The sequence below is a fragment of the Metabacillus litoralis genome, from assembly GCF_007994985.1.
GTDB classification, from domain to species: Bacteria; Bacillota; Bacilli; order Bacillales; family Bacillaceae; genus Metabacillus; species Metabacillus litoralis.
Map to the genome: position 1 here is coordinate 230,685 of NZ_VOQF01000006.1, position 57,671 is coordinate 288,355.

At 34.6% G+C, this 57,671-nt stretch carries 43 protein-coding genes (2 of these 43 cut by a window edge); 4 read left to right on the forward strand and 39 right to left on the reverse strand.

Annotated features, from left to right (window positions below; genetic code table 11):
- The 18 genes from FS935_RS11885 to proV form a co-directional block, all read right to left on the reverse strand.
- Window positions 1-461, reverse strand: the beginning of a protein-coding gene (locus FS935_RS11885) for a heparinase II/III family protein (protein WP_146948800.1). 1,363 nt of this gene lie to the left of the window's left edge; the window shows 461 of its 1,824 coding nt (coding positions 1-461); the start codon lies at window positions 459-461; its stop codon lies beyond the left edge, outside the window.
- A gap of 46 nt (window positions 462-507) precedes the next feature.
- Complete coding sequence (locus FS935_RS11890; protein ID WP_146948802.1) at window positions 508-2,355, reverse strand: DUF2264 domain-containing protein; 1,848 nt, start codon at window positions 2,353-2,355, stop codon at window positions 508-510.
- 153 nt (window positions 2,356-2,508) lie between these two features.
- On the reverse strand, window positions 2,509-4,119 hold the full coding sequence (locus tag FS935_RS11895) for a response regulator transcription factor (protein ID WP_146948804.1): 1,611 nt from the start codon (window positions 4,117-4,119) through the stop codon (window positions 2,509-2,511).
- A gap of 7 nt (window positions 4,120-4,126) precedes the next feature.
- Window positions 4,127-5,932: a sensor histidine kinase gene (locus FS935_RS11900; protein ID WP_146948806.1), complete on the reverse strand. Its 1,806-nt coding sequence runs from the start codon at window positions 5,930-5,932 to the stop codon at window positions 4,127-4,129.
- Between the two features lie 168 nt (window positions 5,933-6,100).
- On the reverse strand, window positions 6,101-7,225 hold the full coding sequence (locus tag FS935_RS11905; protein ID WP_146948808.1) for a glycoside hydrolase family 88 protein: 1,125 nt from the start codon (window positions 7,223-7,225) through the stop codon (window positions 6,101-6,103).
- A 158-nt stretch (window positions 7,226-7,383) separates the two neighbouring features.
- Complete coding sequence (locus FS935_RS11910; protein ID WP_193559363.1) at window positions 7,384-8,748, reverse strand: ABC transporter substrate-binding protein; 1,365 nt, start codon at window positions 8,746-8,748, stop codon at window positions 7,384-7,386.
- A gap of 153 nt (window positions 8,749-8,901) precedes the next feature.
- Window positions 8,902-9,735, reverse strand: coding sequence for a carbohydrate ABC transporter permease (locus FS935_RS11915; RefSeq protein WP_146948812.1), 834 nt, complete (start codon window positions 9,733-9,735; stop codon window positions 8,902-8,904).
- Between the two features lie 182 nt (window positions 9,736-9,917).
- The gene (locus FS935_RS11920) at window positions 9,918-10,856 is read right to left on the reverse strand and encodes a carbohydrate ABC transporter permease (protein ID WP_146948814.1); all 939 of its coding nucleotides are present in this window, start codon (window positions 10,854-10,856) and stop codon (window positions 9,918-9,920) included.
- A gap of 233 nt (window positions 10,857-11,089) precedes the next feature.
- The gene (locus tag FS935_RS11925; protein WP_158638601.1) at window positions 11,090-11,713 is read right to left on the reverse strand and encodes a YesL family protein; all 624 of its coding nucleotides are present in this window, start codon (window positions 11,711-11,713) and stop codon (window positions 11,090-11,092) included.
- A gap of 168 nt (window positions 11,714-11,881) precedes the next feature.
- Window positions 11,882-12,529 (reverse strand): ThuA domain-containing protein, encoded by a 648-nt coding sequence (locus FS935_RS11930; RefSeq protein ID WP_158638602.1) that lies wholly within the window; start codon window positions 12,527-12,529, stop codon window positions 11,882-11,884.
- Window positions 12,530-12,718: 189 nt separating this feature from the next.
- On the reverse strand, window positions 12,719-16,516 hold the full coding sequence (locus tag FS935_RS11935) for a glycoside hydrolase family 30 protein (RefSeq protein ID WP_146948817.1): 3,798 nt from the start codon (window positions 16,514-16,516) through the stop codon (window positions 12,719-12,721).
- Window positions 16,517-17,043: 527 nt separating this feature from the next.
- Window positions 17,044-18,036 (reverse strand): alpha/beta hydrolase, encoded by a 993-nt coding sequence (locus FS935_RS11940; RefSeq protein WP_146948818.1) that lies wholly within the window; start codon window positions 18,034-18,036, stop codon window positions 17,044-17,046.
- A 156-nt stretch (window positions 18,037-18,192) separates the two neighbouring features.
- The gene (bglB, locus tag FS935_RS11945; RefSeq protein ID WP_146948819.1) at window positions 18,193-19,296 is read right to left on the reverse strand and encodes a beta-galactosidase BglB; all 1,104 of its coding nucleotides are present in this window, start codon (window positions 19,294-19,296) and stop codon (window positions 18,193-18,195) included.
- 367 nt (window positions 19,297-19,663) lie between these two features.
- Window positions 19,664-21,004 carry an aspartate aminotransferase family protein gene (locus FS935_RS11950; RefSeq protein ID WP_146948820.1) on the reverse strand — a complete coding sequence of 447 codons (1,341 nt, stop codon included), beginning with the start codon at window positions 21,002-21,004 and terminating at the stop codon, window positions 19,664-19,666.
- Window positions 21,005-21,041: 37 nt separating this feature from the next.
- Window positions 21,042-22,499 carry a CoA-acylating methylmalonate-semialdehyde dehydrogenase gene (locus tag FS935_RS11955; RefSeq protein WP_146948821.1) on the reverse strand — a complete coding sequence of 486 codons (1,458 nt, stop codon included), beginning with the start codon at window positions 22,497-22,499 and terminating at the stop codon, window positions 21,042-21,044.
- Window positions 22,500-22,955: 456 nt separating this feature from the next.
- Window positions 22,956-23,867, reverse strand: coding sequence for a glycine betaine ABC transporter substrate-binding protein (locus FS935_RS11960; protein ID WP_146948822.1), 912 nt, complete (start codon window positions 23,865-23,867; stop codon window positions 22,956-22,958).
- Window positions 23,867-24,715: an ABC transporter permease gene (locus tag FS935_RS11965; RefSeq protein ID WP_146948823.1), complete on the reverse strand. Its 849-nt coding sequence runs from the start codon at window positions 24,713-24,715 to the stop codon at window positions 23,867-23,869. Before FS935_RS11965 ends, FS935_RS11960 begins: the two co-directional genes overlap by 1 nt.
- A 1-nt stretch (window position 24,716) precedes the next feature.
- Complete coding sequence (gene proV, locus FS935_RS11970) at window positions 24,717-25,955, reverse strand: glycine betaine/L-proline ABC transporter ATP-binding protein ProV (protein ID WP_146948824.1); 1,239 nt, start codon at window positions 25,953-25,955, stop codon at window positions 24,717-24,719.
- A gap of 254 nt (window positions 25,956-26,209) precedes the next feature.
- On the opposite strand from proV, the gene FS935_RS11975 reads away from it, so the two are divergent.
- On the forward strand, window positions 26,210-26,752 hold the full coding sequence (locus tag FS935_RS11975; protein WP_146948825.1) for a GbsR/MarR family transcriptional regulator: 543 nt from the start codon (window positions 26,210-26,212) through the stop codon (window positions 26,750-26,752).
- Window positions 26,753-26,869: 117 nt separating this feature from the next.
- Here the strand turns inward: FS935_RS11975 and larC2 are convergent, their stop codons facing one another.
- From larC2 to uxaC, 8 genes are all read right to left on the reverse strand, one after another.
- On the reverse strand, window positions 26,870-27,337 hold the full coding sequence (gene larC2, locus FS935_RS24205) for a nickel pincer cofactor biosynthesis protein LarC2 (RefSeq protein ID WP_146948826.1): 468 nt from the start codon (window positions 27,335-27,337) through the stop codon (window positions 26,870-26,872).
- Between the two features lie 32 nt (window positions 27,338-27,369).
- Window positions 27,370-28,299: a nickel pincer cofactor biosynthesis protein LarC gene (larC, locus tag FS935_RS24210; protein ID WP_146948827.1), complete on the reverse strand. Its 930-nt coding sequence runs from the start codon at window positions 28,297-28,299 to the stop codon at window positions 27,370-27,372.
- Window positions 28,296-29,051 (reverse strand): nickel pincer cofactor biosynthesis protein LarB, encoded by a 756-nt coding sequence (gene larB / locus FS935_RS11990; protein ID WP_146949021.1) that lies wholly within the window; start codon window positions 29,049-29,051, stop codon window positions 28,296-28,298. Before larB ends, larC begins: the two co-directional genes overlap by 4 nt.
- 155 nt (window positions 29,052-29,206) lie before the next feature.
- Window positions 29,207-30,679 carry a gluconokinase gene (locus FS935_RS11995; protein ID WP_146948828.1) on the reverse strand — a complete coding sequence of 491 codons (1,473 nt, stop codon included), beginning with the start codon at window positions 30,677-30,679 and terminating at the stop codon, window positions 29,207-29,209.
- Window positions 30,680-30,945: 266 nt separating this feature from the next.
- Complete coding sequence (larE, locus tag FS935_RS12000; protein ID WP_146948829.1) at window positions 30,946-31,743, reverse strand: ATP-dependent sacrificial sulfur transferase LarE; 798 nt, start codon at window positions 31,741-31,743, stop codon at window positions 30,946-30,948.
- A gap of 56 nt (window positions 31,744-31,799) precedes the next feature.
- On the reverse strand, window positions 31,800-32,570 hold the full coding sequence (locus tag FS935_RS12005) for an SDR family oxidoreductase (RefSeq protein ID WP_146948830.1): 771 nt from the start codon (window positions 32,568-32,570) through the stop codon (window positions 31,800-31,802).
- A gap of 53 nt (window positions 32,571-32,623) precedes the next feature.
- Entirely contained in the window at window positions 32,624-33,895 is a 1,272-nt protein-coding gene (locus FS935_RS12010; RefSeq protein ID WP_146948831.1) for a nickel pincer cofactor-dependent isomerase, group 22, read from the reverse strand.
- A 28-nt stretch (window positions 33,896-33,923) separates the two neighbouring features.
- On the reverse strand, window positions 33,924-35,327 hold the full coding sequence (gene uxaC / locus FS935_RS12015) for a glucuronate isomerase (RefSeq protein ID WP_146948832.1): 1,404 nt from the start codon (window positions 35,325-35,327) through the stop codon (window positions 33,924-33,926).
- Between the two features lie 398 nt (window positions 35,328-35,725).
- Here uxaC and FS935_RS12020 point away from each other — a divergent pair, with 398 nt between their 5' ends.
- Window positions 35,726-36,895, forward strand: a complete 1,170-nt coding sequence (locus FS935_RS12020; protein ID WP_146948833.1) for an ROK family protein — start codon at window positions 35,726-35,728, stop codon at window positions 36,893-36,895.
- 367 nt (window positions 36,896-37,262) lie between these two features.
- Here FS935_RS12020 and gnd read toward each other — a convergent pair whose 3' ends face one another.
- The 6 genes from gnd to FS935_RS12050 form a co-directional block, all read right to left on the reverse strand.
- Window positions 37,263-38,675 carry an NADP-dependent phosphogluconate dehydrogenase gene (gene gnd, locus FS935_RS12025; RefSeq protein ID WP_146949022.1) on the reverse strand — a complete coding sequence of 471 codons (1,413 nt, stop codon included), beginning with the start codon at window positions 38,673-38,675 and terminating at the stop codon, window positions 37,263-37,265.
- Between the two features lie 191 nt (window positions 38,676-38,866).
- On the reverse strand, window positions 38,867-39,667 hold the full coding sequence (locus FS935_RS12030) for an alpha/beta hydrolase (RefSeq protein WP_146948834.1): 801 nt from the start codon (window positions 39,665-39,667) through the stop codon (window positions 38,867-38,869).
- A 51-nt stretch (window positions 39,668-39,718) separates the two neighbouring features.
- Window positions 39,719-42,118, reverse strand: coding sequence for a glycoside hydrolase family 31 protein (locus tag FS935_RS12035; RefSeq protein WP_146948835.1), 2,400 nt, complete (start codon window positions 42,116-42,118; stop codon window positions 39,719-39,721).
- Window positions 42,119-42,233: 115 nt separating this feature from the next.
- Entirely contained in the window at window positions 42,234-43,529 is a 1,296-nt protein-coding gene (locus FS935_RS12040) for a TRAP transporter large permease (RefSeq protein WP_146948836.1), read from the reverse strand.
- A 34-nt stretch (window positions 43,530-43,563) separates the two neighbouring features.
- The gene (locus tag FS935_RS12045) at window positions 43,564-44,046 is read right to left on the reverse strand and encodes a TRAP transporter small permease (protein ID WP_146948837.1); all 483 of its coding nucleotides are present in this window, start codon (window positions 44,044-44,046) and stop codon (window positions 43,564-43,566) included.
- Window positions 44,047-44,133: 87 nt separating this feature from the next.
- Window positions 44,134-45,171 carry a TRAP transporter substrate-binding protein gene (locus FS935_RS12050; RefSeq protein ID WP_146948838.1) on the reverse strand — a complete coding sequence of 346 codons (1,038 nt, stop codon included), beginning with the start codon at window positions 45,169-45,171 and terminating at the stop codon, window positions 44,134-44,136.
- 394 nt (window positions 45,172-45,565) lie between these two features.
- On the opposite strand from FS935_RS12050, the gene FS935_RS12055 reads away from it, so the two are divergent.
- Together FS935_RS12055 and FS935_RS12060 are read left to right on the forward strand one after the other, a co-directional pair.
- Window positions 45,566-46,558 (forward strand): LacI family DNA-binding transcriptional regulator, encoded by a 993-nt coding sequence (locus FS935_RS12055; protein WP_146948839.1) that lies wholly within the window; start codon window positions 45,566-45,568, stop codon window positions 46,556-46,558.
- 370 nt (window positions 46,559-46,928) lie between these two features.
- Window positions 46,929-47,228 carry an HPr family phosphocarrier protein gene (locus FS935_RS12060; RefSeq protein WP_439116643.1) on the forward strand — a complete coding sequence of 100 codons (300 nt, stop codon included), beginning with the start codon at window positions 46,929-46,931 and terminating at the stop codon, window positions 47,226-47,228.
- Between the two features lie 365 nt (window positions 47,229-47,593).
- On the opposite strand, the gene FS935_RS12065 is transcribed toward FS935_RS12060, so the two are convergent.
- The 7 genes from FS935_RS12065 to FS935_RS12095 all read right to left on the reverse strand — a co-directional run.
- Window positions 47,594-49,315: a methyl-accepting chemotaxis protein gene (locus tag FS935_RS12065; RefSeq protein ID WP_146948840.1), complete on the reverse strand. Its 1,722-nt coding sequence runs from the start codon at window positions 49,313-49,315 to the stop codon at window positions 47,594-47,596.
- Window positions 49,316-49,389: 74 nt separating this feature from the next.
- Window positions 49,390-50,565, reverse strand: a complete 1,176-nt coding sequence (locus FS935_RS12070) for a sugar ABC transporter permease (RefSeq protein ID WP_146948841.1) — start codon at window positions 50,563-50,565, stop codon at window positions 49,390-49,392.
- A gap of 11 nt (window positions 50,566-50,576) precedes the next feature.
- Window positions 50,577-52,097, reverse strand: a complete 1,521-nt coding sequence (locus tag FS935_RS12075; RefSeq protein WP_146948842.1) for an ATP-binding cassette domain-containing protein — start codon at window positions 52,095-52,097, stop codon at window positions 50,577-50,579.
- A gap of 91 nt (window positions 52,098-52,188) precedes the next feature.
- A complete protein-coding gene (locus FS935_RS12080; RefSeq protein ID WP_146948843.1) occupies window positions 52,189-53,307 on the reverse strand; it encodes a sugar ABC transporter substrate-binding protein in 1,119 nt (372 codons plus the stop codon).
- Window positions 53,308-53,614: 307 nt separating this feature from the next.
- Window positions 53,615-54,685 carry a sugar ABC transporter substrate-binding protein gene (locus tag FS935_RS12085; protein WP_146948844.1) on the reverse strand — a complete coding sequence of 357 codons (1,071 nt, stop codon included), beginning with the start codon at window positions 54,683-54,685 and terminating at the stop codon, window positions 53,615-53,617.
- 57 nt (window positions 54,686-54,742) lie between these two features.
- Window positions 54,743-56,284 carry a response regulator gene (locus FS935_RS12090; RefSeq protein WP_146948845.1) on the reverse strand — a complete coding sequence of 514 codons (1,542 nt, stop codon included), beginning with the start codon at window positions 56,282-56,284 and terminating at the stop codon, window positions 54,743-54,745.
- Window positions 56,281-57,671 carry the 3' portion of a sensor histidine kinase gene (locus FS935_RS12095; RefSeq protein WP_146948846.1) on the reverse strand. Its footprint extends 52 nt past the window's final position, so the window shows 1,391 of its 1,443 coding nt (coding positions 53-1,443); its start codon lies off the right edge, out of view — the gene reads right to left on this strand; it ends in the stop codon at window positions 56,281-56,283. Before FS935_RS12095 ends, FS935_RS12090 begins: the two co-directional genes overlap by 4 nt.

Below are 57,671 nucleotides of genomic sequence, written 5' to 3' on the forward strand. Positions count from 1 at the left end.
TCAATAGTGTAAAAAGGATCCTCAAATTGCTGAAACTGATCATCCAATTTTGTATCCATCTCAGTACTATTTTTTAAGTGGGCTGGTAAACACCATGTGTACTCATTGCAAATAGACCAAATGGTTTCATGAAGTTCCTTCAAATAAATAGGTTCATCCGGTTCTATCAACGTCATTAAAGCAAATGTATTTAAACGTCTTCTTGTTGCAAAGTAGCTTCTCTCATACTCAAGTCTTGATCCAGTTTCTCTAAAGATAGTAAACTCATAAAATGTGAGCTCTTGAAGGGGTGTTTCGAGTAGCTTTGTTGCTTCATCTTTTATTTCAAGTAATAGAGATTGATAAACTGTTTTCTCCTTTATTTCTTTAAACCAATTAGCTTGTTCTTGCTTTGATGAAAATAAAAGAGAGGACTTGTTCTTTTTAATCAAAGCATGTATTTGCTCATATTCTAAAAGCAAATAATTTTCACCTCACAATTTAGAGAAACATAATATACTCCTCTATTTAAATTGGAATTATCACTGCTGCTTCATCCAAAAATTGAACAATGATTTTCTCCTTATCTATTTCTACACTAGGAACTGCTCTCCAGCTATCTTCATCAGTATTAGTTGCTCCATACACAGCATTAACGAGGAAATGGGTTCCTGGCATAATTCTCTTCTGAATCGTCGGAATAACAGTACGAGAATGCAGAATGTTTGTATTTGAATTCGGATAAACTAAGTCAGCTCTACCTCCACCATCAAGACTTTTCATTCCGCTTGCTCCCGATGACATTTGAGCAAAACATTCAAGATTCATTTGATCCGTTTTTAATGTAGCTTCTCCCTTTTCACTTTCAATCCCTAATGCAAAGCCACCATCAGCTGTATCTAGTGTTCTGCTTGTTTTTATACAATGTATTCGAATATGCCAAGGTGTGCCTGGGACAATCCATGTTTGCACCTCTACGTCATTCCAAGGCTTCCATTTCGTATAGATATAATTCTTTTCAACTTTAGTATCTTCACATTCTCTTTTCACTCGATAAATATTATCTCCTTCACTCAAAGCTAATATTGAATCAAATGCTCCTTGTGAAAGCCCCCATTCTGCTCGTGGTACACTAAAACCAAAAGTAGTAGAATAAACAAACTTTTCATATTTTGCTGAGGTGTGAGTATGTTCGTTTGTTGATAGATGTCCTGAATTGAAAGCAAGAACATGATCTTTGTTTTGATTTCTAAAAATGATCATATGTGGTTCTTTCTGAATCCTTTTTTCCTGTAATAGAGGGAGTGGCTCCTCTTCTGCTCGCCAGAAGGGATGATCACCATCAAGAGCTAAAGGTAAAAATGATTTTAACGCCCAATAAGGTGAACCTGGTGAATTATAATTTTCAGCTACAATCAAGTTAGGATAAGAATATCCTATTGTTAAAATGCCATTATCGTTAAAGATAGGTTGCTTAAACCACCATCTCATGTTTCTAAGAATAATTCCTTTCATTATCCCTAATGAAAAAGGCTTAATACCTGCATAAACCGCAGCTCCCCAGAATGAAGACATGGCAAATCGATACGTTAAGCTTCGCCCATAAGGAACAGATGAACCATTTGTTGAAAACCAGTAAATAAACTCTTTTGAAAACATCTCTGCGCGTTCTTTATATTTTTTAGAACGGATAGGATCTTCTTTTTCCATAAACTTAGAGTAGATAAGGCCATAAAAATGAAGAGCAAAAGGTACATAATAATCTGAATGTCCATCAATACCATCCGAATACCAACCATTAGATACATAAAATTGATCAATTCTTTCTAAATTTTCTTCAACTTTACAGCGATCATATTGTTGTCCGACATTTTTCAATCCTAGATTAACAAGAACAGCAAAGAATAACCAATTACAATCATGTGCTTTACATTGATTAATTTGTGATAACCATTTTGTTAAATTTTCTTTTTCTTGTAGATTAAGAGGATCCCAAATCTTGCTTGGAATTAGTAATAAAGATAAACCAAAAGCAGCCATTTCAACTATTTTTTGATCAAAATGGGTTATTTCTCCCCAATATTCCTCATGATTAGGGTTTGTTCCATTTTTTATACCTTGCAGATGCATTTTCCACAGATCAGATTCTTTCTCTTCACAAGCAAGTAAGGGTGCTAAGCCCCATAATAATCTTGAAAAGGCCTCAAATTCAGATGTGGAATCAGAGTATGCAGCACTTGTATTTCCCAATTTCAACCTGGTAAACCCTTTACTATAAAAAGATTTTAATGGATTAAAAATTTGTTTTAGTGCCTCAGTTACATCTTCCCTAGATTTAAGAGGGTTTGTTTGAAGCGATTCAATTTTAGTAAGCATGAAATCATGATCCCCTTTCAATTTATAAGCCAAATTAAACCTAAAACCAGCTATCTTATCTAGTAGAACCAATTTCCACAAAAATTCTTATATTAAAAAGGAAGTAATCAACCCCTCTTTAAACGCTTACAAAATAAAAGGTGATATAATTCCTTACCGCTTTTCTCCTCTATACTCAATAGGAGTGACACCAACGTAGTTTTTAAACACTTTAATAAAGTAGCTCTGATTGTCATACCCTAACCTCTCACATATTTTCCCAACAGAGTCAACAGTTTGTTCGAGTAATTCTTTTGCTCTGTTCATTTTGGCTCTTGTCACATACTCAACAAAAGTACCACCAACTTCTTTTTTAAAAAGTCTGCTGAAATAACTAGGATTCAAATAAAGAATGTTCGCAACTTCATCAAGTGTTATTTTCTTTTCTAAATTCACTTCAACATATTTACAAGCCTCGAGTACTTCTTTTCGTCTGGATTTTGAACTAGTACTGTTAACTGCAGACAGAAGCATTTCAAAATAATGAATTAACCAGGTTCTTAGCTCTATTAAAGAATCGATTCCAATTACTTCTTCATGAAGAACTTCATTTGATGTATTAGTACCAAAAAACTGTAAAGCCTTCATCTTAACCTTAAGATCAAGTAAAAGTTTAAGAGTCCAGTCTTTCACAATTTCTGCTGAATATTCTTTTTCCTTAAAGATATCCATCCACTTACATATAAGTGGTCTAATCTCTGAAACATCTTTATTTATAATAAGCTGTCTGATTTCATTTGACGCCTTGTCATACCATTCAAATAAGCTTTCATTTGTTTTTGCTTCTAGTCGTTTTTTCTCTATTTTGCATGTTTCCATATAAAATCGTTGATTCGAACTATCGAGTAAATGATGCAGTGATGTTTTAAAAGAATGATAGGAATCAAATGGTTTATCTACTATAAAAGAGAGGGTAATATTTAATGAACTAAAAACGTTTCTCTGAATTTTCTCAAGACATTTTGTTGTTACTCCGTAACTATCTGACTTTAACGTTGTACTATATGGAAAGAACAAAAAAGATTCCTTCTCACTAAAATTAAAAGAAATGGCTATCTGATCATCATCATTTAATACTTCATTAATGACATTTTGGATCGAGAATAATAATGTATCTTCAGAATGATAAGATATCTTGGCAGAGCGATAATCTTGTATGAAGCATAATACAGGTATAAACATTCTATTCGTTAAATCCAACCCATAGGATCGTGCTTCATCGTAAATACCTTTATTTTCAAAGCTGCTTTGATCAATCGTTTTACGTAGAAAATCTCTTTTCATTGATTCTCTGTTTCGTTCAACAATACTCTCTAACTTGAATTCTTTTATTTTTTTCTGATCTTCTCTTTCTTTATTTTGCTTTAATTTTTTTAGTACTTCAGTTAAATCTTTCGGATTAAGTGTATCTTTTAAAAGATAATCTTGTACATTGAGCTTTAAAGCCTGATGTGCATAATCAAACTCATTGTGACACGTTAACATGCAAACCTGTATATTAGGATTTAATTCTTTTAATTTCTTGGTTAATTCTAATCCATTCATTTTAGGCATACCGATATCAGTTATTAATATGTCTGGCATTTCATTTAAGGCATGGGTTAGAGCATTAGCTCCATTTTCATGAGTGCTTTGAAGATTTAATCCTAATTGGTTCCAATTGATTGTCTCAATTAATAGCTCTAGAACTGGATAATCATCATCTACTAGCATTACGTTATACATTCATCATTCAACCTCCCCTTAAAACAGACAGTACCACTTTTGTACCTTTTCCCACTTCACTATACACTTCCATATTGAATGCATTACCAAAAGTCATACACATTCTTTCATATACATTTGTTATACCAATACTTGAGAACCCCATCTTATTTTGCACATTACTAAAGCCTGCATCTCTAGTTAGTCTTTTTCGTAGATTTAATAGTGACTGTTCACTCATTCCCTCACCATTATCTTCAATAATAATGAAGAAATCATTCCTTTTTAAAAAGGCTTCTACAGTAATTTTTCCAGCACTTTGATTTAATCCATGGATAATAGAGTTTTCAATAATTGGTTGTAAAATAAAACGTGGTATCGTTTCTAAATATGCAGTATCTGATACATTAACCTCAAATTGAACTGCTTCTCTTTGACGCATATTCATTAGACGTACATAATCTGTTACGATACCTACTTCATCTCTAAATGTGATCATGCCTTTGTCTTGATCAATGGTCATTCGTAACAATTTAGATAATGAGCTAATCATTTCAGCACTCTCATAATCACCCTTTTTCATCACTTTCATTCGAATGGAATTTAATACATTAAATAAGAAATGTGGATTAATTTGAGCCTGAAGCATTGATAGCTCTGCTTTTCGTTTTCTTATTTGAGTTTCTGTAATTTCACTGATCATTTCATTTACTCGATCAAGCATTAAATTAAAAGAATTAGAGAGTTTACCTATTTCATCCTTATTTTGAACGTTAGAACGAACCTTTAAGTTACCACTTTGTACAGTTTCTGCCACATTGCTTAAATGCACTAATGGCTTTGTGATTGTCTGTAATATATAGGCTAATAATAGGAAAAAGATAATAAATGAAATCAATTGAACAAGAAATACCTTTTGGAAAATTGAATTAATTTTAAAGATAGCTTGTTTGTATGGATTAACTGATACGAGCTTCCATCCCATATTCATTATTTGATGATCTGCATAAAGGAAATTCTCTTTCTGTGCAGTTATGATATTTGTAAAATTCGGATCTTGAATTTCCTTTATATAAGGAAATTTGTCCCCAATTTTTCCATTGTCTCGATGAGATAAAATTTTAAATGATGAATCTACAAGCATCATTTCTTCTTTACCAGGCAAACTTTCAAATGCTTGCTTCACTTTATTTTCCATTATAGTTACAATGACATATCCATAGATTTTCAGATTAGAATCTCTTAAAGTTCTAGCAACTGAAATCTGATAAGGATTACTTTTTTGTTCCGATTTGAAAACTGTTGGCTGACTTCCGATCCAAACGGCTTCATATCCAAAAACTCCATCTAGTTCTTTAAACCAAGGTTTATTAAATAGGTTTTCTGGATTATAATCACTTACAGGATAATTGGTGTAGTGCTTTCCATTTTTTAGAAGTATCGTTACATATGATTTTTCTCCAAGTAGTGTTACATTTTCAATCGTTTTAGACACTTTACTATACTCTACAAAGCTTTCATATGCTTCTTCTTGTTCTATAGTATGATCATCTATTTTGGCATTTTTCTTTAAAATAGTGTTAATTTCAGAATCAAGTTGAACAAAATTTGCAGCATATAACATATCCTCAAAGATTTTATTCAGGTATTCTCCTGCTAATTTCAATTCTCGATTAGCATTTGACAATGCCTGTTCCTTCATAGCATCCTTTGTTAAATAGTTATTAATAAAGAGCGTAATAATAGCAGGTATAACAATACAAATGATGGAAGTTAAAATAACTTTGTAGCGAAAAGAATGGGGTGGTAGCTTCTTTTGTATCTGACTCCACATAACTTACCTCCTCATGTAAAGGATAAGATTTCGGGATTAACTATTTTCCCTCTACTTATTATCTTATCAAAAGTTACTGAAGAGAAGATTTTTTCTTGTGCCTAGTTTGGATACTATAAAGGAAACATGGCATTAAGTACTCTTTTCGTTTAAATTCATGCAATAATTTCAAAACAACTGATTATTTCCTTTTAATTTAGCTAGACCTTCAACAAAATAGTAGTCTCCATAAATAAGTGGTACATCAATATTCTTCCCTTCAGGATAGTGACTAGTTCCACTAAGAATTAAGCCTTCTTCATTATGGTTATCCCAAGCACCATAGTTCTCGTAAAGGGATTTAAGTATTCTAGCACCAGCATTCCTATAAATTGCAGATTCTGTTGAACTTACTTGATCAGCCAATAACAGTAAACCTGATGCTGCAATTGCACCAGCTGAAGAATCACGATATTTTGTAATGTGATCAGGAAGCCTAAAATCCCAATGTGGAACATAATCTTCTGGTAGATTGGCAATAAAGAAGTGTGAAACATTTTTTGCTGATTGTAGATATTTATCATCCTTTGTATATTTAAAAAGTAATGAGAGACCATAAATTGCCCATGCTGCTCCTCTAGACCATGCTGAATCAGGACCAAAGCCTTGACCACCAATAGCTTCAACTCTTTCCCCAGTTTCAGGATCAAATCGAACAATATGATGTACAGAACCATCTTTTCGTATAAAATGATCTAAAACAGTTTCTCCATGCTTTTTAGCAACAATACTATATCTAGGATCTCCCGTTACATCTGTTGCCCAAAATAATAATGGTAGATTCATCAAGCAATCAATAATTGCCCAACCTGAATTTTTTTCTCCTTCATACCATGGATTCCAAGCACGAATATAGTTCCCTGAAGCATTAAACCTACCCATTAATAAATTTGCTACTAATAGCCCTCGTCTTTTAGAGTCTTCTTCATTTAAAAGTTTATATCTTGCAACACTTGTTAACGTCCACATAAAGCCCATATCATGATCTAACTTATAATAATCTGTGATAACAGTATCCAATTTCTTTTCACATTGTTCCGCTAATTCTTTATAGGAATCATTTTTTGTATCCTGATAAAGCAGCCAAAGTAATCCAGGCCAAAATCCTGCTGTCCACCATGAAGGAGCCTCCAATTGGTACTTCCCTTCAACACTTGCATGTGGAAAATTTGACCCTATTTTTTCACTCGTTCTTTCAACCTTAGTATTTACTTTCAGCCATGCTTCCTCAACCCATACTAAACTGCTATTCATCATATCACCTTTCCTATTTTTCAGTTTTCATCAGACATAAAATAACGAAAAGAAAAAGGCGTCAGCTTTTGCTGCATCCATTTCCTTTCCTCCCAATTAAATAGGTTGGGAGGAAGGGAAATGGCATTTACGCCTAATACATATGCATTTATCAACAATTATTTATTATTATCGATAATTTCTTGTGCTCTTTCTTGTGTTGCCTTTAATGTTTGCTTAATTTCTTGTTCACCTAAGATTAATTTTTCATACTCTTCATTTACAACCTTGTATAGCTCTGCTTGATAAGGAACAGGTGGGATGATCTTGGATGATTTTGCTCCTTTTAATACATTCACTAGTGACTCTCTATCTACTTTTTCAGGTGTTGCAGTATCTGCTAAGATTCCATCGATAATAGATCCTAATTCTTCTTCACTAACACCATTCCAAGAAGGAATATTTTTCCCTTGAACGATTTGACCTTCTGATGTGTACCAACGAATAAATGTATAAGCTTCTTTCTTATGCTTCGAATTCGCAGCGACAGACATAAAGTCAGTTGTAACTGGAGTATATCCACCTGCATCCCCTTCTTCATTCTTAGGGTAAGGAGCTACAGCCACATTAAAGTCTAGAGGGAATTGTTCTGTTCCTCCTAATTCTGTATTCATCCAGCTACCAATTAACACCATGCTTGCATCTTGACCAAAAAACTGATTACGATAATGAAGCTTCTGTGAAATAATATCTGTATAAGGTGTTGCAGATTTATCTACCTTTTCCATTTGAACACGCATTTCTAATGTCTTTTTAAACAAAGGACTATCAAAATTAGACGTACCATCTGCTTTAATAAATTCTGTATTATCTTCTTCACTAGCAAGAGCTAATTTCATAAATTCCATCCAGCCACCACCTTGTGGACCGTGAAAATATGTTCCATAATGATCATCTGTTGTTAGTTTTTTTGCATATTCCATATACTGTTCCCATGTCCAATCAGTTGGCACTTCTAATCCTGCTTCATCTAAATGATTTTTGTTTAACAATACGTACCAAGGATTGAATTTACCAGGAAGTGCGTAATAGTTATCATTAAGCTTTGTATCCACTTTATATTCTTCATTTATTGTATATCCTTCTTCTTCAATAAACTCATCAATTGGTGCTACCATACCTAGTGCAACGCGCTGTGCATAACTAGCAGGATCACTAAACATTAAAACATCTAATTGTTCACCAGAAGCAGCCGCCAAATCTAACTTCTGTGTTGCTTCTTGGGTGTCTCCCTTTTCACTAAGAATGACAAGATCAACATCTATTTTAGGGTACTCTTCCTCAAAAGCTGCAATTGTTTTTTCCCAATTATAGCTTGCTTCATTTCCGTGTGTATGGAACTTAATTGTCACAGCTTCATCAGATGCCTTATTATCCTTATCATTTTCTGTTCCAGCGGTGCTTTCTCCACCACCTGTACAACCTGCTAGTACCCCAACTAACATTGTCGAAGCAGCTAATGTAGACCAAAACTTCTTCTTCATCATATTTCTCCCCCTTATTAAGTTCTTCTACAATGAAAACCCTTACACGAAAAAGTATAGCAAAGGCTTTAACCATTAATATAATAATTATTTTACTCATATCGGAAAATATTTGACTTTTCAAAAAGTTTTCCTGCTACATATTGTTTTTTATTACCCCTTTACTCCACCTAATGCTATTCCTTCAATTACTTGCTTTTGTCCGATCATAAATACAATCAGTAATGGTAGAATAGCAGAAACTGCTGCAGCCATAATTAATGAATAAAACTCTCCATTAATTGTTGTAAACTTTTGCATTGCCAGTTGAATTGTATAAAGAGCATCTGATCGTAAGAAAATTAAAGGGTTTTGATAATCATTCCAAGTCCAAATGAACCTTAAGATTGCATATGTTGCAACTGCAGGACGCACGATAGGTAAAGCAATTGACCAGAAAATCCTCCAATGACCTGCACCATCAATTTTTGCAGCATCAATGTACTCGTTATGAATTCCCATAAAAAATTGTCTTAGCATAAAAGTTCCTAATACACTAAAGCTCCCTAATAATATTAGCCCTAAGTGACTATCAAACAACCCAATGTTTCGATAAAGAATAAATTGTGGAACTAAGCTAGCTTGTGGAGGAACCATATAAGTTGCTAAAACTATGATAAATAACCATTTACCTGCAGGAAATTTCACTTTAGAAAAACCATAAGCTGCTAAAGCTGAAACCGTACAAGAAACGACTGTTGTGAGGACTGCAACTTTTATAGAATTCCAATAATAGATATAAAACGGAAACTCTCCAAACCAAACTTGTTGATAGTTATTAAAACCATTCCATCTCTCAGGTATCCACTGAATAGGAAACTTAAATACATCTGCTTCTATTTTAAATGATGTTGAGAGCATCCATATAAATGGTAATAAAAACAATATACTAACTAAAAATACGATTATTGTAAAAATGAGTTTTTGAATATTTAGTTTCTTACTCATTAAGTTCCCTCCCTTAATAATGGCTGTTTTCAAAACTTTGTTGCTTTTAAATACATGAAGCAATCATCACTGTATTAAGTCTAGTGGCATCTTTTCTTCATAAAAAGATATCCTTATAGTGGAAAAACACAGTTTTCACTCCATATTTTGGTTACATAGCAACAATCGTTCAGAAAAGAGCCCTAATAATTAACCCATCTTTTTTGTCCAACCCATTGTAATATTGTAATTAAAAAGACAATAAAGAATAAGATAACTGCCATTGCAGATGAATATCCAATATCTAGATTAACAAAAGCCGTATCATATAGATGCCATACAAGCATGCTTGTTGAATGCAAAGGTCCACCTTTTGTTAAAACTGCGATTAAATCGAATACTTTAAACGTTGAAATAATACCTGTGATTAGTAAGAAAAATGAAGTTGGAGATACCATTGGGAAGGTAATATGACGAAACTTTACCCAAGAATTTGCCCCATCCATATCGGCTGCTTCATATAATTCTTTTGGAATCGATTGAAGACCAGCAATATAGATAATTAAATTAAAGCCAACCGAAATCCATATTTGAATTAACATAACTGATATCAATGCAAAATTCGGATCAGCAATCCACAATGGTGGATTCTCAATGCCTAATGACATTAATGTTTGATTGATAGGTCCTGACGAAGGATGAAATAATACTTGCCATACAACCGCAATGGCAACAACACTTGATATATATGGCATAAAAAATGCAACTTTAAAGTAGCTTTTCATGTAAACGCTTTTATCAATTACCACAGCTAAAAACAATGAAAATGCCATACAGATTGGTACTGTAAATAAGAAAATCCCATTATTTAATAATGATTTGTTAAATACTTTATCTTCAATTAAATCTTTGAAATTACTAAACCCAACCCATTTTAATTGATCAATTCCTTGAATAAACTTCCAATCTGAGAAACTTAAAATAAATGTAGCAAATATCGGCAGAAGCACTAATACAGAAACTCCAATAAGCATTGGAGAAACAAATAAAAACCCTGCTAAATTCTCACTCTTCTCTGTCTTTACTTTTCTTCTACCTATTTTCACTTTTGAGGATGTAGATATTTCGGCTTTCGAACTCATCGGGTATCACCTCTTTTTTAATATACCTTTATTATAAGAAAAGAAGAGTTTCGACACTTAACAGTATTTTGATAGATATTGCAATAATTTTTACTTCTTTTAAGAAAAAACAAGAGTCCACAAACAAAAGATCACCTGTTTCATCTATCAACTTTGTATTAATAACAAAAATAACACAGATATATTTGCTTTGTGTAACATGGCAGATATATCTGTGTCTAAGGATTAACGATCTATGAATTTGTGCTTAGATTCATACTTGCAAAGATTGAGTATGAAAGATACATCAAAACAAAAGCTACGCCACTCCCGAAAAATAATAACGCGACTCCTGGGAAGATCAAACCTATTAATATACCTGTCACCACCGCAAGAATCATTGTGAAGGTACGAAATGGAAATGAGGTACCGAGTAGAATGGCTGATTTATAATATTGAAGGATAGAACCCTCAAGATGTACATACACCGGGAAAATATAGATAAGGACAATAGAAAATATAAAAGTCATAATAACAAAGCATGTTAAAAAGATGTAATGAAGTATACCTTGCATTGAATTAATTAAAACCAAATCTATATACATGAAACCTATGATACATAACAATGTTCCCCACAGTATATTCGCCTTTTTAAACTCACTTTTATAAACATTCCAGAAAGAGGAAAAAATTGATATGTTATGCTCTCCCATAATCCATTTACGTACAATCGAAAATAAAGCTACAGTTGATGGAGCAATTCCAAAAATGATAAAACCTATTAGTGTGAAAAATATCCATAGTAGATTAATATAGGCAAATTTACTAATCCAATCACATATTCGCAATACCCCTGAAGTCCAACCTGCTGATTCCAAAATGTTCCCCTCCATTTGTTTTAGCAGCTATTAACTTAATCATAATTTGTATGTTTTTACATAAATATCACTTTTTTTACTACTTTCAGAAAATTTTTTACTCTTATTCATTTATGTAACTTTTACAAAGTTAATAAAATGAAGTAGAACCCAAGATCCTACTTGGAATCATAAGTAAGATAGTTTTAGAGATTTTGCCAATAAGTCGACCATTTCGTTGGAAACCAATTCTTCTTTATTATGTGCAGGTGTTAAGCATACAACTCTTCCCATACCATACGCATGAGTCCAGCCTGCAACAGTATTGCCTTTAGCTGAAACAGCTCTAAGAAACACATCTGTGTTGCTTTCATCACACGTCACAAAATAATGTTCATCAACCATACTAAACTGGTTTCTTATAGTTGTTACTTCTCCTGTTGGTTGATAACTAACATGCTGATGTTCACTCGGATGAAAATCAAATTTCCCCTGAACCATTTCGTAATATTTTTTAAAATTTTCATAGGAAGATAATCCCGAATGCCAAACAAACCAACTGCCACCTTGCTTAACATATTGACAAATTTTCTCTTCAAGTTTTTCACACATCCAGTATCTTGGCTTTTCTTCCGTTGGATTTAATCTATTTGCTTTGTATAGTACGACGATATCAGGGTGTTCTTGCAGCTTTTCAGTTAATTGTTCTGCTTTTATATACTCAACTTCCATTTGTTCTCCTTCATTTTTCAACTTTAATAAAGCATGATTAAGAGCTGGTGAAATGTTAGCTTCTTGATGATAATAATCACCTAGAAGTGCAATAACTTTTTTCATCATACCCCTCCAGAGTCATTTTTATCTTAATTGCCTTCTATCCATTGTTCTAAGTAGGAATGTAAATTGTCCCTAAACAAAGAGACTATCTCATAAGGTAAAAAACTAATGAGACAGCCACTTTAATATTATTAATATTTTACTTTCAGTAGTAATAGAAGGATCAGAAAGACTCTAATTTAAAACTTCTTACTCATTTTTTTCAACTAAACCTTCTACGGCATCCTGTAGGGAAACTCTTGCAGCAACTACTTTATCTGTAGTAGACTGTGGGTTCTTCAGTACAGATTTTGCTTTCATGAGTGCTTTATGGAAGTTTTTCCAGCTTTCCTTTGTATAGCTTTTATGATTTTTCTGTTCATGATCATCGTATAACTTTTGCAAAGTTTCTTTATTTACTTCTACTTTGTTTTTCCCATTAATCACATCAATACCATCTAAAACAAATGTTCCACCTTTAATTACCACTTTAGCTGTATGCTTTTTATCCTTAAATCCTCGAATATGATAAGAAGTTTGTCTATCACCTTTAGCATATATCCTAAAGTTCTCATCAACTAATTGATCATCAACATACACATCAATTAAGGCATCAGGAGTGGCACCAAATAAGTTGAAGCCTGATCCTTCAAATTCAAAAACCATCATACTACTACTAGGATTATCTGTATTAGGCTTGCTATAGATATTTACTCCACGGTAATCCATGAATGTTTCTAGCTTTTCATTATCTTTTAGTGACACTTTAAGAGTATGTGGTTTTTCTTCAAGACCTCGTATAGAGTATCTTACACCTGTGCTTGAATCTACGCCAAAATTCCCCACATCAACTCCATCAAGTTCAAAATTATAGAGAGTTTTTTCTCCTTTCCCAGCCAGATAATCAATACCTGAACCAGTAAAGTTTATTAAAAGATATGGATCATCATTAAAATTAGCCCATGCATTTGTATTATTGGAACCCCAAGAAGCATTTTTTCTAAATGCATACACTGTATTTTCTTCGTTTCCAACAAGCGATTCATCCGAAATTTTAACAATATCATTAGCACCTAATTTTTTTACAGCTAAAATAGGATCAGTGGTTTCAATTTCTGCTTTACTAAAGCTGATATACTTTTCTTTTGCTACAACTTTAAGTGTATGTTCTTTGTCTTCAAGATTTTTTGAAGACCATACAATCTGATTTATTTGACTGTTATTAAGATAATTCGCTTCACCGACTAATTTTCCATCTAAATATACATCGCCTGTGCCATTTGAAGGATTTGTGATACCAAACAGTCTGATCTCAGTTCCCTTAAATTTGATCTCAAACGAACCGCCTACAGAGCTCCAAGCATTTGAACTATTGGAAGACCAGTTGCCCGAATAAAATACCTTATTTAATGTCCCTTGCGTTGTTGTTGAATCACCATGAGCTACCGTCACTCCATTCCAAACAGGGACATCTGTTGCTGCGGTCATTTGTGTGCGGTTAAAGTGTGCATAGCCCGCTTGTGTATAGTTCCATTTACCAATATAGCTAATTGGATTTAACAAGTTAGTATTATTTAGAGCTTCTTCCTCGGTTTTATATAGATTTCCCTGTGCACTATCTATCTTTTCTGACTCATAGGTATATCCCTTAATTGGATCTACACGTAAATTATCAATAAGAGTTTCATAGTATCCAGATCCTAGGACAATTCTTCCAGACATTACCGTTGAATCCTCATCCGTATACTGATCAATTTCTTTTCCATCAAGGTAAAGTGTGAACACATTTTCCTTTGCTTCAAGAGCTAAATTATGCCAAAGCTTGTTATCGAATTGACCAATTTCTCCGCTCTTTACAACATTACCCAATTTAAGGATTTCATACTTGCCATCTGAATACACTCGGGCATTATATGGTGCATGTGAATCTAAACCACCGGCTTTCATTTGTCGTACTCCAATTAAAGCATAATTGCTTCTTCCCTCTACTTCTGGAGTATGAGTGTCTAATAAAAAGTCATAAGAAACCTTATAATTCACCCATCGATGATCACCAAGTGTTGTATTTGGATTACTAGTTGATTCTGAGCCATCTTTCCCACCCCATACAGACCATTCTGATGCGATAATATCAGGATTTATTTTCTGCTGTAGCATATTTCCATGCTTTTTGGCATCAGGAATCGTTAACTCAGTACGTTCTACACTTCCACTAGAAGCAGGCTTAGTTGCTTTTTTCACAACTTCAAAAGCACCTATTTGGTCAGTTGTATAACGTGGAGTTCCTCCTCTTCTTTCAACATAATCTCTTCCTTTTTCATCATCACGATATTGTTTATATTCAAAATCATCTTTATAAGGTAAAGATAAAATTGTGTCTTCAGATAAATCAACTGGCTGTGATTCATATTCAAAGCCTTCTACTTCTGACTCTTTATCTAATGTAGAAATCGTTACAATTGAATAAGGTTTCACTTCAATTTCATATTCTCCATTCTGCGGTGATATAACATGTATGTTTTTAAACCAATTAGCATCATATGCTTGTCCTTCATCTGCACCACGTGTTTCCCATACAAAGATTGGTGCATTTTCCTTGCCATTTAAGTTTTTTGTATTTATTTTATATTTTCTAGTATTCTTTGTATTATTTGCAAAAACAGTTGTATAGTCATCTGTTTCTGGATCTTTTAATGTAAGGTAGTTATGAGTACTTGTATCAACATCAACACCACCATCAAAGAAATTCCCATCACTATATGTTGCATCTTTCACATACATCCACCGCTCATTTTCAGGTGTCGAGTGATCATCATATCCAACAAAATTCATCACATGACGCACACCTTGCAATCCACCATCTACTTCATAAAAACCAGACCACGGATCAAAGGCACTAATTAAATGCTTCGGATTGTAGGCTGATCCTTCATAAAATGCTGCTACTGATGGCTGGAAATCAAATGAAACAGCATTAAGTGGATTACTTGCTGCCCCTGTCCATGAATACACTGAAATGATACGTGAGGTAACATCAATAATTCCAGCTTTCCCCCCGAGTCCACGATAATTCGGCTCCATATTTTCGCGATAACGTGCATTAATCATCGGCGCAATTCCTTCAGACACCCAAACTTCTTTAGGCTTCTTTCCTAGTTCTATTAACTTGTTTTGTAATTCAGTAAGTTCATTTGATCCATTTAATCCATAATGAGAGCTGATAACATCAATTTCATCCATTAAATCTGGATGATCAAGCAAAGTCCTACTTATTGTTTTTGTATCTCGGTAACCATCAGAGGCAACTAGTTTAATATCTTTATAGTCAGCTTCATAATTTGGTTCTTCTTTAATAGAAGTAGTAAAATATTTAAGCCAATCAAGTTCGTTTTTACCATTATTTTGCGCTCTTTCATTCTGGGAAATTCCAATATAATCTAGTTTAAATCCATATTCATCTTTAACGGCGTCCATTGTCTTTTTGTACCATTGATATCTATTTTCATAATCAAGGGTCGCAGCACCAGTCCAAGTAAACCTGGGTTCACCCCAACGTAAAATCTCAGTCGTGATATCAGGGTTGATGGATTTTGCATCAGCTGCAAATTGGAACCCGGCTCCTCTTAATACATTTGCTGGCTCATCACTATACCGCATTGTTGCCGGCTCAGTTCCGGAGGATGAATTCACATCAGCACCTAATTCTATTTTGACATGTGTTAAACCAGCACCTGTTTCGTTATTAAATAATAGATTCATAATTTCCCAATATTTCTCTGGGTGTTCTTCTTTATAATCTAACATCAAACGAGATGTATTATTTGCTGTAACAGTTCCAAACCCTTTAAACCTGTTATATTCATCTACATTTTGACCATCAATTGTAATATTTTTTGTGACCACTTCAGCTTTGGATTCATTCGGACTCACGGTAATGACTGACCCCACTAATAGGGTAGTAATAGCTACAGAACCGATTAGTTTCTTCATTTTCTTTTTTCTGAGCATTATTTTATCATCCCTCACTTTGATTATTCAATTAGCCAAGATAACTACTTAAATGGGAAAAACTAGTGTCAATTGTTCCTACTTATTTAAAGATTACCTCACCTCCTTTACAGAGTTTAGATATATAAACCACCTTCATAGGTTTATGGTTTAAGAATGCCATTTACTATTCGTTTGCTTTTTCTGTAAATTTTTAGAAAATAGAAGTAATATTTGTCTAGTCATATTTCAAGAAGAAATTACAAGGTGATTTTGGGAAGTGATGTCATTACAATATAAATGGTAGCGTTTACATTATTTCATATAATTTCATACTCTCTATACCATTATATTGACTAAATATAGTAATTTTTTTACATCTTCAGTTTATTAATCTTTCTAATGAAAACAAAAAAGCTCCAATCCCAATCCTAACAGTGGAACTAAAGCTTCTCATACTATGAAGATTCAAGAGGCATTTGAAAACTAATACTCCCTTAGTATATTTTTCCACAAAACACCAATCCTTCTACTTAAAAACTCATGAACTAAAGTACTTTCTCCAACCACCTATGAGCAAGAATAGGCCAAATAGCAATACCTTCATCATGTTGACGCTGTGAAAAATTCTTAACCCCTTGAATAATCGCTTCTTTTAAACTTAATTTTTCTGAAATTTCCCCTATCATTTTTAAGGAAGGAGGTAGTTCAATGTTATTTTCAATATAAAACTCTATCGTTTCTATATATTGCTGCATCGTGTAATATCCATCATAATTCCCACTAGCCCAATCTTCGTTTGCTAATGAAATACCATGCCCGCCATTGCCAAACACATGAAGTTCAAATGGGACTCCTTGTGCTTTACATGCATTAGCAAATAAATAGCTATTTTCTACAGGTACATGTTGATCTGTAGCTGTATGCCAAAGAAAAATTGGAGGTGTATGTTCTGACACATGGTTTTCTAATGACATATATTCCAATTCCTCTTTTGTTGGATCTTCACCTAATAGTGCTAAAAAAGAATCTTTATGTACAAAAGAAGTAGATGAGATAACCGGATAGGATAAAATCATAGCATCTGGTCGATTACTGATATTTTCATATTCACCACTGATTTTTAATTCCTTTGCATCATAGTGAACTGCAAGGCTAGCACTAAGATGCCCGCCTGCTGAAAACCCACAAACCGCTAATTTATTTGGAATGATTTTAAATACTCCAGCATTTTTGCGAAGAAACATAACTGCTTTGGATAAGTCCTTTAAAGGTTGCAGTTTTAATGGATTTTGCGCTAATAAATTTGTTGTATATGTGATGACAAATGTATTGTAGCCTTCTTTATAAAACTCCTTAGCAACAAGCTCTCCTTCAGCAGGAGACACCCTTTGATATCCGCCACCAGGAACGACTATCATTGCTGGTCTTATTTTCTCATCCTCATCATGAATATATGTAACAATATTCGGCATGAAAAGGCCTTTGACAGGGTATGTATAATCCGTTTTTGTCCAAAGGTGATACGCATTAGTAAGCAAACTAATTCCCCTTCTTTCAACAGAAAAAATGAAACACCATAGGTACAGAATGCTGGTGAAATTATCTATCAAAACGATCTCTTTTACTAATCTACTAGACTTAGCTAGTAATGGACTACTAACTAAATCTAGTATTATAGATGAAACAGTGAAAATTTAGATAAACTCATGTAAAAATTCAGATAAACTTAAAACGGCTAAAGATTGTCCATATGGCATTGTTGTCGTTTTGATTTCCTTATAAAAATCTAACGTATTACCCATACCAGTACCTACTGAGACTTTTTGTAGAGCACCTTCTTCGTTAATTTCTTCTACAATTCCCTGAATGGCTTTATAAGCAGTTTCCCGATATTCTTGACCAATATAGCGTTTATGAATAGATTTCAAGATTCCATAGGCAAAGCCCGCAGTTGCTGAAGCCTCCAGATAAGATGTTTTATCATTGATTAGTGTATGCCATAATCCGCTTTCATTTTGAAATTCAGCCAATGTTTCGATCTGTCTTTTTAATGTATCAATAAGGAATTCTCTTAAAAAATCTCCTTCTTTTAGATCTAAAATTTCAATAAATTCCGGAATTGCAATGGTAATCCAGCAATTGCCTCTGCCCCATAATGCTTCTGCATAATTGTGATTTTCTTCAAATGTCCAGCCATGAAACCATAATCCTGTTTTACGGTCACTTAAATACTTAATATGAATTAAAAACTGTTTTTTTGCTTCTTCAATATATTCTTGTTTATGAAACAGTCTCCCGATTTTAGCTAAAGGTAAAACTGTCATCATCAACGTATCATCCCATAGCTGATTTTTATTTTCTGGTCCATAAGTCATGTGTTGAAGACCATCTTCTTTTGTTCGTGGCATATCATGCATAACCCACTCGGCCCAATTTTCTAAGTAAGGAACAAATGTCTGGTCCTTTGTTTCCTCATATAAAAATGCTAACGTTAATAACGGGGCCATTGTGTTAACGTTTTTTGGTGGAACACCTTCTTCAAATCTAGCTTTAAACCATTCTGTGATAATATCTAAAGCCTTTTGACTGTTTGTTAGTTTCCAATATTTGAAGATTCCGTACAACCCAACACCTTGAGGCCAGTTCCAAACATTCCAACTTTTATCATCAACAACTAAACCATCAAAGTTTAATAAAAATTCACCCGTGTTATCTTTAATTTGTGAAAGGTTATCCATTAACACATCTATATAGTTTATAATGTCATTTTTTTCTAAGATAGCTTGTTTTTGAACCATAATATACCTCCTGATAATTTTAGTCATAGCGTTTAATCTACAAATTCTAAAATAAAGCGCTCTCAAATTAATCTTTTAAATTTCCTAATCACTTTGGATTACTTTTGCTTCACTGTTATTACGTGTTTACTTTTTACCACTTTTGTTTGTTTATTTCCACTTTAATTATAGAAAATTAACTCTCTATGGTCAATAGCAATATTCGCTTTCTTCTTACCGTCACTTCTTAAGGAAGCGTATGGTCCTATCTCACTTGGAATAAACTTTTGTAAGCAACAGTAAAGCGATGGGATTCTCCCCATCGCTTATATTATAAAGTGATACCTACTAAACTCGCTCTTTTTAGGAAAACAGAAGATTGGAAGATTTATAATTGAAAAATACTTTCCTTTAAGATCCTAACAATAAAAGCAAAGTCTTCTTCAGTAATACTTAATGGTGGAGATAGCTGCAAGACATTATTATAGCCCGCAACGGTATCACCATTTTTACTAATTATTAACCCTTTTTCTTTACAAAGTCCAATCACTTTATTCACTTTATCTAGACTTGCAGGTTTCTTCGTTTGCTTGTTTTCCACTAGCTCAATTCCTAATAACAGACCTTTTCCACGTATATCTCCAACAAATGGATGATCTTTAATATCTTCAAGTTCATTTAACAACCGTTCTCCTAACTCTTTAGAACGTTGAACTAGCTTCTCATTCTCCATAATTTCCAAATTTTTTAGAGCTAAAGCACAAGCAGCCGGATTTCCACCAAAGGTGTTAACATGTCGGAATCGGTCATACTCTTCATTACCACTATAAGCTACGTAAATTTCTCTTTTCACTGCAGTTGCTGATAAAGGAAGATATGCACTAGTAATCCCTTTAGCCATTGTAATAATGTCTGGTTTAACATCATAATTCATAAATCCAAACGGTTTTCCTGTTCGACCGAAACCGCAGATAACTTCATCACAAATAAGTAATGCACCGTGCTTTTCACAAATTTCCTTTACTTTTGACATATACCCATCAGGCGGTATTAAAATTCCACCACCTGTAATGATTGGCTCCATAATGACACCAGCTACTGTTTGGCTTAATTCCCATGTCATAACACGATCAATCTCATGAGCACTTTCCAATGTATGAATATCTTCTGGATTACGATACATATCAGGTGGTGCCACATGCAGAAAACCTTGACCTAAAGGTTCATATTTGTATTTCCGTTCTGCTTGACCTGTTGCTGCAAGAGCACCCATTGAATTACCATGATAAGCCCGATATCGTGAAATAAACTTATATCGGTTATTATCACCTTTTTGTTGATGATATTGCCTGGCAATTTTGAAGGCTGCCTCATTTGCTTCCGAACCACTATTAGAAAAGAAGATGACATAATCGTCTCCAAGCCATTCATTCAATTTTTCTGCTAGCTTTATGGCAGGAACATGACTATGTGCAAGAGGGTAATAGGGCATCTCCTTTAGTTGTTCGTATGCGGCTTGAGCAAGTTCTTTTCGACCATAGCCCACGTTTACACACCACAAACCTGACATACCATCTAAGTAGCGATTACCATTTATATCTGTTATCCATGCTCCTTCTGCTTTCGTAATAATCAAATTAGAAGGATTAGGAGCAGATCCTTTCATTGAATGCCAGAGGTATTTCTCATCTGTTTTCTGCAAATTGTGTGTATGATTGGTTGTTTGCATAATAATCAACCCCATCTTCCTTTAATAGGTTCAATGATTAGTAACGAGCAGTAAGCATTTTCTTGCGAGTATAAAACTCTACTCCATCTTTACCATTTGCATGAAGATCACCATAAAAGGATTTCTTATAACCGGAAAATGGGAAGAATGCCATTGGTGCTGGAACTCCAAGATTGACCCCAAGCATACCTGCATCTATTTCTTCACGAAATTCGCGAATTGCGCTAGCACTATCAGTATACAAACAGGCACCATTTGCAAATTCAGATTTATTTGTTAGTTCAATAGCTTTCTCTAAAGTACCTACTCTAACGATCGATAAAACCGGAGCAAAAATCTCCTCTTTCCAAATGGACATGTCAATTTGAACATTATCAAAAATCGTTGGTCCAACAAAATAACCTTGCTCTTTTACTACATCATTTCTTCCATCTCGAATGAGAGTTGCTCCTTCCTCTTCACCACTTTCAATATAATGAACTGTGCGATTTTTATGTGACTTCCGAATAACTGGTCCAAGGAAAACACCTTCATCTAAACCGTTCCCTATTGTAAGATCATCTGCTGCTTTTTTAAGTCGAGCAATTAATTCGTCAGCAACATGACCAACTGCAACTACAACTGATGCCGCCATACAACGTTCACCAGCAGAACCAAATGCTGCACCTATAATATTTGTCACAGCATTATCTAAATTTGCATCAGGTAAAACGATCGAATGGTTTTTCGCACCAGAAAGAGCTTGAACACGTTTACCGTTAGCAGCTGCTGTTTTATATACATACTCAGCAACAGGTTGAGACCCAACAAATGAAACTGCTTTCACATCCTCATTTTCCAAAATACCATTAACAACATCATGTGCTCCATGCACGATGTTTAATACCCCGTCTGGAAAACCAGCTTCTTTAAATAATTCTGCCAAGCGATTTGCTAATAAGGGTGTTCGTTCAGAGGGTTTTAATACAAATGTATTTCCACATGCTATTGCCAGTGGAAACATCCAGCAAGGAACCATCATAGGAAAATTAAAAGGTGTGATCCCTCCTATAACACCTACTGGGTAACGATACATACCAGATTCAATACCAGTCGCAATATCAGGTAGCTGCTCTCCCATCATTAATGTTGGTGCACCTGCAGCAAATTCAACACATTCAATCCCTCTTTGAACCTCCCCATACGCTTCGGTATAACTTTTACCATTTTCTTGCGTTATTACCTTCGCTAACTCCTCCCATTTGTCGATTAATAGTTGTTGATAACGAAATAAAAATCGTGCACGTTTCGGTACTGCAACCTTTTTCCATGTTTTGAATGCTTCTTTTGCCACTTCAACTGCTTGATCTAAATCTTTTCTAGTTGAAATGGGTACTCGTGCTATGATTTCACCAGTTGCTGGATTTGGTACTTCTTCCATTGACCTACTTTCAGACTCAACCCATTGTCCATTAATAAAGTTTTTTAATGGTTGTACAGTTTCTGTTACTTCCATTTATAAAACCTCCTATGTTACCGATATTTAAACTTCTTAAACTCATTATATTTGCAATGAACAACATCATTCATTGGACACTGTGTAAGTTTCTCATTTGAAATTTTCTACATTATGGGATATACAAAATACAAGTGAGAGATATTTGTGATAAGTCAACATTAAATCAAACAACTTTTTTATGGAATAAATTCTATATTTTACTGAGCTTAAATACCCAATGCTATGACGACCTTTATCGCAATCCTTCCTCTTGGTTAAGGGCTTCATTGACTCTATGACGACATTTCACATGTCTTTCCTCTCCCTTAAAGCTGACTACAGCGTGAAGGAACAGTCTAGATAGAAAAAATCCAATAAAAAAGGCTGTAGACAAACTCGATCTTTTATCGAGTCTGTCTACAGCATGAATGAAAAGGGTAGCTAGTTTATTCTAGCTACCCTTTTCCATATTACTTATTCTTTTAAATCCTCAATTGAGTCAATATCCATATATGCTGGTACAACTAACCCAAGCTTAGTTCCTGTAAGGTTTGCACCTAGATCTTCAAAGTTTCCTTCATATTCAGCATAATAATCAGCGTGAGTTGTTGGTAACCATGCGCCTACCATTGCATCAGCACTACCATCTGCAATACCAGCCCACATTGGACCTGCATCAACCTGAACTAATTCTACTTCATATCCAACACTTTCTAGAACATTCCCAGCAACATGTGTGCTTGCAATTACGTCATCCCATGCTACATAAAGAAGCTTAAGCTCTTCACCTTCAACCTCGTTAACACCTTCAGTCCATGCGCTAACTACCTCTTCATTTTCACTTACCCATTGTTCTGCTGCTTCAGTTGGTTCATTACCTTCTTGAATTAAATTCATAACTGTTTCAATATGCTCTGGCTCCCAGTTAAATTGATCAAGAAGCTTATGAGCATCAGGTTGATCTTCCTTTAATCCTTGACGAGCAATCGTGTTAACATCTTCAGCTCCACCATAGATTCCTTTTGGGTCTTCAAGGTATTTTAAGTCATAGCTTGCAAATTTCCAGTGTGGACTCCAGCCTGTTACAATGATTGGCTCCTCTTTGTCATATGCCTTTTTCAAAGCTGCGGCCATAGCAGCACTTGAACCTTCTACTACATCCCAGTCATCTAAACCGTATTCTGGTAAAACTTCATCAATTGTTAACTTCATTAATCCTGCACCAGGATCAATTCCTACTATTTCATAATCAAGCTGTTCTCCTACAGATGCAGTTGATCCTTCTGATTCTGAAGACGTTGATCCGCTTGTTTCATTTCCTCCACACGCGGCTAAGCCTACTGTTAGTGTTAATGCTGATGTAATACCTATTAATTTTTTTAACATTATACTGTTCCCCCTTGTTTTTTCTTACCTATATTTTGTGTGATGCGGTCTAGTAAAATAGCAATAACAACGATTGCTAGACCTGCTTCAAACCCAACACCAGTTTTAATTTGTGTTACAGCACGATAAACCTCTGTACCAAGTCCTGGAGCTCCTACCATAGAGGCAATAACAACCATTGATAAAGCCAGCATGATACTTTGGTTAATTCCTGCCATTATCGTTGGCATAGCTAGTGGTAGTTGTACCTTAAGAAGCTTTTGCTTTGTTGTAGAACCAAATGCTTCAGTTGCCTCAATTAAATCTGCTGGTACCTGCTTAATTCCAAGTACAGTTAAGCGAATTGTCGGTGGCATCGCAAAAATAACAGATGCAATAACTCCAGGTACCACACCAATACTGAAGAAAAAGATGGCTGGTAGTAAATAAACGAATGCTGGCATAGTTTGCATCAAATCAAGTATAGGTGTTACTACTTTTCTTACTCTTTCACTTTGTGATGCCCAAATACCAACTGGAATTCCAATCACAATGGAAATCAACACGGCAGTTAACACAAGAGCCAAAGTTTCTAGCATATCTTCCCAATAACCTAAATTATCAATAAGAAATAAACCTATTAATGCAAATAAAGCAATTCTTATATTACAAACCTTCCAAGATAGTAAACTTATAAGAATGATTAATAGAATAGAAGGTATAAAGCCTAAACCAGATACGATTCCTTCAACAAAGAATTCAACACCAGTAGATATACCATCAAACAATCCATCAAAGGTGTTTGTCATCCAGTCAACTAAAGCATCTATCCAGTCTGCTAAGGGAAGCTTCGGTAAAAATCCTTCCATCTTACATCACCTCCCTAGTTTCTGGTGCTTCAGATTCAGTTTCATTTATATATTGTTCATTTCCAGTAAGTGCACCAATAACAGCACCCTTAATTAAAATTCCTTTTAATCGGTTATTTTCATCTGTAACTGCAACAGGAATAGTTGCAGCTGACACTTTTTCAAATAAATCTATTAATAACGTTTCCGTTCCAACGACAGTAGTATCTTTTTCGAGGTAGTACTCTATTGACTGATTTTCTTCAGCTGCTTTTGAAGCATCTTTTGCCGTAATGACACCAAGAAGCTTCTGATGTTTATCCACAACATATATAGATGAAATTCCTAAGTTCTTCATTAATTTAAGCGCAACACGTGGACCTTTATCAATTTGTACGGTCTCAGCACGCTTCATAACATGTTGTGCAGTTAGTACCTTCGAAAGATCAACGTCTTCTACGAATCTCTCAACATATTCATTAGATGGACTCATTAATATTTCTTCAGGTGTACCTATTTGTACAATGTTACCATCCTTCATAAGGGCGATTCGGTCACCAATACGAAGAGCTTCATCTAAATCATGGGTAATAAAGACAATGGTCTTCTCCATATTAGATTGTAATTCTAGCAACTCATCCTGCATGTCTTTTCTAATCAATGGATCCAATGCGCTAAAAGCTTCATCCATTAAAAGTACATCAGGATCATTTGCCAGCGCTCTCGCTAATCCAACACGCTGCTGCATTCCACCACTTAATTGACTTGGGTATTGATTTTCATAGCCATTTAATCCTACTAACTCTAATGCTTCTAATGCTTTTTTACTTCTTTCTTCCTTTACTACACCTTGAATTTCTAATCCATATTCCGTGTTTTCAAGGACTGTTTTATGTGGAAACAGAGCAAATTTTTGAAAGACCATACTTATTTTCTTTCTTCTTACTTCTCTTAGCTCTTCTTTGTTCATTTTCACAACATCTTTACCATCTATTTGAACCTGCCCTAATGTTGGTTCAATAAGACGATTAAGTAATCGAACTAAAGTAGATTTACCACTACCAGATAAACCCATAATCACGAATATTTCTCCAGCCTTTACTTCAAAGGATGCTCGGTTAACACCAACAGTTGAGCCTGTTTCCTTTAAAATTTGTTCCTTTGTTTTCCCTTCCCTAACTAACTGTAAGGCCTTTTTTGATGATTTCCCAAAGATCTTGGTAACATCATTGACCTTAATCTTTATATGGTTTTCTTCCATTCTTTCACCTCATTATATTAGCCTCTTAGGACTTCTTAATTATAAACCTAAAACTAATTTTAGTTCAAACAGTACATATCGTTCCTATCGTTCATATAGTACGTACAGAAATAACTGTACGTACTATATGAAGATTTTACTTAGAAATGCTCCTTTTTACTCCTTTTACTTTAATAAAGCAGCCCTTTACATTTCTTTCATAAATATGTAGTGTAGAATTTAAATAATAAGTATTATTTTAGGATGTGAAATAATTGAAGAACAATGAAATCTTAGACAGAACCAGGACAATGGTTATAGATTCAATTGCTCAAAATATGATTTTATATGGAATCACCCCCTCCGCAGGACGGTTATACGGACTTCTTTTCTATTCCGATAAACCGCTTACGCTTGATGAAATGAAAGAAGAACTCGGGATGAGTAAAACAAGTATGAGTAACTCGGTTAGAAGCTTACTTGATTTAAATATGGTTGAAAAGGTTTGGGTAAAGGGTGAAAGGAAGGATTTATATACAATAAAAGAAGATTGGTATCAGTGCTTTTTTGACTTTTTTACTATCAAATGGAGATCAGCGATCACGACCAATAGCTCGACAATGGAAAAATCAATAGCTCAATTAAAGGAACTTATTGCGGATCCAATGACTTCTGAAGAAACCCGTGAGTCTGCCTTACTAGATATTCAAAAACTAGAAGACAGAATTGATTATTATGATTGGCAAAATCGACTCATTGACAGTTTTGAAACAAAGGACATTCTAAACTTTATACCGATTGAGAAGAAGGAAGAATAGGAAACTTCGTCAAAAATAACTTTATAACACTCAGAAATATATTAAAAACAAAAGCACCCTATATAGTCGACATATTATATTGTCTACTGTATAGGGTGCTTTTTATATTTCATATTGTTACTTTAATAATGTCCACACTTGTTCGTATACCTTCTTAAGGGGAACTTTATATGTGTTGGCAATTGTTTTACATTCTTCAAATTCTGGAGCCCTTTGGATAACTTGTCCATTATATATTCCTTCTTTTACAGTTACAGGTCCCCACTCAGTTTGAATCTGTCTGAATTGCCGTTCTGCTCTAAATACCGTTAATGGATAATATCTTATTCCTAGTGTTGTTGTTTCTTTAAGGAGTATATCTCTTATCTGTTCAAGCTTATCCTGATGACATAATAGCTGCAGTAAAATTCCTGGTCTATTTTTTTTCATATAAATAGGAGTATAATAAACATCATTTGCACCTGATTCAAAAAGTAAATCCATGACATAACCAAGCCATTCTCCCGAGATATCATCAAGATTCACTTCAACTTTCAGCATTTGATCATCAATATGTTCCTCATTTGGAGGAGGTTGTAAAACCATATTAAAAACTCCTCTCCATTACACATTATACTTTATTCTCCAATTACAACTCTAAGGACGTTCGGACGATCTTTAAATGTTTTTGTACCAGCTCCATATCCAATTGCATGAATTTTCATCGATGGAATTGAACAAAACTCCTCAGCTAAAACTGCGACAATAGCAGCTCCTGTAGGGGTAGTTAATTCAAACCTAACATCACTTTGCTCAATAGGAACACCTATTAACATTTCTAAAGTAGCAGGTGCGGGGACCGGGTAAATTCCATGGTCAATATGAATTCTACCTGTTCCTACAGGAATAGATGAAGATTTTACCTTTTTTATTTCTAACTGGTGAATTAAAATAGCAGCTCCCACTATATCAATAATTGAATCTACTGCACCCACTTCATGGAAATGGACTTTATCTAAAGGTATCCCATGTATATGACCTTCAGCTACACCTATTTTCCTAAAGATATTTAATGCAGTTTGAGTTATCTGTTTCGAAAAGCCAGCTGTTTCTATTAAATGTACAATGTCCTTGTAGGTTCTATGATGATGATGCTCATGATGATGATTGTGATCATGTTCGTGACTATGCTCATGGTGATGATCGTGATCTTGTTCGTGACTATGCTCATGGTGATGATCGTGATCTTGTTCGTGATTATGCTCATGATGATGGTCGTGATCGTGCTTGTGACTATGTTCATGATGATGATGATCGTGATCATGCTTGTGACTATGCTCATGGTGATGATCGTGATCATGAGCATGTTTTTTTAAGATTACATCAAATTTTGTACTTGTAATTCCATTTTTAACAACCTTATTCCATTGAAGTTCATACTCTTCTTCTATATTAAGCTTCTTTAATTCTTCTTCAAGAACAGTAGGATCAGCGCCAACATCAATAAGAGCACCAATCATCATATCTCCGCTAATCCCAGAAAAGCAGTCTAGATAAAGTGTTTTCATTTTTGATTTTCTCCTTTTTGTGCTAATTGATGAATTAATACGGCATTGTAAGCAGCACCAAATCCATTATCTATATTAACAACACTAATCCCAGAAGCACATGAATTTAACATCGTTAATAATGCACTTAAGCCATTAAAATTCGCCCCATAGCCTACACTTGTTGGAACAGCAAGCACCGGGTGATTAACAAGTCCACCAACTACACTTGGGAGGGCTCCTTCCATCCCTGCAACAACGACAGAAACTGTGGCATTTTGTATTTCCTCTATTGAATCAAATAAACGATGTATACCAGCTACACCTACATCATAAAATCTCCGTACATTCGCACCCAATGCTTCAGCTGTAATCGCAGCTTCCTCTGCAACCTTTAAATCTGATGTTCCTGCACATACAATCGCAATATAACTCTCACTCTCAACAACTTGCTTCTTATCTTTCCAAAAAAGAATTTGAGCAATTTCATTGTATGTAAATTCAGGATATTCATTTAGGATATGTAATGCTTTATCCTCGGTAATTCTAGTAACAAGAACATTATTTCCCTTTGAACGAATCGCATTTATAATAGAAAGAATTTGTTCCTTTGTTTTTCCTTCACCATAAATGACTTCTGGAAACCCTTGTCTTTTTTTACGGTGATGATCAACCTTTGCGAAACCTAAATTCTCGTAGGTTGCAAGCTTACCTTTTGCTTCTTCAATACTTAATGATCCTGTTTGCACTTGTTTTAAAATATCCTCAAGCATTGTTCTTTCACTCACCTTAGTATATAAATTTAATTTGCACTTTTTACTTAACTATGTTGTTAGTAGCTTTCAGAAATCAGCACTGATTTAAAGTTTAATAACATCTATTCTACTTAGAATCGTACCTCTTTAATCAGATTGTTAAAGAATCTTCATTAAAAATGCTTTGCAATATCTCTTACTAATAATGCATATTTTTGATATATCTTTACATATATTTTATGATTATTCTCATTAGGTTTAATGGGAGAACCCATTGGTATATTTTCTTTTATTTTTTCAAAGGAAGAAGCTTTATCAAGAGCAACTAATCCTGTCCATGCCGCCCCCCAGGCTGCACTATGGTGACTTTCTGAGACATACACTTCTTTTCCAAATACATCAGCAAGCATCTGAAGCCATAAATCTGATCTAGACAACCCACCATTTACATAGATTTTATCAGGTGCTCCAGCTAGATTTTCTAAACTTTGCCCTATTTGATATAGATTAAATGTGATACCTTCTAAAACCGACCGAACGAAATGCTCTTTCTTATGAGTAACATTCATTCCGAAAAAATTACCTCTTGCTTGTTGGTTCCATAGTGGTGCTCTTTCACCATTTATATATGGAAGGAAAATCAACCCTTCGGCACCTGGAGCTACTTTCTTCGCTTCTCCTGTAAACTCATCAAAGCTTCCGTGATCATTTAAAAGTTCCTTTAACCATTGTAAGGCAATTCCACCATTATTGGTTGGCCCACCTATAATAGAGTAATCCTTAGTAAAGGTATAACTAAAGGTTTCATGCTTGTCAGTTATTTTAAAGCCATTAGCAAATTGTCTAATTGCTCCACTCGTTCCAGCTGTAATGGCCACTTCTCCAGGTGAAATAGCTCCTATTCCTAGATTAGCTAATTGTCCGTCTGCAGCTCCTATGACAAATGGTAAATCAGATGATATTCCCATTTCATTCGCCACACCCTCATTTATGCCCGTTAAAACTTCAGTTGGCGGCACTACTACCGAAAGCTGCTCTTTTTTAATACCTGTTAGTTCCAGTAGCTCACCATCCCAGTCTAGTGTGTGGGCATTGAATAAGCCTGTAGCAGCAGCCATCGAGTAATCAACAACACGTTGATCAAACCATTTTAGAAGGATATATTCCTTAATCGATAAGAACAAATATGCATTAAGGTAAGGATCATAATTCTCCTCTTTCATCCATACTAACTTTGAAAGAGGTGACATAGGATGTAGAGGCACTCCCGTTTTCTTGAAAATCTCCACTTTCTTTAGATGCTTTAACTTTTCTGCTTGTTCACTGCTTCTCCCATCTGCCCAAATAAGCGCATTTGATAATGGTTGATGATCCTCTCCTAAACATATTAATGAATGCATAGCAGAAGAAAATGCAATAGTTAACAATTCGCTTCTTTGGATATTTGCTTTTTCTATAGAGTTACGTACTGCTTGGACGGCAAAACGTTCGATTTGATTTGGGTCTTGTTCTACCCAGCCTTGTTGAGGGTAAATGGAAGTAATCATTTCTTCTGATTCAGAGATTACATTTCCTTTCAAATCGAAAACTACTGCTTTTACACTTGTAGTTCCAAGATCAAGACCAATAACAAATTCTCTTGACATATATTCATCTTCCTCTTCAAAAGTATTATTTAAATAGGCTGATTTCGTAAACTTTGTTGCTTTTAGTAACGTTAAGGAAACAGCATTGTATAAAGTCGAGTGGCATCTTTTCCTAGTAAATTAGAACGTTATATTTAGTAGAATAACTATTTTTAACATGTAACTAGTACCATTAGCAACAATCTATCAGAAAAGAGCCTTTACTATGATCAATTTTATATTCTTTCCATAAAAAAGGCTCTGGACAAATTCCAAAGCCTTTATGATTACGAAAGAACCTTATTCATACTACCGCTTTTATATCCAATTAAATCTAAGGTTATATACTTATATCCGTATTTAGTTAGTTCATCTACGATCTTCTCATGATTTTCAAGAACTTTTTGCATATCATTTGGTTCCACTTCGATTCGCGCCATTTCCTGATGAGTCCGAACCCTTACTTGTCGGATATTTAGAGTCTTTAAATATGCTTCTGCTTTTTCGACTCTCGTTAATTTTTCAATCGTAATTTTATCACCATAAGCAATTCTAGAAGAAAGACATGCAAAAGAAGGCTTATTCCATGTTGCTAAGTCGAGTTCTTTCGATAGTTCTCTTATTTCGTCTTTAAATAAGTTAGCCTCTTGTAAAGGACCACGAATTCCCTTCTCTTTCGCTGCTTTCATCCCTGGACGAAATTCATTTAAATCGTCTGCAATGACTCCATATACGATATTTTGAAATCCTTCTTTTTCCATGACAGGAATCAAATGTTCAAATAAGCTATTTTTACAGAAGTAGCAACGATTTCGATCGTTTTCTGTATACCCCGGAATCGCTAATTCTGATGTTTCAATGACTCTGTGTTTGGCACCAATTTTTCCAGCTAATTCTTTTGCTTCTTGCAGCTCACTTGAAGGATATGTTTCAGAATCAGCTGTTACTGCTAACACATTTTCAGTACCTAGTGTGTCAACGGCTACCTTCAATAGGAAGGTACTATCTACACCACCAGAAAACGCAACAACAACTGATCCCATCTCTTGGAGAATTGACTTTAAGCTAAGAAGTTTCTCATTCATGTTTGTCATCTCCTTTCTATTAAACTGTAGATCTTATATATATTTATAGTTAATTGTTATATTGTCATGCTTCCAAAACCACCGTCTACACGGATAAGTGTACCTGTGACAAAGCTAGACGCATTTTCTGAAGCAAGCCAAACTGCTGCACCTTGAAGTTCATCTGGATTTCCAAAGCGCTTCATAGGTGTATGATTCATGATCGATTCAACACGTTCTTCACTCAGAATTTTTCTGTTTTGTTCTGCTGGGAAGAAGCCAGGGATGATAGCATTAACTCGAATACCATGTGGAGCAAATTCTCTTGCTAAGAATTGCGTCATGCTATTGACTCCTGCTTTTGAAACAGAATACGTAAATACTTTAGAAAGTGGTGTTGTCGATGAAACAGAAGAGATATTGATAATACTTCCTTTTCTTCCTTGATCAATCATTTTCTTCGCGAAGATTTGACAAGTTACCATCATTCCTTTTAAGTTAACATCCATTATATCATCCCATTCTTCATCACTTATTTCAAAGAATGGAGTTGCACTATTTTTACCAGGTGCGTTTAAAAGGATATCAAAACCACCAGACCATTGCTCGATTTCCTTTACAACATTTTCTAATGATTCACGGTTACTTACATCAGCTTGAAAAGCTTTAGCTGTTCCACCATCTTCTTCAATTTCAGTAACAACTTGATTTGCCTTTTCAAGGTTACGCCCCACAATAGCAATCTTTGCACCTTGTGCTGACATTCCCTTTGCAATTGATGATCCTAATACACTATTACCACCAATAGCAACAGCAGTTTTTCCAGTTAAATCAAATAAATTTGACATTTACAAGTCCCCCTTTTTTCTCCATAGAAAAATGTTAAGCAATACGTTAAACTTTAATCTTTTAAATTACCTTCATCATTAAATGAAAGCTCAAACAAGTCTGATATCTGTTCCATGTCAGGATGCTCAGCAACATGAGTAAGTAAAGCCTCAGATACTTCTATTTCAGCTATATCTAATGTGTTTTTAATTCGAACCATTTTCACTTGTGTGAAATCCAATATATTACATGTTTTAATAGCAGCTTTTATTGCATCTTTATCATTTGCTAGTGTAGTTGCAATCTTTGTTGGAGCACACACTGTTGAAGTTAGTCCGTTTGCATAAGTTACTTCTCTGTCCATTTTGTCAACAAGGCGTTGTGTTGTAAAATCTGCAGTTCCAACTCCGTTTGCATTTCCTTCTGTTTGATGAGTTAAATCAAGAACAACCATTTTATTTACATCAGGTCCGCCCTTAGCATATGGTGTTGGATATCGTCCCGTAATATTTGGATCCATACCATCTCCACTTATGTTTTTGCCAATTTCATCTATAACAAGAACATCAATTTGCTCAAAAAACAATTTAGGTAATAATTCCTTTGCTAGAGCTTGAAGAGCTGGTTCTTTTTCCTCAATGTCTTCCACAGCAAGAACCTCAACTCTTGCAACTCTATCAAATGCATTTTCTAGAGTTGCTACACCAAATAAGATTGGGGTTTTTTCCATCATCAGCTTTGCCATCGCAGGAACATTTTCAGCCATGTATTTAAAGCCTAATTGATGGGTTGCTTCTGCACCCTTTTGCTTGCCTAAACCAATACTGATCATTTTCATAATGCCACTTTCAACAGGGCCTCTAAAAGCTGTATGTGGTTTAATACGATTAATGACAACAATTCCATCTGCTTCAGAAGCATATTTGTCTATATAAACTGGTAATCCATTTGACAGTTCCCCTAATTTGATTACTTCCATAGAAGAACGGATTTCCGCTTTTACACTTTCTTCTGTTACACCAAGATGAGCTAATACCTCTTTTTGCCCCTCAGCAGTTGCTCCACCATGACTTCCCATACTTGGTACAATAAATGGCGTAGCTCCCAAATCCTTTAAAAATTGAACTGTGTTTGCTGTAACCTCTACAAGTTTATCCATACCTCGGCTACCAACTGCAATCGCAATTTCCATTCCAGGCTTTACTTTCGACCTGATGGATTCTTGCTGTAATTTTTCATTTAAAGCTTGATCTATATTCTCTATTTTCGTGTTATCGAAATTTTGTCTAACTTTCACCATTTTTGGAACCGGGATGTCCTTTAATAAATCCTGAAGAATGCCCATTTATATCTGCTCCTTTTGTCTATTCAACTCATCGCTCAGAAAAAAACTTTTGTGAGTTAGTGAATCCGATATTTTTAACCATTTGATGTAAAATCGCTTCATCGTTTGGAACTTTTCCTTCTTCCACCCATTCGCCTAAAATGTTACATAGGATTCTTCTGAAATACTCATGACGAACATATGAAAGAAGACTACGAGAATCTGTTGTCATACCGATGAAGTGGCTAAGTACACCTAAGTTAGCTAAATCTGTCATTTGGTTTAGCATTCCATTATATTGATCGTTAAACCACCAGCCTGATCCAAATTGGACCTTACCTGGAATTCCTTCTTCAAAGAAGTTTCCTATCATCGTACCAATCACATAGTTATCACGTGGATTTAAGTTGTAAAGCACTGTTCTAGGTAAAGATCTCGCTTGGTCTAATGTATCTAAGAATCGTGATAGACCTTCTGCTAATAAATGATCACCAATTGAATCAAAGCCTCCATCAGCACCAATTAATTCTTTCATATACGTGTTATTATTTCTTAATCCACCCATATGAAGTTGCATAACCCACTCTTTTTCGGCATACATTTTCCCTAATTCAGTAAGAAGATACGAACGATAACCAATTAATTCATCACTTGTAAGCTCTTCATTGTTTAAGCGTTTTGAAAAAATCTTCTCTACTTCATTTTTCTCTATTTTCTTGAATGCCATTAGTGGGATATCATGATCTGATGCACAACAACCATGCTCAGCAAAGTAATCTACACGTTGCTTTAACGCTTCCACTAATTCATCAAGCTCATTAATGTTAACACCAGAAGCATTCTCTAGCTTTGTTAGATATTCTTTAAAGCTAGGTCTTTCTAGATATAGAGCCTGATCTGGACGAAATGTTGGTGCAACTGTCACTTGGAAGCTAGAGTCTTCTTGTAAAAGTTTATGATATTCAAGATTATCAGCTGGGTCATCTGTTGTACCAACAAATTCTACATTTGATTTTTCAATAAATCGACGTGGCTTAAAGTCCTCAGTTTTTAATTTTTCATTACATTCTTCCCAAATCTCTTTTGCAGTATCCCGAGACAAAAGCTTCGTAATTCCGAAATAAGTTCTTAGCTCCATGTGTGCCCAGTGGTATAATGGATTTCCAAACAAATGTGGCATTGTTTCTGCCCAAGCCTCAAATTTTTCCCAATCACTAGCATTACCTGTGATGAGTGCCTCTTTCACTCCGTGAATACGCATAGCTCGCCATTTATAGTGGTCTCCTGCAAGCCAGATTTGTGTAATATTTTCAAATGAATGATTTTCATAGATTTCTTTTGGACTTAAATGACAATGATAGTCAAAAATCGGTAGTTCTTTCATTACATTATGATAAAGTTTCTCTGCGGTAGAATTCGTTAGTAAAAAATCATTACTTAAAAACGTTTTCATTTGTTCTCCTCCAAACCTTTTTTACGCTTTATTAACATTGAGCTGCTATTCCAATTTGTTGCTAGATGCATCAACTATTGCACCATTAGCATACTCACTTCAATTTACCTTAATCATTTCTTAAGGCTTTCCAGACTCTTTAGAAAAACAGAGACATTTTTTAAAATTTCTTTACTGAGCAAAATATATGTTATAATTTACTCATCCTATTAATTAGTTTACAAAACAAATTAATATAATATCTGTAGAATATCACTTCTACTTATACTCGTCAATCATTTGCTTTTATAATAGTCCATATTTAAATAATGATTGTTTTTATGTAATACTACTTAATATATAATGATTTTATTGACGAATGTAAACGTTTTATACCATATACCAAAAGGGTGATTAACATGGCAGCTGGCGATTCTGCTTATATAAAGAAAATAAACAGAAGTTTAATAATAGGGAAAATTTTAAAAGAAGGGATGATCTCGAGAGCAGATTTATCAAAAATTACAAAGTTAACAAGAGCAACAATTTCTGTTCAAGTAGCTGATTTATTACAAGAAGAACTAATTGTTGAATCTCAGCAAGAACATAATACTGTAGGAAGAAAGCCCATCATGCTTTCTTTAAACCGAAAAGCTGGTTATGCACTTGGAATAGATTTGGATTACAAACAAGTCACATTTACCTTATCTGACTTAGGTGGAAATCCAGTAAAAACCGTGGTTACCGAATTAATGAACTCTAATTATGATGAAATTCTAAAACTGTTAGCAAAAGAGATAAGAAAATTTGATGAAAAATGTTCAGAAAGTCGATTTGGTCTTATAGGTGTCGTTATTGGGGTGCATGGCATCGTATCAAAAAAGGAAATCATCGATTTTATCCCTCAGCATAAGTGGGAAAATAAGAATCTAAAAGAAGATCTAGCAAAAGAACTAAACATGAATATTCGGATAGAAAATAATGCAAACCTGTGCTCTTTTGCAGAGCAAGTTTATGAACATCACCAAAGTGAGAATTTAATAAGTATTAGTATGTATTCTGGTATTGGATTGGGTGTCTTAATAAATGGAGAGCTACTTAAAGGATATCATGGGTATGCTGGTGAAATGGGACATATGATTGTTGTTCCTGACGGAAAACCTTGTAATTGTGGAAATTCAGGATGTTGGGAATTGTATGCGTCAGAAGCGAGTCTTTTTTCAGAACTAGAGAATTTACACCAAGTAAAAAATCTAACTTATCAACAAGTAGAGAAATTCATTAACGATCATGATCAGTTAACACTTAATCTATTAGCGCAATATATTAAATATTTAACAGTTGGTTTAAATAATATCATAAATTTATTAAACCCAGAAACACTAGTACTAAATAGTGAATTACTAAAGCTATATCCTGATGCCATTCATGAAATTAAAGCTAATCTTACTTCTTCTGTAAGCCATTATAATGAATTATTTATTTCAGACCTTGGAAAACATGCTGCAGTAATGGGCGCATGTGCTTTTGCCATAAAGGATTTCTTAGAAGTACCAAATATTAGTTTAACGATTGAACATCAAAGCTAATAAATTAAAACATGGTGGGAAATAAGTATTTAAGCTAATGAAAAACCCGAATTATTAGGTGATACTTCAATTAATCATTGACCTAATAGTTCGGGTTTTTATTTGCTGTCTTCAATAGATTTTTGATTTTGCTTATTATTTTTAAGAACTAGTGGAATGGAGCGGAAGACATTTGACTCCTGCGGGTGCAGAGGAAAGGCTGAGACCCCACAGGCGCGCAGCTTACGAGGAGGCTTAGCTTCCTCCCCGCGGAAAGCAAATGTCTGCAGCGCAATGGAACGAACTTCTTTCTTTAAACTTAACTGAATTTAGATTTATTCGTCTCTTTGTATGACATCTTTAATTATGTCCCAGCATCTTTTTGTCATTATCCCATCCAATTAGTGTGAAAAACTCCTTCTTTATCAACACGTTGATAAGTATGAGCACCAAAATAATCACGTTGAGCTTGTAATAAGTTAGCTGGTAATGTTTCGCTACGATAACTATCATAATAAGCAATTGCACTTGAAAAAGCAGGTACAGGAATTCCAGTTTCTACAGCTAATGAAATAACCTTACGCAATGCCGTTTGATATTCCTCTACTACCTCTTTAAAGTATGAATCTAAAAGAAGATTGGCTAAATTAGCATCTCGATCATAGGCTTCTTTAATTTTTTGAAGGAATTGAGCACGAATAATACATCCCCCACGGAAAATCATCGCAATTTCCCCGTAATTAAGATTCCATTGGTACTCCTCAGATGCTGCTCTCATTTGAGCAAAGCCTTGTGCGTATGAAACAATTTTACTTAAATAGAGAGCTTTACGAACTGCCTCAATTAGCTCTTCCTTGTTCCCCTCAAAAGAAGCTTTTTCAGGTCCTTTTAGGAGCTTACTAGCTTTTACACGTTCATCTTTCATTGCAGAAATAAAACGAGAAAATACAGATTCTGTAATGATAGGAAGAGGCACACCTAAATCAAGGGCATTTTGACTTGTCCATTTACCTGTTCCTTTTTGTCCAGCTGTATCAAGGATAACATCAACAAGAGGCTTGCCTGTTTCTTCGTCCTTTTTTGTAAAAATGTCAGATGTAATCTCGATCAGATAGCTGTTTAACTCACCTTGATTCCATTCAGAAAAAACTTGATGAAGATCTTCAGCATTTAAACCAAGTACATTCTTAAGAATAAAATATGCTTCACAAATTAATTGCATATCTCCATATTCAATTCCATTGTGAACCATTTTCACGTAATGACCAGCTCCGTTAGGTCCGATATATGTCACACAAGAATCATTATCAACTTTTGCTGAAATCGCCTGGAAAATTGGTGCAACAAGCTCATACGCTTCTTTTTGACCGCCAGGCATAATTGAAGGTCCTTTAAGCGCACCTTCTTCACCACCTGAAACACCAGTTCCAATAAAGTGGATACCAGTTGATTCTAATTCCTTATTTCGTCTGATTGTATCTTGGAAGAATGTGTTTCCACCATCTATTAAAATATCACCTTTTTCAAGGTATGGTTTTAAAGAATCAATTGTTGCATCTGTAGCAGATCCTGCCTTTACCATCAATAATATTTTTCTTGGTTTTTCTAGTGAATTAACAAATTTCTCAATTGTCTCAAGGCCAATGAAATTTTTCCCAACAGCTTCATTCTTTAAAAATTCTTCTGTTTTCTCAAATGAACGGTTAAAAACAGAAACTGAATAGCCTCTACTTTCAATATTTAGTGCAAGATTTTTCCCCATTACAGCTAATCCAATAACACCTATTTGTTGTTTTGACATAGTCATTTCCTTTCTTAATAGAGATATAAAATTTTATTATCCTCTAGGATTCCAAAATATTATAAAACTACTTTTAATTTGTTTTGTAAACTAATTAATTAATAATTGAAGAATACCACCGTATATCATGGTAGTCAAGTAAGAATATAGAGGGTGCCTTTTAAATGGCACCCTACAATTAAATGTTCATTTTATTTCTTCATTAGCCAGTCCAAAACATTTTGAATGTAGCTGTCCCAGAAATCCCAGTCGTGATTTCCTATTCCTTCTTCATAGACAAATTCCACGCTAGCTTCTTTCAAACGATCTCGAACTGATTGATTCATAGAATATAAGAAGTCTTCTGTTCCACATGCTTGATATAATTCTGGAATGGTACCAGATTCCTTGCAACTGGTAAGCAGATTAAACAAATCTGCCTGACTTCCTTCAAGATGCGAAGGATCCTCAAATATATCTTCCCATTTAAACGGACCTGGAATAGTACCTTTTTTTACTTCATCATATAGCATCACAATATCAAGTGCTCCTGATAAACTTGCAGCTTTAGAATACATTGTTGGATTAGAAAGTGCTAAAAACCAAGCACCATAACCACCCATTGATAAACCTGCAATAAATGTGTCTTCCCTCTTCTTACTTACTGGAAAGAGGCTTTTAACCAACGTTGGAAGTTCTTTTGAAAAAAATGTATAAAATGCACCGCCATGTTCCATATCCTGATAAAAACTATTTTCTGCAGAAGCCATTACAACGGCACAACAATGTTTTTGTGCGAACCGTTCTATATTACTGAATCTTGTCCATGAGCTATAGTTCCCATATGCACCATGTAGGAGATAAACAACAGGAAGTCCCTTTTCATACTGATAGAAATCTTGGGTGTATTTATCAGTAATTTGTTCATCTCCCTCTGGAGTAGGAATAATTACATTTATTTCCACAGTACGTTTCAAAGAAAAACTAAAGTAGTTACAATTTATAAGGGCCATATATTACTTCCTCCCTCTAATTTCACAAAGATAAACTTTTTCATGTGTGGATTATAAATTTACAACATATCCATTATTTTGATCTTTCATTTGCTGACCATTGATGTAAAGGTTTCTTTGTTCATTTTCAAGTAAATAGAATGTAATAGACTCATATGGAAGCTTATATTCACCTTTAATTTGATAACTTACATGGATGTTTTCAGAATCAGCTTCCATCTTCACCGAAACGATTGTGTGATTCTCTTTATAATTAGCTGAAATACCATCATCCTCAAAAAGATTATAAGAAGCCCTGCCTTCTTCCTTATGTGGGAATAACAAGAAGCCACGTTCATCTTTTTCTTTACCGGCAAACGAAGAATCAGCATCATTGATTGGAATTATGCTACCAGCTTTAATTAATAAAGGATTATATTCTATTGGTGCTGGGATTGTAACAGTTTGACCACCTTCATACCACTTGGAAGTATGGTAATCATACCAACCACCTTCGTATGTTGGAAGGTACACTGCTCTTTCTCTTTGTCCCTTTTCAACAACTGACGCAACAAGCATTGATTCACCTAACATGAACTCATCATTTTCTTCAAATGTTTTTTCATCGTTTTCAAACTCATAGAATGTTGGACGAAGAATTGGTTCGTACTTGTCATGTGATTGGTATAACGCCGTATATAGATAAGGGAGCATACGATGTCGGAATTTGATTAGGTCACGAATTAGACCTGTTGTTTCTTCATACATCCAAGGAACATTAACCGTTTTGTCATCATTCCAAGAATGGATCGTAAAGCGTGGATGGAAAATTCCATTTTGTACCCATCTCACTAGTAATTCTGGTTCTGGAGCTGGACCAGAGAAACCACCGATATCGTGGCCAATATTATAAATACCTGATAAGCTCAAGCCAATACCCATCTTAATATTGTATTTTAATGATTTCCAGCTAGTATAGTTATCTCCAGACCATGTTTGTACATAGCGCTGCATTCCTGGACTTCCTGATCTAGAAATTAAATAAGGTCTAATCTCAGGTGCAAATTCCTTTTGTGCTTCATAAGAAGCTTTCATCATAAGAAGTGGTTGAAGAGAACGTACGTTTTCAAAGTTCGTTTCCTCACCAAATCCACTACAAATGGCATTTTTTGACCAAATTTCAAATTCATTGTTATCATTCCAAGTGGAATCGATTCCATATTCTAAAAGTTGCTCAGTGACTTTTTGTTTCCACCATTTAATTGACTCTTCATTTGTAAAGTCGATATACGCACCAACTTCATCCCAGAATTGAGCCATTTCAACTTCACCACTGTCATTTAAAATAAACATTTTCTCTTCTTTTAGTTCATCGAACATTGGGTGATCTTTTAGCAATGCTGGTTTAATATTCGCACACAGTCTTACACCTTTTTCATGGTATTCATTAATAAATCCTTTTGCATCTGGAAACTTATCAGTGTTCCAATTAAACACATAACGCTTATCTTCAATTGATGTATATCCAGAAGATAATTGGAATGAATCACATATAATATCGTTTTCTTCACAGTCTTCAATAAACTTTCTCAATTGCTCCTGTGCATCAGGAGCATCTGTATAAGTCATCGTAGATCCCGAATATCCTAAGCTCCATTTAGGACCAAAGATTGTTTTACCCGTTAGCCAAGAATATTTTTTTACAACATCCTTTACTTCAGGTCCTAAAATCACGTAGTAGTCTAAATCCCCCGCCATAGATTGATAATATCGATACCAACCATGGTAGTTATCCATCTCATTTCCCATATCAAAAATACTTTGAGCCATATTATCATAAAAAATACCAAAAGAAATGTTTGTTTGTTTATTTCTAGTAATATAGAAAGGAATATGTTTATAAAGTGGATCCGTGTGTTGCGCATCATATCCCATCGGATCGATACTTAACATACGGTAACGTTTGCCATAACGGTCCGTTTCTCCACTTTTCTCACCTAGTCCAAAGTACTGTTCGTTTAATGTTCTTTGTTGATAATGATAAATTCCTTCTCCAAGAGATCCATCAAGATTATAAGCTTGCGTGTTTCGATCTGCTGCAATTTGATGATCATTTCCATTAGAATCTTTTGAGAACCAAGTAACCTTAAATCCATCAAGATTGATTTGTAGCTTTAATTTTTTCGTTTCTAGTGTGAAATGACTTTCTCCATTTTGATACTTATATTGAGGAAGTGAATATGGTGACAAGTCAAAACGGTCTCTACCTTTAAGGGGAACGTCATCCATTCCTGGCGCTACTAGCCAAGTATTTTTTTGTTCTAGCTGATCTCCTTTCGATATCATTACTCGTACAATATCTTCTTCTAAAACAAAAACCTTTGCTAAAACATCAGAGTTCTCTAATTGGAAAAGTAGAGTATTATTTTTTTCGTCTATAAATTGAAACTGATAATTTTCTCTTAACGACATATGAATCACCTTTTTCTTCTAGTTATCTTTTACGAATATTACTTAAGCGTTTCATACCTATCTATATTTTTCAGTAGATTAGCAGGTAGTTAACCTGCTATTAACCTGTATCCACCTAATAGCCAAGTAGTTTCGGGAGAAACATACTAATTTCTGGTATATACGTAACAAGCAGTAAGACTACAATTATCACGATATAAAATGGCAAAAGCGGTTTAATAACATCTTCTATATCCAAGTTGGCAATACTCGCCCCTACAAAGAGTGCACTACCAACTGGAGGTGTAATATTTCCAATACTTAAATTCAAAACTAACATAATTCCAAAATGAACCGGATCCAATCCAAAGCTAGTTACTATCGGTAAGAATATTGGTGTAAAGATAACAACAGCTGGAGTTATATCCATAAATGTACCGATGAATAGTAAGAATATGTTCAAAATTAATAGAATAACAATCGGATTGTCAGAAATACCTAAGATCATATCACTGATAGCTGTCGGAATACCTGTGAATGCCATCACCCAAGACATAATTGAAGAAGCTGCTACAAGTAAGGTAATAACAGCAGTAATCTCGACTGTCTCCATAATGATTCTTGGAATGTCAGTAAATTTAATTTCACGATAAAGCATAGCTAAAATGAAGGTATACGCTACTGCAACAGCAGCCGCTTCAGTAGCAGTGAAGATTCCTCCCAGAATTCCACCAATAACGATTACAATTAACATTAAACTTGGGATAGCTTCAATAAATGTTTTAATAGCTACTTTAAAAGTAACTTTTTCAGAAATAGGATAATTTCTCCGTTTTGCAATAATATAACCAACGACCATACAAGCTAAGCCCCACAAAATCCCTGGTATATACCCAGCGATGAATAAAGCAGCTACTGATGTTCCTCCACTTACTAGTGAATAAAGAATTAAAGCTCCACTTGGTGGAATAATTAATCCTGTCGGTGCAGAAGCAATATTAACAGCCGCAGAAAATTTCGGATCATATCCTTCTTTTTTTTGTAATGGTCCCATTACTCCGCCAATCGCCGCTGCTGCTGCAACAGATGAGCCCGAAAGAGAACCAAATAACATATTCCCTACGACATTTGCATGAGCTAAGGAGCCTGGCATTTTACCAACAAGTACTTTTGCAAAATTGATAAGTCGTACAGCAATTCCTCCATTATTCATTAAGGTCCCTGCCAGAATGAAGAAAGGTACAGCTAATAAAGTAAAACTATCAAGTCCTGTAACAATTTTTTGTGCTGATGTAAAGATTGCCATATCCAAAGGTATTACGATAAGAATAGCTGCCAAAGAAGCAATAACAATACTTACCGAGATAGGCACACTTACAACAAGCATAAGTATGAATACAATAACTAAAACAAGCCCTGCCTGTAATGCCATAATGTTCACTCCCCTTTACTAAATACCTAAAGCGTCATTTATTTAATGAAGAAATCTTTTTATGCTTTGTAAAATGCTCTTTTATATGGAGAACAGAATAGAATGAAAATAAAACCCCAGACACAATTAGACTTAAATATAAATACTGCATTGGCATTCCCAAAGCGGATGAAACCTGACCTATTGCGTTTTGATAAGCTTTTGTTCCTCCTACTAGAAGAATAACTACAATAAACATCAAGACAATTGCTTCAATAAATAAGTTTAAGTATAATTGGTATTTTCCTGGAATTTTCCTAGAAACAAACACTACGGCTAAATGCTTTTTCTTTCCATAAGCATAGGCAGCTCCAACCATTGTCAACCATATAAGTGCATATCTCAGGAACTCTTCAGATACAGTACTAGGAGCATTTAATACGAAACGAGTAAATACTTGCCAACATGCAATTAACACCATAACAATCATTAAGGAGCATGTTAAAAACGCTGTAACCCTATCAACCACTTTTCTCATAGGATCGTCACCTTCTCTTCATATTTTATAGGCCTCTCTTTCTGCATAAGAACTAATCAGAAAAGAGAGGCCTATTATCTTACACGTTTATTTAAGATGGCTTTGGAAATCATCAAAATATTTCTTATTTGTTTCATTTTCTGCTGTGTATTTTTCATGTAGAGGTGTTGCTGCATCGATAAAGGCCTTTTTATCAATCGTATAGAAGTTAACACCCATACCTTCTAATTCTTTAATGTATCCATCAATAGCAGTTGTCCAAACATCTTTATGGCTTTCAGTTGAAGCATTCGCTGCATCTTGAATTGCTTTTTGCTGATCTTCTGAAAGCTTATCCCACGCGGCAGTGCTTACAATAACAACATCTGGAACATATTGATGTTCTGTGTATGTGTATGCTTTCGCTACTTCTCCATGACCATTTGCTAGTGCACCTTCATTATTCTCTGCACCATCAATTACACCTTGTTGAAGAGACGTGTATACTTCTCCATATGACATCGGAGTTGGTGACCCACCCATTGCTTCGATCATCGCGATAGATGTTGGACTTTCCTGAACACGAATTTTTAGTCCCTTCATATCAGCAGGAGTTTCTACTTTTTTGTCAACTGTATAAATACTACGTTGACCTGCATCATACCAACCAATCGCAACATAACCATCGTCTTTTGTACCTTGGAAAATTTCTTGAACAGCTTCACTATTATCCATTACATGATGATAGTGCTCTTTACTTTGGAATACATATGGTAGTGAGAAGATAGCGTAGTTTGAATCAAACGCTTCCAAAGCACTTGCACTTACCTTCGCCATATCAAGAGTACCTGATTTTACAAGTTCAATAACATCACGCTCTTGTCCTAATTGTCCATTTGGAAAAACCTCAATTTTCGCGTTTCCATCTGAATTTTCTTCAGTAAGTTTTGATAGCTCCATTAATGATGTATGAACAGGATGATCTTCCGGCTGGTTATGTGCTAATCTCAATGAAACAGCTTCTGCACTGCCACCACTTTCTGCATTTCCAGCATTTTCACTCTCACTGTTAGCACCACATGCAGCTAATAATGATATAGATAAAATACCTGTTGCTGCCATTGAAAATAATTTTTTCATCTTCATTGAAATATTCCCCCTATTTAATAATTAAGTAATAACTTTCGTAGTTAAGTGTAATCCCTTTCATTTGTTATTAAAAAAATACCATTATAATAGATTGCCATGTTGCTTAGTCAAATTCCACGACGGCAAACGCTTTCAATCCTCATAAAAAATAAAAGGGTTAACGGTAGTTTTCAATAATAACAACGTTGTTATTACAATTACTATCCTACATGATTAACTATTTCTTTTCAAGTACTTTTCTAAATATTTTCATCTTTTTACTCCTGAAAGCGTTTGACATTTATATGTTTAACTGTGAAAATATCAATATATATTATTTTTAACTTTAATTTTAACAACGTAATTATAAATATAAAAAGATTTTAAAATAAAGATTAGTTGGTGAATTCACATGATCATTACAATAAAAGATATAGCCAAAAAAATTGGTGTTAGTTATTCCACAGTATCAAAAGCTTTAAATGATAGTCCGCTTGTAAAACAAGAAACAAAGGATAAGATTATAAAACTAGCAAAAGAAATGGGATATGAACCAAATTATGCAGCACAAAGACTTGTTTCTAAACGTTCTAATGTTATCGGGTTAATATGGCCAACATTAGAACGAGTTGCACCATCTGCCTTGATAACAAAGATTAATGAAGAAATAAGCAAGCACAACTACTCTATGATACTTTCCATAAATTCAATTGAAGAGTCAGTTGAAATGTTTAAGCGTTTCCAAGTAGATGGCGTTATTGTGTTTAATAGAGATAATATTCATATGCCTAAAACATTTCCAATGCCGATCGTTACTTATGGTGTAAATCAAAACAATTCAATTCCTGTTATTGATGTAAATTATAAAGAAGCAATGAATGCAGCTGTTGAGTACTTAAATAAATTAGGACATGAAAACATTGCATTTCTTGGTGACTTTTCTTTTATAGATGAAAGGCAAGTAGAAAAATATCAAGGATTCCAACAGGCTATGAGAAAATTCGGTCTTAAACTTAATAATTATAATTTGGTTAATACCGGAGGACTTGACTGGTATGATGGATACATGGCAACGAATCGTCTCTTGAGCTCCCCCTTTAAACCCACAGCCATTATTGGAACAAGTTACGATATAAGTGCTGGAATAGTCCGTGCACTAAGACAAGCAAATTATATTATTCCAAAAGATATGTCTGTCATTAGTTACGATAATATCCCACAAATGGAAAACCTAGAAGTTCCATTAACAAGTTTTGGTGTTCCTGTTGAAGATATTGCCCAACAGATGGTAACAACGTTGTTAAATTATATTGAAGATAGTGATACAGTGCCTTTAAGCCCTGTACTAACACCAAAAATTGCGGAACGAACATCTTGTGCTCTAGCTGGAAAAAATAATAAATAGTACGAATAGAGGTTGTCCTAAATATACTTAGGCACCTCTTTTTCTCATATAACGAGATTTTATCTTTCATGTTGGCATGTTATGATTTACCCCTCTTACAATGCTTCATCCTGAAACTTAAAGCAAAAAAATTTACGATTTTTGATTTAAACAGTCAAACCTTGCTTAATTTCGATACACAAAAAAGGAGACTTCACAAAAAACCAAGATGCTAATAAGGTATTTTTTGTGAATCTCCTAATCTCCCTCTTCTAAAGTAAATAATGTTCGTAGATTCTTAACAATATAATAACAACATTAGAAATGTATTTTTCTAGTGTATTTTTCATAATGGTATACTTACCCTACACATAATAAAGGGGGAATTAAGATGGATTTTAATAAAAGAGCATCGAATGCTTCAAAATTAGCTAGAGCTGTAGAATCTGGCTCGATAAATGTAAAAGAAATGGCTTCAATTGTAAACACCGCAAATAAATTTATATCAAGTATTGTTTTGCATGTAGAAAACAAAACAGTTGATGTTAAAAGTTTTCTTGGCCTAACTGTATCCTTAATGTCTAACTCCACTCAATATAAATTAGAAATTCATGGTGATGATGAAGTAGAAGCGAAAAAAGAAATGAAAAATGCTTTTGAGGAACACGGTATTAATGTAGAGATTAATTAATTCTGTTTCTTAAATATAAAATGGAAGGGAGTATTTCTCCTTTCCATTTTATTTTACACTTTTATATTTGATTAGCTCTTACTTTCCCCACAAATACTAATTAAATCTGATTACTTTACACCTCTGCTAAGATTTTTAGATTATCTACTCACTAAAATATTTAATCCCACTCTAATAAATTTAAAGTAAACTTCATTGGACCATTCAGTGTTTATCAGAATGACAATTGGAGCAGTATTTCCGAAATTACGGCAAGGATAATACTACAGAGATTTTCAGAAAAAAATGCTTTTGAAATGATCACATTTCAAAAGCATTTTTAATTTTAAATCATAGTAGTAACAATGTTAATTAAGCAGCATCTATCAGTTGTCACTTACGATTTTAAATTTTGCAACCTGATTTTGTAGAGTTTCGGCTGATTTTGCTAATCGTTCAGAACTTGAGGCAACTTGTTCCATGGAGCTGCTTGTTTGTTGTACAGAGGCAGCTGTTTCTTCAATTGCTGCTGCAGCTGTTTCCGAAACTTCAGCAATTTCTTCAATTGATTTATTGATTTCATCACTATTGTCCTCTATCGTGCTTAAATTTCCTGAAATCAATTGGACACCTTTTGTCATCTCTAGTAAGGCTTGATTTATCTCCTCGAAAGTTTCTCCAGTTGTTTTAATTTGATTTGTTCCATTTTCAACTTCCACAAAACCAGTTTGTAGTGACTCTGTTACAAGAGTAGAGTCAGCTTGTATATTTCCAACAATAGAAGTAATATCCGCTACAGAGAAGGAAACTTGAGCAGCTAGTTTTCTCACTTCATCAGCAACGACCGCAAAGCCCTTACCATGTTCTCCAGCTCTAGCCGCTTCAATGGCAGCATTCAACGCAAGTAGGTTTGTTTGATCAGCAATGGATTGAATCACTCCAACAAGTTTGGTAATTTCTTCCGACTGCTTTTCTAAAGTTCTGACCTTTTCTACCGCATCTTCAACAATCGTATGAATCGTGCTCATTTGCTGAATAGAAGAAAACATTAAATTGCTTCCCTTTTCTGTTAATTCAATCACATTCTTAGAAGATTGATAGACTTCTTTACCGCTTTTGCTCGCTTCGTTTACTTTACTGGTAAAAACCCTCATCGAAGAAGCTAATTCATTCGTTGAATTTGCTTGTGTTTCTGAATCTGAAGACAGCTCTTGTATCGTTAAGGCAACCTGACTACTGCCCTCTGTTACTTCAACAGCAGATTGAGTCAATTCTTCACTTTGTGCTGATACAGATTCTGATACTCTACTAATTTCTCCTAGCAATACTCTTATGTTTTCACTCATCTTGTTTGTTGCTTCAAATAATCTTCCAATTTCATCAGAAGATCTTGTCACTATCGGCTCTTGACTTAAGTCTCCATTAGCAAGCAATCCCATTCTTTTTGTAACAATTTGAATAGGCTTTGAAATGATTGACGACATATATATAGCGATGACAAACCCTATAACAGCTACTACAACACTAACTGTTAAGCCCATAGTAATGTTTGATTCGTTATTAACAAGTAAGTTGTTACCAGCACCTTCAATCATTTTCTCTCGATTATTAATTAGATATCTATAGCCGTTCATTATTTCATTTGCAGCTAGCCGAACTGAACCCTCTAGATTTTCTTTTGCAAGCTCCTCGTTTCCGCGTTTGTATACAGCAAAGACTTCATTTTGAACCCGTTGTTCCCATTCTATGCTTGAAGATACTAAATCTTTAAGCTCCTCTGAATCACTTATACTTAGAGCTTTATCCTCCACTTTCCTGCTTTTTTCTGTATACGTATTAAACTGATCTATATATTCCTGTTTTCCTGTTAATACATATCCCCTTGCAAGCCCGATTCGTTCCGCCATGTATTGTCCTAAGGTTTCATCAGCTATTAATAAAGGAATTTGGTGATTTATGATATTCTTCGCATCTGAGTTAATAGATTTAGAAGCAATAAAATTATAAGCTCCAAAAGCAATAGTTAACAAAATGACTATTGAAAATCCAAGTAGTACTTTTGTTCTGATTGATTTCAACTTAATTTTTTTAAAAAGCTTACTTTTCATCTTCTATCCTCATTTCTATAGATATAACAATAACCCCTTGCCCTCTAGGACAAGGGGTTATTCCCCATTTGTTATTAAGCTCTTTGTTTACGTGTCATGACGTCAAAAATTACTGCTAATGCAAGTACTCCTCCACGAATCATATATTGAGGCGCAATTCCCACACCCAATAAGTTCATTCCATTTGTTAAAGTAGCCATAACAATCGCACCAATAACTGCTCCTGTTACTTTACCAACACCACCGGCAGCAGAGACCCCACCAACGAATGCTGCAGCAATCGCATCAAGCTCAAATAATGTACCAGCAGTTGTTGTAGCAGATTGTAAACGTGCAGTAAATAAAATACCAGATAATGCAGAAAGCATACCCATTGAACCAAAAACTAAGAAGGTAATTTTACTTACGTTAATACCAGTAAGATGTGCCGCTTCTGGGTTACTACCTACCGAATAAATATGACGACCAATTACTGTTTTCGTTGTAATAAAATGATAAACAAGAACAACAAGTAAAATAATCATAACAGTCCATGAAAAACCATTGTAACCAGCCAATAACCAAGTAATATAGCCCATAATACCTGAAACAAATAGTAGCTGCAGAACAAAAATAGGTTTTGACACAACATCAAATTCATATTTTATCTTATTTTTACGGCTTTTTATTGCACTATAAATGTAGAATAAAATACCAACTAACCCAACAAGCAAGGTAAGTAAATGAAACCCACCTACTTCAGCAATTGAAGGAATATATCCATTACCAATTGCATTGAACGCATCATTATCAACGATAATTGTACCTGTTTTTTCTGTTGCTAATAAAATAGCACCACGATAGATTAACCAACCAGCCAAGGTAGCAACGAACGCTGGAATTCCAACTTTAGCTACTAGAAAACCTGTAGCAGATCCAGCACAAATACCAAGAATAAGAATGATTGGAATAACAATGAATACAGGCATATTAAACTGCATTAACAGAATTGCTGCTACTGCTCCAAGAAAGCCTGCTAGAAATCCGATTGATAAATCAATATGGCGAATAACGATAACCAGCATAACGCCGACAGCTAGAACAGCGATATAACCTGCTGAATCTAGTAAATTACTAATATTTCGCGAAGACATGAAAAGTCCATTAGTAAGTATTTGAAAAGTAATCATAATAACAATAAGTGCTATATACATACCATAATCACGTATATTATGTTTTAATAATCCTTTTAACTCGTTAATATATTTCATCTTACTACCTCCTATTGCGTCGCAAGTTCCATGATCTTTTCCTGACTGGCTTGTTCTGATGATAATTCACCTTTGATTTCGCCTTCAGCCATAACATACACACGATCGCTCATTCCAAGAACTTCACCAAGCTCTGATGAAATCATAATAATACTCATACCTTTATTAATCAGTTCATTCATAACTGTATAAATTTCAAATTTAGCACCAACATCAATCCCGCGTGTTGGTTCATCTAAAATCAATAATTTCGGTCCAACAAATAACCATTTCCCTAAAGATACCTTCTGCTGGTTACCACCACTTAAATTACCAACAAGCTGCTGTAAAGATGGTGTCTTTATTCCTAAAGATTCCCTATAGCCTTGGGCAATGACAATTTCTTCGTTTTCATTAACAAATCCATTTGGTGAGATATTTTTCAAGTTACCAATTGAAATGTTGCTTTTAATATCTTGTTGCAAAAACAATCCGTCACCTTTTCTATCTTCTGTCACATAAGCAATTCCTGCTTTGATTGCTTCACTCGGATGTTTAAATTTACCTGATTGTCCTTCTAAAAGTAAATCTCCTTGGATTTTATATTTAGCCGCATTACCAAAGATACTTAATGCAAGTTCAGTACGTCCTGAACCCATTAATCCAGCAATACCTACAATTTCCCCTTGCTTCACTTCAAGGTTCACATTACTAACTACATTACGACCAAGTAGTGGATCATAAGCTGTCCAGTTAGATAACTCAAGGACATTGGCACCAAAATCTTTCTTTGGACGTTTCGGATAAATATCTTCAATTTCACGGCCAACCATGTTTTTAATAATAGACTCTTCGGTAATTTCTCCCTTTGAGCCATCTAATGTACAAATTGTCTCTCCGTCACGCAATACTGTTGCTTTATCTGCAATAGCAGTTACTTCTTTTAATTTGTGAGAAATCATAATTGATGTGATTCCTTGCTTTTTTAATTCTAGTAGTAGTTGTAGCAGGTTCTCACTATCATCTTCATTTAGTGCAGCTGTTGGTTCATCCAAGATTAGTAGTTTAACTTCTTTGCTTAGTGCTTTCGCAATTTCTACTAATTGCTGTTTTCCTACACCTAGATCTTTAATGAATGTTTCCGGATTAACTTTTAAGCCTACTTTTGTTAGCATTTTCTTCGCTTCTACGATGGCTTTATTCCAATCTAAAATACCACCCTTTTGAATCTCATTACCTACGAATATATTTTCATAAACAGTCAAATCAGGGAACAATGCCAGCTCTTGATAGATAATCGCAATACCAACATCAACACTATCGCTTATTTTGTTAAATTGTTGAACTTCATTATTAAAAACGATATCACCTGAGTAGTTTCCAAACGGATAAACACCACTAAGCACCTTCATAAGTGTAGATTTTCCAGCACCATTTTCTCCTACTAAAAAGTGGATTTCTCCTCTTTCAACTTTAAAATTGACATTAGAGAGCGCCTTCACACCTGTAAATTCTTTTGATATTCCATTCATTTCTAAAATATAATCGCTCATCTTTTTGCCTCCTTAACAAGACAACTTAAAATTTAGGAATGAGTGTTAGACAGTAAGTCTAACACTCATTCCTTGAACTTCTATTTTTCTATTACTCTAGTCCTGTGAATTCACTTGCATCATAGTAACCAGAATCGATTAATTCAGCTTTCACGTTATCTTTGTTAACTACAATAACGTCTGTTTGTTTAGCATTAACATCAACACTACCGTTGTTATAAGTTCCAGTTGTTTCTGGAGTATTTCCATCAAGGATTGTAACTGCCATACCCATTGCATCTTCAACAAGTGTACGAACATCCTTGAATACTGTCATCGATTGTTTATCATCAATTACATATTGAATAGAAGCTTTTTCAGCATCTTGACCAGTTATTGTATAGCTAGAAACTGCACTGTCTGAAGCAAATACATCAGCGATTGAACGAGCAGTACCATCATTTGGAGCTAAAATTGCAATATCACCTTTTAGATCGGCACCAGCTGCTGTTAGGTTTGTTTGTGCTTTATTTTTAGCTTCGTTTGGATCCCAGTTCGTTGTAACCTGACCTAATACTTTACCTAACTCATCACGAGTAAGAGTTGCTTTATCTTTTAACGCTTCTGCTTCACTAGAGTTAGCGATTACAAAAGTACCATCAGCAATTTTTGGTTGAAGAACTTTCCAAGCACCTTCGAAGAATAAGAATGCATTGTTATCAGATGAAGCACCAGCATATAAGTAAAGAGGTACACCAGTTCCTTGTACATTATCAACTAAATATTGACCTTGTGCTTCACCTACAGCAACACTGTCAAATGTTACATAATAATCAACTGCATCTGTATCAGTGATTAAACGATCGTAAGAAATAACTTTAATTCCTTCTTTTTTAGCCGCTTCTACAGCTGAACCAGCTGCTGGACCGTCATGTGGAGCGATAATTAATACATCTATTCCTTTACTAATTAACGTTTCAACGTTTTCTTTTTCTTTTGCAGAAGAACCTTGGCTGAATAGAATTTCAGTTGTATATTCAGAGTCTGCTAGAGCTGCTTTAAATCTTTCTTCATCTTGAACCCATCTTGGCTCATCTTTAGTTGGTAATACGATACCAACGCTTACTTCACTGCTTCCGCTTCCCCCAGTGCTGCCACTGCTACAAGCTGTTACAAATGTTAATAAAATACCTACTAATAAGACCGAAAGTAATTTAAATCCTTTTTTCATTCTATTTTTCCCCCTCTAACTTGTTGTAAGTGCTTACAAATAAAATATACCATCTAAATTAGGGAATAAGAGCGCTTACTTATAGTACTATTTTATTATTCATCTGTACTTTTTTAACATTGTGAATTGGACAAACATCAAATCTGAGAAGTTTTTTTCGGAGACAAAAAAGTCATTGTAGGTATTTTTAAACTCTAATTCTATTTACCACATAATATAGGAAAAAGGGGGATTCATCTTCAACCATATAAAAAATGGAGCTCGAATTCAATCGAAGCTCCATTCTGTTGATCTATTTTTAAAATGGCTAATCAGATTTATTATTCTTCAAATAAACTTCTTCTCTAGTATGGAAACCGTCAGCAATAATTGTGTCATCTATATTTGTTTGATTAACAATAGTTGGTGAGAGAAGGATCGAAGGCACTTCCATTTTACCATTGTTTACTTTTACAACATCTCCAATTTCCTCGTCCTTTGCTAGCTTGATGGCAAGCTCAGCAGCTAGATCAGTTAGCTCTTTAATTGGCTTATAAATAGTCATTGCTTGCGTTCCATCAACAATACGCTGAATAGCTGCTAGATCTGCGTCTTGACCAGCAACTGGAATTTTACCGGCAAGCCCTCGGCTCTCAAGTACCTCAATTACTGCACCAGCTGTCGCGTCATTAGCTGCAATCACCGCATCAATGTTGTTATTATTTGCATCTAAGGCAAGCTCTATATTATCTTTTGCATTTGCCGGCTCCCAATCTTTCGTCCACTGATCAAATACAATAGTAATATCTCCTTTTTCGATATGTGACTGTAATACGTCAAATACACCTTTTTTCGCCATATGTGCATTATTATCTGTTTCAGCTCCACCGATATAGACGTACTTACCTTTTGGAACAATACCTAAAATGGCTTGCGCTTGAAGAGTACCCACCTGTTCATTATCATAAGATAAATACATATCAACTTCTGCATTTTTCACAAGACGATCGTATGATAATACCTTAATTCCTGCTGAATGTGCTTTCTCTACAATAGCTGCGGTTGATTCTGCGTTATGTGGCACAATGACTAATAAATCAATACCCTTACTAATCATCGTTTCTGCTTGCCATATTTGCAAAGCATCATCTCCATGTGAAGCCATGACCTCAACCTCTGCACCTAAATCTTCAACTGATTTTTTAAAAAAGTCTCTGTCTTTCAGCCATCTCTCTTCTGTTAAAGTATCCATTGCAAAGCCAATTTTAATAGGTTGATCTTCCATCTGTTCCTCTGTCGGCTGAAAGTTTCCCGTATTTGATTGTGGATTAGTGTCATTGTTTCTATTATCCTGTTTTTCACACCCAAGAAGAAATAAAAATAATATAAGTACCAACATTCCTGGATTTCTTAGGGAAAATAACTGTTTAATTTTAATCGCTCCTATACAAAGGTATTATTCAACTTTAGAAAGCAACTTTTTACGGTACTCTTTTGGAGAAGAATGACAGATTTTTTTAAATACCTTACTGAAGTAATTTGGATCATGATAACCAACTTCAAATGTTATTTCTTTTAAACTTTTTGACGGATCTCTCATCAATTTCTTTGCTTTTTCGATACGGCATTCAGTTAAAAAGTGTATATAGTTGATCCCAAGTTGTTCTTTAAAAATTTTACTAATGTAAATTGGACTTAACCCAACTTCTCTACCAATTGCTTCTAATGAGATATCTTTATGAGCATGATCAATAATATATTGTTTAATGTGTTGAATGATATCAGCTTCCATTGCTGCATGATTTTCCTCATGTGACATTCTTAATCTTTCTAACAAATGACTGGTTTCTGCTCGAAGCTGCCTGTAATCAGTTGACTTAAAGGAATACAGCTGTACATCAGATTCGATTCCCATCTCACTTAATACACGAGAGGCGATCCAAAACATTTCCATCACTTTTTGCTGGGTTTGCTTTAACATCGTACCTTCCTGCTCTAAACGATCAATAATGGTCGTAATTCTATGAAAGATCTCATCCCATTCTCCATTACGGATATGTTCAAAATATTGCTGTTCATTTTGCTTTGTTGTTTCCTCATCAAAGCCAGAGACAAGCGCAGGTAATTCATCATAAAATTGAAAACTCCTCGGAATTGACGTATCTCTCGTTGCAACTAACGACTCTTGATACGACTGCCTAATTTGATCTAAAGAGCTGTATACAGTTCCAATTCCAACAAATAATTTGTTATCTTCACTAGATGAATTTAATGACAAAATCTCCCTAGATAACATCGTAGCTTGATTACGGAATGATTGATCTTTCTTTCGGAATACTATAATAGGAAGCTGACGTCCATATAAGGCCCCAACCCAAGCATTTCCTGTTTTACTTACTTTTTCTCTTACCGTAGAATAGGAGGCTTCAAAGCCATTTGGTACAATGACACTAATCACAAACTTTTCTTCTGTTGATTGTATGTCTAACATCTCTAATAATTCTTCTAAATGAATTTCATGAACATGATCAAACAGCAACTGTGTTACAACATCAGTCTGAAACAAAGACATCGCTTTTTGCAGCGTATATTGCTGCTGTTTGTTTACCTCAAGTCTTTTTTGTTCAACTCTAATTTGCTCAAGTACTTTCTCAACTGTATCGACTATTTCCTTAACACGACTAGGCTTGACCAAATAATCGACTACACCTAGTTTCATCGCTTCTTTTGCATAATCAAAAGTGGCATAAGCAGTCACTAAAATAAATTTCAAGTCAGGATGATCTGATTTGATTGTTTCGATTGCCTCAATACCAGTTATACCAGGCATTTGAATGTCCATAAATACTAGATCAGGTTGAAATTCTGATACTAATTCAATCGCCACTCTTCCATTTTTAGCTTGTTGAATCGTAATATCGTTAAAATTCTTCTTTAGAATGGCTTCTAATCCATCTCGTTCAACTTGTTCATCGTCTACAAGTAGTATTTTAATCATTTCTCACCTCTCCTTTCTTTCAAAAGCTTGATACTTACTTTCGTACTAACTCCTAAGGTACTTTCAATTTTCATCACATCTTCCATACTATTAAAAAGACGAAGACGCTTCATTACATTACTTAAGCCAATTCCAGATGAATGTCCATTTGCTGTATTTACCTTTTCTTCTAATATTTCTTGAATTTTTTCCTCTGTCATCCCAGGACCATTATCTTCCACTTCAATAGTGACTAAATCTCCTTCATCTTTAATTCGAAACCAAATCGTACCTCCTTCTTCATTTGGTTCAACGGCATAAATAACAGCATTCTCTACAAGTGGCTGCAAAGTTAGACCAGGAATCTTAATAGAAAGGCATGATTCATCGATTTCCATATAAAAATTAAGTCTATCGGTATATCTTGTTTTTTGAATATCAATATATTGTTGCATCACGTAAACCTCATCATAAAGTGTCATAGGCTTATCCAAATGCTTCAAATTATACCGCAATAAACCAGCGACACTAACTAATAAGTCACTCGTCTCTTCAGATCCTTCCATATAAGCTTTTTTAGAAAGTGTATTTAACGTGTTAAACAAAAAATGAGGATTAATTTGACTTTGAAGATTACGCAGCTGACTTTCTTTAAGTAGTAGCCTATTCTGCTGTAATTCATTTTCTAACTGTGCATTATGATGAATATCTGAAATTAAATTGTTAATATTTAAACGCATACGATCAAACGTCTTCGCTAAAAAGGCAATTTCATCACTCGAATTCACTTCCACTTTTAAATCAAATCTTCCTTTAGACAGCTCGTTTGCCGCAAGTGTTAACTTCTCCACTGGTTTCGTAATTCTTTGTGAAAACCAATAGGTAAAAAGTAAAAGACCAACCGTAATCAATAATAGTAACCAAGTTCCCAGTTGCTTAAGCTCTTCTGACTGATTAATAATCCCTCGATAAAATAAGTCATATGTTTGAAGCTCAAGATCAATTAACGTGAGTGCCATTTCCGAGATATAGTTAGAAATATGAGTTGCTTCATTGAATGCTTTCATCGAGTACTCAGTTTCAGCCTCTGAATGGAAAGATAAAGCTGAATCAATTGTCTCCACTAGACTCTCAATCAAGTTAATATAATTAGTTAAAGCCAACTCATTCTCCACATTTTTAAATGTAGCAACTTCACTCTTCATGCTTTGAATGTCTTTTTTATTCTTAGTAACCGCTTTTAAATTATCATTAGAAGGAAGTAGTAAAAAGTTATTCAAAGCAGTTACAGTATCTTCACTTTTTCTTGATATTTCATTTAATACTAAATATCGTTCTAGAATACCGTTATACTGATCGAGCATTTTTTGGTTATAGGATATGAGCGAAACCCATGTTGTCGCCATAA

Bases quoted from the DNA above. Each gene is read 5' to 3' on its own strand.
- proV (WP_146948824.1), bottom strand. From the start codon at position 25,955: ATGGAAGAAAACCATATAAAGATTAAGGTCAATGATGTTACCAAGATC.
- FS935_RS12080 (WP_146948843.1), bottom strand. From the start codon at position 53,307: ATGAAAAAAGGATTTAAATTACTTTCGGTCTTATTAGTAGGTATTTTA.
- FS935_RS12090 (WP_146948845.1), bottom strand. From the start codon at position 56,284: ATGATTAAAATACTACTTGTAGACGATGAACAAGTTGAACGAGATGGA.
- FS935_RS12085 (WP_146948844.1), bottom strand. From the start codon at position 54,685: ATGTTGGTACTTATATTATTTTTATTTCTTCTTGGGTGTGAAAAACAG.
- FS935_RS12060 (WP_439116643.1), top strand. From the start codon at position 46,929: ATGGATTTTAATAAAAGAGCATCGAATGCTTCAAAATTAGCTAGAGCT.
- FS935_RS11920 (WP_146948814.1), bottom strand. From the start codon at position 10,856: ATGAGTTCGAAAGCCGAAATATCTACATCCTCAAAAGTGAAAATAGGT.
- FS935_RS12030 (WP_146948834.1), bottom strand. From the start codon at position 39,667: ATGGCCCTTATAAATTGTAACTACTTTAGTTTTTCTTTGAAACGTACT.
- larE (WP_146948829.1), bottom strand. From the start codon at position 31,743: ATGAATGAGAAACTTCTTAGCTTAAAGTCAATTCTCCAAGAGATGGGA.
- gnd (WP_146949022.1), bottom strand. From the start codon at position 38,675: ATGTCAAAACAACAAATAGGTGTTATTGGATTAGCTGTAATGGGGAAA.
- FS935_RS11960 (WP_146948822.1), bottom strand. From the start codon at position 23,867: ATGTTAAAAAAATTAATAGGTATTACATCAGCATTAACACTAACAGTA.
- FS935_RS11915 (WP_146948812.1), bottom strand. From the start codon at position 9,735: ATGAGTAAGAAACTAAATATTCAAAAACTCATTTTTACAATAATCGTA.
- FS935_RS12010 (WP_146948831.1), bottom strand. From the start codon at position 33,895: ATGGGCATTCTTCAGGATTTATTAAAGGACATCCCGGTTCCAAAAATG.
- FS935_RS12050 (WP_146948838.1), bottom strand. From the start codon at position 45,171: ATGAAGATGAAAAAATTATTTTCAATGGCAGCAACAGGTATTTTATCT.
- FS935_RS12040 (WP_146948836.1), bottom strand. From the start codon at position 43,529: ATGGCATTACAGGCAGGGCTTGTTTTAGTTATTGTATTCATACTTATG.
- FS935_RS11930 (WP_158638602.1), bottom strand. From the start codon at position 12,529: ATGAAAAAAGTTATTGCACTTCTAGGTGATTATTATCATCAAGAAGCT.
- FS935_RS12020 (WP_146948833.1), top strand. From the start codon at position 35,726: ATGGCAGCTGGCGATTCTGCTTATATAAAGAAAATAAACAGAAGTTTA.
- FS935_RS12075 (WP_146948842.1), bottom strand. From the start codon at position 52,097: ATGAGCGATTATATTTTAGAAATGAATGGAATATCAAAAGAATTTACA.
- FS935_RS11955 (WP_146948821.1), bottom strand. From the start codon at position 22,499: ATGGAAGTAACAGAAACTGTACAACCATTAAAAAACTTTATTAATGGA.
- FS935_RS12035 (WP_146948835.1), bottom strand. From the start codon at position 42,118: ATGTCGTTAAGAGAAAATTATCAGTTTCAATTTATAGACGAAAAAAAT.
- FS935_RS12055 (WP_146948839.1), top strand. From the start codon at position 45,566: ATGATCATTACAATAAAAGATATAGCCAAAAAAATTGGTGTTAGTTAT.
- larC2 (WP_146948826.1), bottom strand. From the start codon at position 27,337: ATGGTTTTACAACCTCCTCCAAATGAGGAACATATTGATGATCAAATG.
- FS935_RS12045 (WP_146948837.1), bottom strand. From the start codon at position 44,046: ATGAGAAAAGTGGTTGATAGGGTTACAGCGTTTTTAACATGCTCCTTA.
- FS935_RS11910 (WP_193559363.1), bottom strand. From the start codon at position 8,748: ATGAAGAAGAAGTTTTGGTCTACATTAGCTGCTTCGACAATGTTAGTT.
- uxaC (WP_146948832.1), bottom strand. From the start codon at position 35,327: ATGAAAACGTTTTTAAGTAATGATTTTTTACTAACGAATTCTACCGCA.
- bglB (WP_146948819.1), bottom strand. From the start codon at position 19,296: ATGGTTCAAAAACAAGCTATCTTAGAAAAAAATGACATTATAAACTAT.
- FS935_RS11890 (WP_146948802.1), bottom strand. From the start codon at position 2,355: ATGCTTACTAAAATTGAATCGCTTCAAACAAACCCTCTTAAATCTAGG.
- FS935_RS12070 (WP_146948841.1), bottom strand. From the start codon at position 50,565: ATGAAATATATTAACGAGTTAAAAGGATTATTAAAACATAATATACGT.
- FS935_RS12065 (WP_146948840.1), bottom strand. From the start codon at position 49,315: ATGAAAAGTAAGCTTTTTAAAAAAATTAAGTTGAAATCAATCAGAACA.
- FS935_RS11995 (WP_146948828.1), bottom strand. From the start codon at position 30,679: ATGTCAAGAGAATTTGTTATTGGTCTTGATCTTGGAACTACAAGTGTA.
- FS935_RS11950 (WP_146948820.1), bottom strand. From the start codon at position 21,004: ATGCAAACAACCAATCATACACACAATTTGCAGAAAACAGATGAGAAA.
- FS935_RS12005 (WP_146948830.1), bottom strand. From the start codon at position 32,570: ATGTCAAATTTATTTGATTTAACTGGAAAAACTGCTGTTGCTATTGGT.
- FS935_RS11935 (WP_146948817.1), bottom strand. From the start codon at position 16,516: ATGCTCAGAAAAAAGAAAATGAAGAAACTAATCGGTTCTGTAGCTATT.
- larB (WP_146949021.1), bottom strand. From the start codon at position 29,051: ATGCTTGAGGATATTTTAAAACAAGTGCAAACAGGATCATTAAGTATT.
- FS935_RS11895 (WP_146948804.1), bottom strand. From the start codon at position 4,119: ATGTATAACGTAATGCTAGTAGATGATGATTATCCAGTTCTAGAGCTA.
- FS935_RS11900 (WP_146948806.1), bottom strand. From the start codon at position 5,932: ATGTGGAGTCAGATACAAAAGAAGCTACCACCCCATTCTTTTCGCTAC.
- FS935_RS11905 (WP_146948808.1), bottom strand. From the start codon at position 7,225: ATGAATAGCAGTTTAGTATGGGTTGAGGAAGCATGGCTGAAAGTAAAT.
- larC (WP_146948827.1), bottom strand. From the start codon at position 28,299: ATGAAAACACTTTATCTAGACTGCTTTTCTGGGATTAGCGGAGATATG.
- FS935_RS11965 (WP_146948823.1), bottom strand. From the start codon at position 24,715: ATGGAAGGATTTTTACCGAAGCTTCCCTTAGCAGACTGGATAGATGCT.